A 57671-nucleotide genomic window follows, 5' to 3' on the forward strand; every position below is an offset into this window, starting at 1 on the left:
CGCCTTCCTCGGAGGCCCGCCGCCGCTGGGCCCGGGAGCGCCGCCCGTCGAGCGGCTGCACGCGTTCGGCCGGGCCGTCCTGCGACAGTCCTCCGAGCAGCTCGAACTCCAGCTCGCGGCCCAGCCGGAACCGGCCCGCCGCTTCTCCTCCCCGCCGCTTCGGGCGCTCTCGGGGCACGTCACCCTGCTGCTGCGGCAGGCGGTGCCGGACGCGGACTGCGTGCTGCTGGCCCAGACGCTGATCGGATACCTCGACCCGGCGCTCATCCACCACCTGACGAAGGAGTGCGGGATGCCGCTGGAGCGGCTGGAGGCCGGCTGGTCCGACCTCGTCGCCCGAGTCACCCGCACGGAGCCGCCGCGCTGAGCCCGACCCTCCGCTGTGCCCGGGCGCCCCGACCGACCCGCACCGGATCGCCGCCCCGCTGAGCCCGCGCGTGGGGCCCGACGCCAGGACCGCTCGTGGGCCCCACCCCGGCTCCGGCAGCCGTGCGCGCCCCGGTCCGGCGCCCCCGACCGCTCCGACCTGCGGTCGAGCCGTCACCGCCGGCCGCCGTCGCGGCGAAGGGGCCCGCGCCCGTGTGAGGGCCGGGGAAACCCCCGCCGCCCAAGGCCTTCCCCCGGCCCCGAGCCCTCGCGGGGCTTCTGCAAGGATGCCGTGTGTCATGGTGCAGATACCGAGAACGTCCGCTCCTCCGTCGCCCGCGCAGCACTCCGTGCCCACGAGTGCCGATGTGGCCCGCGTTGCGGGAGTCTCGCGAGCGACCGTCTCCTACGTCCTGAACAACACCAGCGCCGTACGGATCAGCGAACCCACACGCCGGCGCGTCCACGAGGCCGCGAAGGAACTCGGGTACGTCCCCCACGCGGCGGCCCGCAGCCTGCGCGCCGGACACAGCCGCATGGTCCTGATGCCCACGCCCGACGTGCAGGTCGGGCCCCTCTACAGCCGGTTCTTCAACGAGCTCCAGTGGGCGCTCAGCCGCCTCGACTACACCGTCGTGCAGTACGGCGGGGTCGGCCTCCAGAGCGACGAGGCGGTCCGCGCCTGGGCTGAGCTGCGCCCGGTCGCCGTGCTCGTGCCCGGCAGCGGACTCGGCACGCAGGGCGTCGCCGTCCTCAAGCGCTCCGGAGCCCGCGCCGTGGTCACCCTCGGACCCGAACGCGTCGAGGGCGCCCACGCGCTGCTCATGGACCACCACGGCGTCGGCCGCAGCGCGGGCCGGCACCTGCTGGAGCGGGGCCGCCGCCGGATCGGGGTCGTGGTGCCCGACGACCCCGGCCTCGGGATCTTCTCCAGACCCAGGCTCGAAGGCGTACGGCAGGCACTTGAGGGAACCGACGCCTCGGTGACCGAGCTGCCCCTCGCCCACGACGAGGAGTCCGCCGCCCGCCTCGCCGCGCGCTGGCGCTCGCTGGCCCTGGACGCCGTGTTCGCGTACAACGACGAGTACGCGATGCTGCTGATGCGCGCGCTTCAGGACGAGGGCATCGGCATCCCCGACGAGACGGCCGTCGTCGGAGCCGACGACCTGATGCTCGGCCGGCTGCTCCGCCCCCGGCTGAGCACCGTCCACATCGAACTGCCGTCGGCACGGGAACTCGCCGAACTGGTCGACCGCGCGGTGCGGGAACCCGCCGCCCCGCCGGAGGCCAGAGAGGTGCTCGGAGCGACGGTCGTGCACCGAGAATCGAGCTGAACACCTGGGAGGCACGCCATGCGGACCGCGGTCGGGATCATCGGCGGGGGCCCGGCGGGCCTCCTGCTCGCCCGGCTGCTGCACCGCGCCGGAATCGACTGCGTCGTCCTGGAGAGCAGGACCCGCGCGTACGTCGAACAGCGGCAGCGCGCCGGAATGCTGGAGCAGGGCACGGTCGACGCGCTGCGCGAATGCGGCGCCGCCGCGCGCCTGGACGCCGAGGGCCTGGTCCACCACGGCATCGAACTGCGCTTCGACCGGGAGCGCCACCACCTCGACTTCCCGGCGCTCACCGGCGGGCGGACCGTGACGATCTACGCCCAGACGGAGATCGTGAAGGACCTCGTCGCGCTCCAGCTGGCCGACGGGCCGCCGCTGCTCTTCGGCGCCGACGTGCGGGCCGTCGAGGGCGTGGAGAGCGGGACGCCGCTCGTGCGCTTCGCCCACGAGGGCCGGGAGCGCACACTCAGCTGCGACTGGGTGGTGGGCTGCGACGGATTCCACGGCGTCGCCCGCGACGCGGTCCCGGCCGCGGTCCGCCGCACCTACGAGCACGAGTACCCGTACTCCTGGCTGGGGATCCTGGCCGACGTGCCGCCGTCCTGCGACGAGCTGATCTACGCCCGCGGGCCCGGCGGCTTCGCGCTGCACAGCATGCGGTCCCCGACGGTGTCTCGGCTCTACCTCCAGGTGCCGAACGGCACCGGCGCGGACGACTGGCCGGACGAGCGGGTCTGGGACGAGCTGGACGCGCGCTTCGCGATCGACGCGGACTGGCGGCTGCGGCGCGGACCGATCACGTCCAAGACGGTCACCGCGATGCGCAGCCATGTGCGCGAACCGATGCGCCACGGGCGGCTTCTGCTGGCCGGGGACGCGGCCCACATCGTGCCGCCGACCGGCGCCAAGGGACTGAACCTCGCGGTGTCCGACGTACGGCTCCTGGCCCGCGGTTTCGCCGAACTCCACCACGGCGGTTCCACGGCACTCCTGGACCGCTACTCGCGGGACAGCCTGGAGCGGGTCTGGCACGCCACGCGGTTCTCGTACGACATGACGCGGATGCTGCACAGGCAGCCGGACGGCGATCCCTTCGACGAACGCCTCCAGCTCGCCCGGCTGCGCAGGATCACGGCTTCCCGGCCCGCCGCGGCCGAGCTGGCGGCCCACTACACGGGACTGCCGCTGCCCGCCGCCGCCGGGCCCGGGGACCCGGCGGCCCACCCCCTCCGGGGCGTCTGACCACGTGCCGTCCCCGCGGCGTCCGCACGCGGGACGCCCGGACTCCGGGGACTACTCGGCGGCGTTCTTGGCCTGCTGCTCCGCCACGGACTTGCGGACCTCGTCCATGTCGAGCTTCCGCGCCTGCTCGATGATGTCCACCAGGGCGGGCTCGGGAAGCGCGCCCGGCTGGGAGAAGATCGCCACCTGGTCGCGCACGATCATCAGGGTGGGGATCGACTGGATCTCGAAGGCCGCGGCGAGCTCCGGCTGCGCCTCCGTGTCCACCTTCGCGAACACCAGGTCGGGGTTGGCCTCCGCCGCCTTCTCGTAGACCGGGGCGAACTGCCGGCACGGGCCGCACCACGCCGCCCAGAAGTCGATCAGGACGAACTCGTTGTCCGTGACCGTCTGGTCGAAGTTCTCCTTGGTCAGCTCAATGGTGCTGCTCATGGCGTTGAATCCCTCTTCCTGGGGGGTCGGCTCCCGGACGTGTTGCACAACGGCACGGACGGACGCGGTATTCCGGGCGCGTACCCGTGTGGCCGCGCCCCACACCAGCCACCAGACTGACCCCATGACGGAATCGGAATCCATCGAGTACGACGTCGTGGTGGTCGGGGCCGGACCCGTGGGGGAGAACGTCGCGGACCGCGCCCGCGCCGCCGGCCTCTCCACCGCGGTGGTCGAGAGCGAGCTGGTCGGCGGAGAGTGCTCGTACTGGGCGTGCATGCCCAGCAAGTCCCTGCTGCGACCGGTCCTGGTGCGGGCGGACGCCCGCCGCGTGCCGGGTCTCAGGCAGTCGGTGCAGGGCCCTCTCGACGCCGCGGCCGTGCTCGCCAACCGGGACTACATCACCGGCAACTGGAAGGACGACGGGCAGGTCGACTGGCTCCGGAGCACCGGGGCGGACTTCTACCGGGGACAGGGCAGGCTCGCCGGGACGCGCCGGGTCACGGTCCACGGCCCCGAGGGGGAGCGGCACGTCCTGACGGCCCGGCACGCCGTGGCCGTGTGCACGGGCAGCCGCGCCGTGCTGCCCGACCTGCCCGGCCTCGCCGACGTGAAGCCGTGGACCAGCCGGGAGGCGACCAGCGCGCAGGCCGTGCCCGGACGGCTCGTCGTCGTCGGCGGCGGTGTCGTCGCCGTCGAGATGGCCACCGCCTGGCAGGCGCTCGGGTCCCGGGTGACGGTCCTCGTGCGCGGCGGGGGCCTGCTGCCGCGCATGGAGCCGTTCGCCGGGGAGATGGTCGCCGAGGCGCTGGAGGAGGCCGGCGCCGAGGTGCGTACGGGCACGTCGGTGGAGGCCGTGACACGGGACGGGACGACCGTCGTCGTCACCACCTCCGCGGGTGACCGGATCGAGGCGGACGAGATCCTCTTCGCCACCGGTCGGGCGCCGCGCACCGACGACCTGGGCCTCGAGACGGTCGGGCTCAGGCCCGGCTCCTGGCTCTCGGTCGACGACAGCCTGCGGGTCACCGGCAGCGAGTGGCTGTACGCCGTCGGGGACGTCAACCACCGCGCGCTCCTCACCCACCAGGGCAAGTACCAGGCGCGCATCGCCGGTGCGGCCATCGCGGCCCGCGCCGCGGGGGTGCCGCTGCTGGAGACCGACCCCTGGGGCGCCCACGCGGCGACCGCCGACACGGCGGCCGTGACGCAGGTCGTCTTCACCGACCCGGAGGCCGCCTCGGTCGGCCTCTCCCTCGCCGAGGCGGAGCGGGCCGGCCACCGGGTCAGGGCCGTCGACGTCGAGTTCTCGTCGGTCGCCGGCGCGGGCCTGTACGGCGACGGCTACCGGGGCCGCGCCCGCATGATCGTCGACCTCGACACGGACACCCTGCGCGGTGTCACCCTCGTGGGCCCCGGCGTCGGCGAGCTGATCCACTCCGCGGCCGTCGCGGTCGCGGGCGAGGTCCCCGTGAACCGGCTGTGGCACGCGGTGCCGTCCTACCCCACCCTCAGCGAGGTGTGGCTGCGTCTGCTGGAGGCCAACCGGGACGCGTGACGGCCCGATCCCCAGGGCCCGCCGGAAGGCACACCCGGTCCGGCCGACGCGTCCCGTCGGCCGGACCGCTGTCTTCCGGCTGCGCCCGCCGCACCCGGTGCCCCCGCCGGACCTGGCTCCTCAGTCCTCCCCGGCCAGGGGGAAGCCGAGTTCGGCCGCGGCCAGGTCGGGCGTGGCCTGGGCCCAGCGCTCCGCCACCGCCTGGTTGGAGGACAGCGAGCGGAGCTCGGCCCGGTCGAGGTAGAGCGTGCCGTCCAGGTGGTCCGTCTCGTGCTGGACGATCCGCGCGGGCCACCCGGAGAACACCTCGTCCACCGGCCGGCCGGACTCGTCCCGCGCCAGCAGGCGCACCCGGGCGTGCCGGGCCACCACCGCCTGCCAGCCCGGCACGCTCAGACAGCCCTCGAAGAACACGGCACGCCCGGTGCCCACGGGCTCGTACACCGGGTTCACCAGTACGCGGAAGGGCAGCGGCACCCGGCCGCGTGCCTCCCGGACGGCGTCCGGCACGGGCGCCGGGTCCTCGACGACCGCGAGCCGCAGCGGCACACCCACCTGCGGCGCCGCGAGGCCGACACCGGGCGCCGCGCGCATCGTCTCGCGCAGCGCCGCCACGAAGCGGGACAGGAGCGCCGCGTCCAGTTGGCCGTCGAAGGGCTCGGCCGCGCGCCGCAGCACCGGATCACCGGCGGCGACGATGGGCAACGGGCCCGTACGGGTGAGGAGTTCCTCCACCTGGTCGCTGAGGGACGTGGACCTACCGGGGGATGCCATCGGGCCAGCATGCCAACCGGGCCCGCCGGGAGCGAGGCGGCGCTCTGCGCGTGTCCCGGGCGGGCCGCACGTGTCCCGGCGGGCCGCACGCATCCGCTCCGGGCCCCTGTGACCCAGGCGACGCCGTGCCCCGGGAACTCGGCCGCCTCCTCCACCGACTACTGGAGCGCACCGGCCGAGCACGGCCCGTCGTCCCCTGCCCCACTGGAGAAGCCAGCCGATGTCCACCGCTCCCACGACCGAGACGGACGAGAAACCGCCCCCCGTCGTCACCGCCCCGCGGCCCGGCCTCTGGTCGCCGCTGCGCCCCCTCGTCCTGCGGCTGCACTTCTACGCGGGACTGCTGGTCGCCCCGTTCCTGCTCGTGGCCGCCACCACGGGACTGCTGTACGCGGCGTCGTTCCAGGTCGAGAACCTCGTGTACGCGCACGAGATGACCGTCGACCCCGGTGACGAGAAGCTGCCCGTCTCCGAACAGGTCGCCGCCGCCCGCGAGGCCCACCCGGAGGGCACGGTCTCCGCCGTCCGCCCCTCGCCCGAGGCCGACGCCACCACCAGGGTGATGCTCTCCGGCGTGCCCGGCGTCGACGAGAACCATGTCCTGGCCGTGTTCGTCGACCCGTACACGGCCGAGGTGCGCGGGGCGCTCGAACAGTACGGCTCCACGGGAGCACTGCCGGTGCGCACCTGGATCGACGAGTTCCACGCCAACCTCAGGCTCGGCGATCCTGGCCGGCTCTACAGCGAACTCGCCGCCAGCTGGCTGTGGGTGATCGCCGCCGGCGGTCTGGCGCTGTGGTTCGGACGGCGCCGCGCCCAGCGCCGGATACGCGGCACCAGCGGCCGCCGGCGCACCCTCGGGCTGCACGGCACCGTGGGCGTCTGGGCGGCCGTCGGCTTCTTCTTCCTGTCCCTGACGGGGCTGACCTGGTCGACGTACGCCGGGGCCAACATCGACGAGCTGCGCACCTCGCTGCGCCAGGCCACCCCGTCGGTGTCCGCGGCCGTGGGCGGTGAGCACTCGGGCCACGGCTCCGGCTCGGCCGAGGGGGGCGTCGAGCACGGGGTCGGCATCGACGTGGTGCTGGACGCGGCGCGGGCCGAGGGCCTCGACGGCCCGGTGGAGGTCGTCGCGCCCGCCGACGCGTCCTCCGCGTACGTCGTCAAGCAGGTGCAGCGCGCCTGGCCCACCAAGCAGGACACCGTCGCCGTCGACCCGGCGTCCGGCGAGGTCACCGACACCGTGCGCTTCGCCGACTACCCGGTGCTCGCGAAGCTGACCCGCTGGGGCATCGACGCGCACACCGGCGTGCTGTTCGGCTTCGCCAACCAGCTCGTCCTGATGGCCCTCGCCGGAAGCCTGATCCTGCTGATCCTCTGGGGCTACCGCATGTGGTGGCAGCGCGGCCGGGCCTCCGCCTTCGGCCGTCCGATCCCGCGCGGCGCGTGGCAGCAGGTCCCGCCGCACGTCCTCGTCCCGCTGATGGCGGCCGTCGCGGTCCTCGGCTACCTCGTACCGCTGCTGGGCATCCCGCTGGCCGCCTTCATCGCCGTGGACGTGGTCCTGGGAGAGATCGCCCACCGGCGGAACCGGCGGGGCGGGTCCGGCGCCGCGCCCGAGCGGGCGGACGGCTCGCCGGAGGAGCCGGGCGGTTCGTCGACGGAGGCGCGCGGTCCCTCGAACGACTCGAACGAGGCGGGCGGTCCTACGAGGAAGGCGGGTGCTGCGGAGGACGGTTCCGAGGCCGCGGAGGAGGCTCCCCGTGAGCCGGACGACGCCGCGGAGCAGGCTGTGAAGTAGCGCTCGGGAACGGGTCCGGGACCGCGTCCGGGAACGGGTTCGGGTCCGGCGGTGGCACGGGAACCGCCCCGCGGCGAGAATCGTTCCTCCGGGACAGCACGACCCTGAGGAGCGCCCACTTGTCCGCCAGACCGACGGACCCCCCGGGACACAGTCCCGGACCGCCCCGCCCCCTTTCGCCCGGCAGCGGCACACGGCGGGGTGGTGTTCGATGAGTGCCGCCCTCGGCCTGCTGGCCGTCCTCCTGCTCACGGCCGGCACCGGCTACTTCGTCGCGCAGGAGTTCGCGTACGTCGCCGCCGACCGCCTCGCCCTCGCACGCGAGGCGGCGGCCGGCGACCGCAGGGCCGCCCGTGCCCTGACCGTCCTCGAACGGCTGTCCTTCATGCTGTCGGGCGCCCAACTGGGCATCACGGTGACGGGTCTGGTGGTCGGCTTCCTCGCCGAACCGTCGGTCTCCGCACTGCTCGAACCGGCCCTCACCGGCACCGGCGTCCCGGCCGGCGCCGTCACGGGCATCTCCGTGGTCCTCGCCTTCGCCCTCGCCACCGTCCTGCAGATGGTGCTGGGCGAACTGGCCCCGAAGAACCTGGCCCTCGCTGTCCCGGAACGCCTGGCGAAGTCCCTGGCCGGCTCCACGCTCGCGTACCTGAAGGTCGTCGGCCCCGTCGTCCGGCTCTTCGACGGGGCCGCCAACGGGCTGCTGCGGCGCCTCGGCATCGAGCCGGTGGAGGAGCTCCACCACGGCGCGACCCTGGAGGAACTCGGCCATCTCATCGGCGAGTCCCACGAGCACGGCAGACTGCCCCGCGAGACCGCCGACCTGCTCGACCACGCGCTGGAGTTCTCCGACCGGACCCTCGACGAGGTGATGGTGCCGCGCGCCGACACCGTGTTCGTCCGCAAGGACGCCACGGCCGCCGAGGCCGTCGACCTGATCGCCCGGCACGGGCACTCCGCCTACCCCGTGATGGGCGACCACCCCGACGACATGGCGGGTGTCCTCGGCGTGCGCGAACTGATGCGCGCCGGGGCCGACTCCAAGGCCTGGGAGCTGGCCAGGGTCCCGCTGCTGCTCCCCGACACGCTGCCCCTGCCCGACGCCGTGGCCCGGATGCGGGAGCACGGCGACGAGTTCGCGGTCGTGCTCGACGAGCACGGCGGCGTGGCGGGCATCGTCACGTACGAGGACATCGCGGAGGAACTCGTGGGCGACATCGCCGACGAGTCCGACACCGTGACCGAGGTGGCCGTCACCGACGGGGAAGGCTGGCTCGTGGATGCCGGGCGGCGGCTCGACGAGGTCGCCGACGCCACCGGCGTCGAGCTGCCGGGCGACGAGGACTACGACACCGTCGCCGGACTGGTCGTCGACCGGCTCGGCCGCTTCCCGGCCATCGGCGACCGCGTCGCCGTCGCGCTGCCCGAAGGCGGTCGCGCGGTACTGGAGGTGCGCACCCTGGACCGGCACGTCGCGGACCGGGTGCGCCTGTCGCGCGAGGAGGCCCGCGCATGAGCCTCCCCACAGCTCTCTTCGTCACCGTGCTGCTGCTCGCGGGCAGCGGGTTCTTCGTCGCCGCCGAGTTCGCGCTCGTCGCGGCCAAGCGGCACCGGCTGGAGCAGGCCGCCGCCGAGGGCCGGCGCGGCGCCCGGGCCGCGCTGGCCGGAATCCGCGAGTTGTCGCTGATGCTCGCGGGCGCCCAACTCGGCATCACCATCTGCACGCTGGGCCTCGGCTCGGTGTCCAAACCGGCCGTGTCGCACGCGCTCGACCCGCTGCTCAGGAGTACCGGACTGCCGAACGGACTGAGCTACGGCGTGTCCTTCGCGGTGGCGATGATCGTCGTGGTGTTCCTGCACATGGTGGTCGGCGAGATGGCCCCCAAGTCCTGGGCCATCGCGCACCCGGAGCGCTCGGCGATGCTCCTGACCCCGCCCTTCCGTGCGGTGATCCGCCTGGTGCGCCCGCTGATTGCGGTGCTCAACCGGGTGAGCACCGCGCTCGTACGGCTCTGCCGGGTCACGCCGCGCGACGAGCTGGCCTCCGTGCACAACCGGGAGCAACTCGCGCACCTCGTCGAGGAGTCGGAACGGCTCGGCCTGATCAGCGCGTCCGACTCCCGGCTGCTCACCAGCTCGCTCACGGCGCCCCAGCAGCCGGTGGCCGACCTCCAGGTGCCGGCGGAGAGGATCGCCTCCGTGCCCGCGGACGCCGACCTCGACACGGTGCTGCGAACGGCCCGGACGGTCGACCGCACCCGGCTGCTGGTGCGCGACGGGGACGTGGTCCTCGGCTCGGTGCACGCGCGTGACGCGCTCGTCGCCAGGGCACGGGGACGCACCGCGAGCGCCCGCGAACTGGCTCGCCCCGTACCGGAACTCGCGGCCCACGACACGCTCGCGCACGCCGTCGAGCAGCTCAGGCAGCGCAGGGCCACCCTCGCGGTGGTCCGGGACGACACGGGCGCGCTGAGCGGCCTGGTCGTCCTGGACGACCTGCTGGCACGCCTGATGGAACCCTCGGCCGCGCCCTAGCCGCGGCTGCGACGGCGCCTGTACCGACGGTGCTCCTCCTGCCTCCCGCCAGACCCGCGGGGCGGTGCACGGGGTGGGACCGGCACCTCGGACGGGCCGGCCGGCGCCGGTGCGAAGGCGCAAGCCGTGGCCGCCGTTGCGGGACGGCGTACCTTTCGTGTGCACTGGCTCGAACACGCGGGAGGGGACCTCTGGTGGCAAGCCCTCTGATCGAGACCAAGCTGTACCGCCCCCGGCTTCGGCACGGCGTGGTGGCGCGTCCACGGCTCGGTGAACTCCTGAGCCGCGGGTCGAAGGCGAGGATGACACTCGTGTCGGCCCCGGCCGGCTTCGGCAAGACGACCGTGGTGGCCGAGTGGATCGAGGCCGCGGCCGACGGACGACGGAGTGCGGCGTGGCTGTCCCTCGACGCGCGTGACAGCAGCCCCGCGTCCTTCTGGACCTATGTGGTCACCGCCCTGCAGCGGGCCGTACCCGGCGTGGGCGCCGATGCCCTGCCGCTCCTGCAATCGTCCCGGACACCGACGGAGGCCGTCCTGGCCGCCGTGGTCAACGAACTGGCAGCCCTGACCGACCCGCTGGACCTGATCCTCGACGACTACCACCTCGCCGACTCCCCGGAGATCCGGGCGGGCATGACGTTCCTGCTCGACCACCTCCCGCCGCAGGTGCACCTGGTGCTCTGCACCCGCGCCGACCCGGCGCTGCCGCTCGCCCGGCTCCGGGCCCGAGGCGAGCTGGTCGAACTGCGCGCCGCCGACCTCCGCTTCACCGCAGGCGAGGTCGCGGCCTACCTCGGCGACTCCGCCGGCCTGGACCTGGCCGCGGTGGACGTCGAAGCGCTGGAGCAGCGCACCGAGGGCTGGATCGCGGCGCTCCAGCTGGCGGCGCTCTCCCTCCGGGGACGCGAGGACGTCTCGGGCTTCGTCGCCGACTTCGCCGGCGACGACCGGTACGTCGTCGACTACCTGGTCGAAGAGGTCCTGGAGCGCCAGAGCGGCGACGTGCGCGACTTCCTGCTCCGCACCTCCGTCCTCAACCGCCTCCACGGCCCGCTGTGCGACGCCGTCACCGGCCGCCGGGACGGCAGAGCCATGCTCGAAGTCCTCGACCGGGCCAATCTGTTCGTCGTCCGGCTCGACGACAGACGCCACTGGTACCGCTACCACCAGCTCTTCGCGGACGTCCTTCGCACCCATCTGGCCGACGAGCGCCCCGACGAGGTCGCGGCCCTGCACCGCCGGGCCGGCCAGTGGTACGCCGACGCCGGCGAGCAGGTGCCGGCGATCGGGCACGCTCTGGAGGCGGGAGACGTCGACCGGGCGGCCGACCTCGTGGAGCGCGCGATCCCGGCCCTGCAGCGGGACCGGCAGGAAGCCACCATCTGCGGCTGGATCAAGGACCTTCCCGACGAGGTCGTGCGCGTGCGGCCCGTGCTGGCCGTGGGACTGGTCGGCGCGCTCATGACCCGCGGCGAGACCGAGGGAGTGGAGGACCGCCTGAACGAGGCCGAGCAGCTCCTCACCGGCGGCGAGGAGGGCGGACCGGCCGCCTGGTCGGTCGTCGCGGACGCAGCCGCGCTCGCCCGGCTGCCCGGCGCCATCGAGATGTACCGCTCCGCCCTCGCGCTGATGCGGGGCGACCCGTCCGCCACCGTGACCCATGCGGGCCGGGCCGTCGAGCGGGCGGCCGCCGACGACCACCTGGTCCGGGCGGCGGCATCGGCACTGTCGGGCCTCGCCGACTGGGGCAGGGGCGAACTGGACGCCGCCCACGCGGCCTACTCCTTCGCGGTCGAGGGCCTGCTGCGGGCAGGCTATGTCGCGGACGTGCTGGGCTGTTCGATCACGCTGGCCGACATCCGCATCACCCAGGGCCGGCTCGCCGACGCGCAACGCACCTACGAGCGGGCGTTGCGGCTGGCCGCCGAGGGGCCGGGCATCCTGCGGGGCACGGCGGACGTGCATGCCGGGCTGTGCGAGGTCGCGTGGGAACGCGGGGACGCCGAGGCCGCCGCCGGGCATCTCCGACGGGCACGGGAACTCGGTGAACCGGCCGGGCTGCCGCAGCACCCCTACCGGTGGCGGGTCGCGATGGCGGGAATCCTGGACGCCGAGGGCGACGCGGGCGGTGCCCTGGACCTGCTGGCGGAGGCGGAGCGCGTCCACACCGGCGACCTCTCCCCGAACGTACGCCCCGTCCCGGCCACCCGGGTACGACTGCTGCTCCGGCGGGGCGACGTCGAAGAGGCCCTGGACTGGGCCCGCGCACAGGGCCTCACCCCCGACGACGACCTGTCCTACGTACGCGAGTACGAGCACATCACCCTGGCCCGGGTCATGCTCGCCACCGCCGAGGCCGGTGCCTGCGCCTACGGCGACGCCGCCCTGTTCCTCCAGCGGCTCCTGACGGCCGCCGAGGCCGGCGGACGCACGGCCCGCACCATCGAGATCCTCGTGCTGCAGGCCCTCGCCCACGACGCCCGCGGCGACTCCCCGGCCGCGGCGGACGCCCTGGAGCGGGCCCTGACCCTGGCCGAACCGCACGGCCACGTCCGCGTGTTCACCGAGGACGGCCCGCGGATCGCCGCACCTCTCACCACCCTCGCCGGACAGCGGCCCGACTGGGCGTACCCGCGCCGACTCCTCGACGCCGTACGGCATTTCGGCGGGCCTGTCGGCGGGGGCACGGGTGAGCCGTCCGCCGCCGCGCCGTACGGGCTCGTCGACCCGTTGAGCGCCCGCGAGTCGGAGGTGCTGCGACTGCTCGCCGGGGACCTCGGGGGCCCGGACATCGCGCGCCGGCTCCATGTGTCCCTGAACACCCTGCGGACGCACACCAGGCACATCTACGCCAAGCTCGGCGTCACCAACCGGCGGGACGCGGTGCGCCTGGCCGGGCGCCTCAACCTCATCTCCCGCGCACCCGGCCGATGAGAGGTGGTTCCCGGGCCCCGTGAGAGGCCGGCCGCACAGTCACCATCCGGGTCACCACATGTGGTGACGACCGCTCACCACACCTCCTGCGACCTTGCAGCCAACGCGCGAAATCGACGCACGGCACAAGGAGCACGCCATGAACCCCCCGACGGCCCGATCCCAGGACGGTCGTCCCAGCTGGTACGAGATCCGCCTCCAGGGCCGGCTCGACCCGCGGTGGGCGACCTGGTTCGACGGCATGACGCTCACCGCCGGCAGCGACGGGACGACCCTGCTGCGGGGCCCCGTCGTGGACCAGACGGCACTTCACGGGCTGCTCCAGAGACTGCGTGACGTCGGCCTTCCCCTGGTCGCGGTCACCCGGGTGCAGCCCGGCCCGCGGGAGAACGGCCCGACGCCGCCCCGGTCCCGCGCACCCGAGAACCCGGACTCAGGAGACTGACATGACCACCACCGAGGGACCCGCCACGGCCACGCGGCCACGGACCGACCGGACGAGGAACCACGTCCGTGCCGCAGGAGCGCTCTACCTGGTCACCTTCGCGGCATCGATCCCCGCGCTGCTGCTGATCGCCCCCGTCCTGGACCACACCGACTACATCACCGGCGACGGCGCCGACACCCGCGTGCTGTGGGGCTGCCTCCTCGACATGGTGAGCGCCCTCGCCTGCGTCGGCACCGCCGTCACGGTCTTCCCCGCCGTGAAACGGCACGGCGAGGCGCTGGCACTGGGCTTCGTCACCTCGCGCCTGGTCGAGGCCGGGATCATCCTGGTCGGCGTGGTGAGCCTGCTGTCAGTCGTCACCCTGCGCCAAGACCTCTCCGGGGCGACCGGCGCGGACACCGCGGCACTGGCGACCACCGGGCAGGCGCTCGTGGCCGTGCGCGACTGGACGTTCCTGCTCGGCCCCGGCTTCATGTCGGGCGTCAACGCGCTGCTGTTCGGCACACTGCTGTACAGGTCCGGGCTGGTGCCCCGCTTCATCCCCGCGATGGGCCTGGTCGGGGCCCCTCTGCTCCTGGCCTCCGGCATCGCGACCTTCTTCGGCCACCACGACCAGCTCTCCGCGTGGTCGTTCCTCGCGACCCTGCCCGTCGCCGCCTGGGAACTCGCCGTCGGTACCTGGATGCTCGTCAAGGGCTTCAGGCCGCCGGCCGTGACCACCGAACAGGCTTGAACAGTCCCCGGAACGCCCCTCGTCCACCGGGGTCCGCGACGCCCGGGGGCGGACCATCGCCCCGGAGGGGCCGGGCCCGTCCGGACCCGGCCCCCGGTGTCACCGCGGCAGGTTGGCGCGGACCCGTCGGGCGGCGGCCGTCAACCGTTCGAGAGCGGGGCCGGCCTCGGCCCAACTCCGCGTCTTCAGACCGCAGTCGGGATTGATCCATAGCCGGTCCGCCGGTACGGACAGCAGGGCCCGGTCGATCAGATCCGTCAGTTCCCGCTCCTCGGGCACACGCGGCGCGTGGATGTCGTACACCCCGGGCCCGACGGCCCGCGGGTACCCCGCCGCGGCCAGTTCGTCCGCGATCCCCATCCGGGAGCGGGCCGCCTCCAGGCTGATGACGTCGGCGTCCAGCGCGTCGACCGCGTCGATGATGTCGCCGAACTCCGCGTAGCACATGTGGGTGTGGACCTGGGTGTCCGCCCGGACTCCCGAAGTGGCCAGACGGAACGCCTCGGTGGCCCATTGCAGGTAGGCGGGCCGGGCCGTCGCCCGCAGCGGGAGGGTCTCGCGCAGTGCGGGTTCGTCGACCTGGACGACGGCGGTGCCCGCGGCCTCCAGGTCCGCCACCTCGTCGCGCAGGGCCAGCGCCACCTGCCGCGCGGTCTCGGCGAGGGGCTGGTCGTCGCGTACGAAGGACCAGGCCAGAAGCGTGACGGGCCCCGTGAGCATGCCCTTGACGGGCCGAACGGTCAACGACTGGGCGTAGGACGTCCAGTCGACCGTCATGGGTGCGGGGCGCGAGACGTCGCCTGCCAGGATCGGCGGGCGGACGTAGCGGGTGCCGTAGGACTGGACCCAGCCGTGCCGTGTCGCGAGGAACCCGGTGAGCTGCTCCGCGAAGTACTGCACCATGTCATTGCGTTCGGGTTCGCCGTGCACGAGGACGTCGAGCCCCGCCTTCTCCTGGAACGCCACGGTGTCCCGGATCTCCGCGCGGATCCGCTCCTCGTAGGCCGGGCCGTCGATCCGGCCCGCCCTGAGGTCGGCGCGGGCCACGCGCAGCTCCCGGGTCTGCGGGAACGAGCCGATGGAGGTGGTGGGCAGCGGGGGCAGCCGGAGCCTCGCCTGCTGGGCGACCGACCGGAGGGCGAACGGCTCGGGGCGCCGCGCGTCCTCGGGTGCCACCACCGCGCACCGGGCCCGTACCGCCGGGTCGTGGGTCAGGGCGGAGCGCGAACGGGACGCCAGCGCGGCCCGGTTGGCGGAGAGCCGCGGCGTGATGTCGCCGCCGGTCAGCCCCTGGGCCAGGGTCACCGTCTCGGCCACCTTCTGGCGGGCGAAGGCCAGCCAGCGGGCCACCTGCGGGTCGATGTCGCGCTCGGCCGCGGTGTCGAGCGGTACGTGCAGCAGCGAGCACGACGGAGCCACGTCCAGGCGCCCGGTGAGCCCGAGCAGGGTGGCGAGGGTGGCCAGCGACCGCTCCAGATCGTTGATCCACACGTTGCGGCCGTCGACCACACCTGCGACGAGCCGCTTGCCGGGCAGTCCGCCGACGGCGGCGAGGGCCTCCAGGTTCGCTGCGGCCGGTCCGGTGAAGTCCATGGCGAGACCGTCGACCGCGGACCGCGCGAGCACCGGCAGTGCCTCACCGAGCCGGTCGAAGTACGAGGCGACGAGCAGGCGCGGCCGGTGGGTGAGCCCGCTCAGTTTTCCGTACGCGCGCGCTGTCGCGTCCAGCACGGCCGGGGACTGGTCCTGGACCAGGGCGGGTTCGTCCAGCTGGACCCAGTCGGCACCCGCCGCCCGGAGTTCGGCGAGCACCTGCGCGTACACCGGCAGCAGCCGGTCCAGAAGTGCCAGCGGCCGGAAGTCCGCGGGGGTGCCGGGGACCGGCTTGGACAGCAGCAGGAAGGTGACCGGTCCGACGAGTACGGGCCGTGCGCTGTGGCCGAGCGAGACGGCCTCGCGAAGCTGCCCCACCGGCCCCCGGGCGTCGGCGGCGAAGACGGTGTCGGGCCCCAACTCGGGTACGAGGTAGTGGTAGTTGGTGTCGAACCACTTGGTCATCTCCAGGGGTGCGGCCGTGTCGGTGCCGCGTGCCATGGCGAAGTATCCGTCGAGCGGGTCGGCGTCGAAGGCCTCCCGGTGACGGGCGGGCACGGCTCCGGTCATCACGACCGTGTCGAGCACGTGGTCGTACAACGAGAAGTCCCCGGTGGGTACTTCGGCCACTCCGGCGCCTGTGAGCCACTGCCAGGCGGTGCGGCGCAGGCCGGCCGCGGCCGTGCGCAGTTCGTCGCCGGTCAGTCGGCCTGCCCAGTAGCCCTCGACGGCCTTCTTCAGTTCGCGGGACGGGCCCTGCCGGGGCCAGCCGTGCACGGTGGCACGGGCCTGCGGGGTGGGGGAGCGGTCGGTCACGTAACTCTGCCCTTCGCGAGTCGCGGTGAGGTCCCGGGACACCCGACACGAAGGAACGGCAGACCGGCGACGCCGCGTCCGCGCGGCCCGCCGTTCAGCCGGCCCTCCCACGAGGCCGCCGAGACCGCCGTGCGCACAGGTGTCGCACGGGCAGATGGCAGGTCTTCGGACTCGCGGGCACGCCATTTCCTCCTGTCGGAGGAGACGGCACCTACTGGCCGTCGCTTCCCGGATCCGCCGGGCGGATCCAGTGCGTATGACGGCGGTCGTTCCCGCTCACCGCTGCGGGGCAGTCCCGGATTCCCACCGGGTTCCCTCTTGCGACGCCTCCCGCCTGGCGGACGGGGCGAACCAGCTGCGGGGCCATCGTAAGCACACAACGGGCCCGCACCGCACGTCCCTTGTCGTTCCGGCGCGGCTCCGTGCCGCCCCCGGGAGGCGGTTCGGAGGCCGATACCGCGAACGGCCCCCAACGCGCTCTCGCCGCCCCGCCCGTGCGTGTCACGGGCGGGGCGGCGTGCGGTGCGGCGGAGCCTTCCGCCTCACAGGGTCGTGAAGTCCCCCGCGAGCGCCGAGGCCAGACGCATGTGGGGTTCGGCCTCGTCGGGGCGTCCCTGGCGCTGGAGCGTGCGGCCCAGCATCAGACGCGCGTAGTGCTCCACCGGGTCGCGCTCGACAAGCAGGCGCAACTGGGCTTCGGCACGCTTCAGTTGGGCCGAGTGGTAGTAGGCGCGGGCCAGCAGCAGGCGCGGTCCCACCTGCTCCGGCACCTCCTCGACCAGACCGTCGAGGACGCGGGCCGCCGCCGCGTACTCCTTGGCGTCGAAGAACATCCGGGCGCGCTCCCAGCGCTCCGCGGCCGTTCCGTGGTCGTAGTACGTCGTGTCCACTTCTGACCTCCTTCGAGTACGGGAACCGACAGGAGATGTTGAATATTCCACTACCTCTGGGGAGGTGATCCCGCTCTCCCCGACGGTGCGCCCTGCGGGGCCCGAGGGGTGCTGTCGGGCGAGGTGTCCGTGAGCCCTTCCAGAGGTGCCGCCAGCAGGAGCCGGAGGTCCCGGGTGAGCGCCTTGGTGCGGTCGTCGCCGAGTCCGCCGAGGGGTTCGAGCAACTGCTCCAGCAGCCCCTGTACGACCACGACGGCCCGGCGCGCGACCTCCCGCCCCTCGGCCGTGAGGGACAGCTGCATCGCCCGCGGGTCGGCGGGGTCCCTGGCGCGCTCGACCAGCCCGGCACTCTCCAGGGCCCGGGCGAGCTTCGACACGTACAGGGGTTCGAGGCCCGTGTGGTCGGCAAGTTGCCGCTGACTCGGGCGGGTGCCGGTCCGGTGCATGCCGTACAGCGACGCCACCAGCGAGTACTGCGCGTGGGTGAGGCCCAGGGGGGCCATCGCGCGGTCCACCGCGACCCGCCACTTCATGGACAGGCGCCACACCAGGAAGCCGGGCGTCGCGCCCTCGGGGTCCGTGCTCACGGATGCACTGTACATGGACATTGTGTACATGGCTGCTATGGCGAGGGAGCTACGCCGGTTCTGAGCCGTCCGGACTCCCACGGGCGGGTGACGGACTGACGCGACGCGCGTCACGGGGCTAGGTTGTGGGCCATGAGCAATCTTGATCGCGAGGCAGTTCCCGCACTGTGCGGCGGCCGGGGTTTCGTGGTGGCGGAGCCGGTGCGCGAACTCCTCAGCCCCCGACGGGTCAAGCTCGGAGAGTCCAGCGAGGTCCGCCGCCTGCTGCCCAACCTGGGCCGCCGCATGGTGGGCGCCTGGTGCTTCGTCGATCACTACGGCCCGGACGACATCGCCGACGAACCCGGTATGCAGGTCCCGCCGCACCCGCACACCGGCCTCCAGACCGTGAGCTGGCTGCACGAGGGCGAGGTGCTGCACCGCGACTCCACCGGCAGCCTCCAGACGATCCGCCCGCGCGAGCTGGGACTGATGACCTCGGGCCGGGCCATCAGCCACTCGGAGGAGAGCCCCGCCTCGCACGCGCGCTTCCTGCACGGGGCGCAGCTCTGGGTCGCCCTGCCCGACAGCCACCGGCACACCGAACCCCGCTTCGAGCACCACGCCGAACTGCCCGTCGTCACCGCACCCGGCCTGACGGCCACCGTCGTCCTGGGCGGGATCGACGGGGCCGCCTCGCCCGGCACGACGTACACGCCGATCGTCGGCGCCGATCTCGCCCTGGCCCGCGGGGCCGACCTGCGCCTCCCGCTGGAGCCGGACTTCGAGTACGCCGTCCTGTCCATGTCCGGCGAGGCGCACGTCGACGGTGTGCCGCTGCTGCCCGGTTCCATGCTCTACCTGGGCTGCGGCCGCTCGGAACTGCCGCTGCGCGCCGAGTCGGACGCGGGCCTGATGCTCCTGGGCGGCGAGCCGTTCGAGGAGGAGCTGATCATGTGGTGGAACTTCATCGGGCGTACCCAGGACGACATCGAGCAGGCCAGGGCCGACTGGACGACGGGATCGCGCTTCGGTGAGGTGAAGGGCTACGACGGGGCGCCGCTGCCCGCCCCGGCGCTGCCGCCGGTGCCGCTGAAGCCGCGGGGGCGGGTGCGCTGACCCGGGCGGCGGCGTACTTCAGGGCACGGGCGCTGCCGATAGCGTGATCACCTGACGCGTGGAACGCCCACGCGTCCCGCCGGCCCGTGCGACGGGTGCGGCGGCGAGCCACAGGGACTGCGATGAGTGAACCGACGAAGCCCACGGTCGAGGTCCCGCCGGGCGAGGCGCCGACCGAGCTGACGATCCGGGACCTGGTGGTCGGCGACGGACCCGAGGCCAGGCCCGGACGGGTCGTCCAACTGCACTACGTAGGGGTCGTCTTCGCGTCCGGGAAGGAGTTCGACTCCTCCTGGGAACAGGACAGGCCGTTCAAGTTCGCCGTGGGCGGCGGCAGGGCCATCAAGGGCTGGGACCGGGGAGTGCGGGGAATGAGGGTCGGCGGCCGCCGCGAGATCGTCGTTCCCCCGCGTCTCGGCTACGGCGGCCAGTCACCCTCCGCGTCGATCCCCGCCGGCTCGACGCTCGTCTTCGTCGTCGACCTGCTCTCGGTGGTGGGCGGGCCGCCAGGAGCCAAACCGGCCTGATCGACCGGCTCCCTGGGCGGCGCCGGTTGTGCCGGATAGCCTTTCGGCAGTACGCCATCGGGGGCGCGGCGCTGCGGTGTGCCCGGTCGGCGAGAACACGTGGACGGACGAGGGGGCGCTTTCCGATGTCGCAAGAGGTGCAGGAGCCTGGCGGTCCGCGCGGTCGGGCATCGCACGAGGAGCGTCGCCGTCCGCGTCGTACCCTCGGCACCTGGCGGGTCGGGCGGCGCTTCCGGCACTGGACCCGGCCGACGGCGCGATCCTGGCCGGACGTGCACGAGGACGTCGCCTACCTCACCCGGAAGCTGGGCCGGTGGCACCCCGGCACCGTCGCCGCCCGCACAAGGGTGGGCAGTTGGCTCACCCTCGAAGGCCGGCATGCCGAGGTGCTGCAACTGACCGAGGCGGAACTGGCCGAAAGGATCGCGGAGTTCGGGGCCGACGACCCCGACATCCTGATGTGGCGCACTTCGGTCGCCTGGCGCCGCCGCAGGGTCGGCGACCTGGACGGTGCCGTCGCCCTCGCGCGGACCGTGGTGGAGGACAGCGTCCGGGAACTGGGTTCCGACCACCCCCACACCCATCAACGCCGGGCGGGCCTGGCCCGGTTCCTCGCCGAGAACGGGGAACCGGCAGAAGGAGTACGCCTGTTGCGCGCCCTGTACGCGGAGTCCCAGGCCTTCGGCCATGACCGGCACAGCGGGACGCGCTCCATCCGCATGACCCTGGTCACGGCACTGGAGCTCAACGGGGACGTCCGGGAGGCCCTCGATCTCCTGGACGAGGAGATCGAGGTCGAGCGGGGGACGCTCTACGGCATCGACGAGAACCTCGGCGACCACGAGATGAAGCGTCTGGAGGAGCGCCGCACGATCCTGGTCGCCAAGGTGCGCTCCGTCTAGGCACCGCCCTTCCCGTGCGCGGTCGGGGGCCGCCGGACGCCCGGGTCCTCAGTGGTTCGAGGAGGCTCCCCGCCGGGCCGGCCGGCGGGCCAGCAGGCGCAGGCACGCCACCGGACGGTCCCGTACCGGACGGCGGGCCACCGAGGCGCCCCGTGCCGACACCGACGCCAGTCGCTGGTGGTGCAGGTCCAGGACGAAGCGTGTCAGCCGCAGGTGCTCCTCGGGGCAGTGGTCGAGGATCACGGCCGCCTCGTCGAGCGTCGCACGCGCGGTCCCGGCGGTGGCGGACACCAGCGAGCGGACCGCCGGCACGTCGCGTCCCGACTCCAGGTCGGCGCGTGTGACGCCGTGCCGCTCCAGGTCTCCGGCGGGCAGGTAGAGGCGCCCGCCCCGCAGGTCCTCCGACAGGTCGGTGAGGATGTCGGTGCGCTGGGCGGCGTCGGCGAACACCCGGCAGGCGGCGGCGAACTCCGGGCTGCCGCCGCCCTGGTGGGCCAGACCTGTGGTGATCATCAGGAACGGCCAGGTGAGCTTCTCCACGTACCGCTGGTAGTCCGCCTCGGTGTCGAACCCGGTGAAGTCGAGGTCGATCCGGGCGCCGTCCAGGTACGAGTCGACCCACCGGCGCGGCAGTTCACGGACCGAGGCGGTGTGCAGGAAGGCGCGCAGGAGTGCCCGGCCCTCGTCCTCCGGCCCCGGCGCGTGCCCCGCGCCCAGGGCCGTGCGCACCTGGTCGGCCCAGGCGTCGAAGCGCCGGGTGCGTTCGGCTACCGTGCCCCGGTCGCAGACGTCGTCGGTGTACGAGGCGAAGGCGTACCCGGACAGGACGAACGGCTGGTGGGCGGCCGGCACGAGCATCCGCACCGCGAGGTAGCCGGCCGGCTCCCGGCGGCGCATGTAGCGGGCCGCCGAGTCGAAGTCGTCCCGCAGAGCGCCCCGCGTCACCCCGGCCGCTTCCAGACAACTCCGCCAGGTGCGCACGTACATCCCCCATGAGACGGTCACTTTTCATAACCAAAGGACATGCAGGCTATCAGTGGGGTTCACCGGCGATCACACCGGAGGCACCGGGCGCCCCCGCTTCCGCCCGCGGCCGAGGCGCCCGTGCTCGCCGTCAGCGCCTCCGCCGCAGGGTGAACGCGGCGCCCGCCGTGAGCACCAGTCCGAGGGCCCCGCCCACGACCAGCGGCAGCGCCGGAGTCCGGCTCCCGGTGCCCGAGGCGGCCGAGACGGGCTCGGCGAGCGCGCTGGTCGCCGCGTCCGACGGCTCCGCCGCCGCGCCGGTGGCCTCCGACGGTGACGCGGACGGCGTGGGGGAGGCGGGGGCCTTCGACGAAGGCGCCGCCTTGGTCGGCGAGGCCGAGGGCTTCTTGCCGCCCGTGCCCTTGGTGCCCGACGCGCCGCTCCCGCTGCTCCCGCTGCTCCCCTTCGACCCGGCCAGCACCACGTCCGAGCACGAGTAGTACGTGTCCGGTGTGCTCGTGTTCTGCCAGATCGTGTAGATGACGTGCCGCCCCGTCCGGTCCGACGGCAGCTTGGTCGCGATGCGGTAGGCGCCGTTGACGAGCGCCGGGTCGGTGGCCGTGGCGAACGGCTGCGACGGCAGGTCGGACCAGGTCAGGGGCTTGGCGGGGTTGTAGCCGGGTTTCGTCAGGAACAGCTTGAACGTGCCCTTGTGCGGAATCGTCGACCGGTACGTGAGCGTCATCCCGGCTCCCGCCGTCAACCGGGTCGAGGGCCAGTCGGAACGCGCGAGGTCCAGGCCCCGGTAGGCGGGGAGGCCGCCGCTGCACAGCTTGCCGTCCGGGACGACCTGCCGGTCCCGGCCGCCGACGCCCGCACGCCGCAGGTTGTCGAAGGCCGCGACACCGGAGGCGGCGGCCGCCCGGCAGGCGGCCGTGCCCGCCTGTGAACCGCCGGGGGCGCAGGCCGCCGCCCGGCTGACGGGATCCGTCGGCGCCCCGTGCGCGGCGGCGGGACCCGCCGACCACACGGTGAGCAGAAGCGGAGCCGTCGCGATAAGGGCGGCGGTGCGGTGTGCGGTCATGAGCCGGGTTCCTCCTTGCGCGGCGGGCGGGAGGGACCCGCTGTCCCTGGAGTACGCGGCGTGCGCGGGCCCCGTTCAAATCCCCGTACGGGTCATCAGGACGCGACGCGGGCCGCCCCGCCCGCTGGAATGGAGCGGTGACCGCGCCCCCGGACGACTGCCTCGCCCGCAACGAGTGGATCTGCGGCGACTACCTCTCCTCCCGCCGCGAGATCCTCCTCGACGCGGTCGCCCAGCACCTCCGGATCACCCTGCTCGCCGTCCTGGTCGCGGTGCTCCTCGCCGTGCCGCTCGCCGTGCTCGCGCGCCGCTGGGGCTGGGCGGCGGGCCCGGTCCTCGCGGTGACGACGGTGCTCTACACGATCCCCTCGCTCGCCATGTTCTCGCTGCTCCTGCCGGTGTACGGGCTCTCGTCCGCCCTGGTCGTCGCGGGCCTCGTGCTGTACTCGCTGACCCTGCTCGTACGGAACGTCCTCGCGGGCCTGCGGGCCGTGCCCGAGGAGACCAGGCAGGCCGCCCGCGGCATGGGGTACGGGCCCGTGCGCCTGCTGCTCACCGTGGAACTGCCGCTGGCGCTGCCCTCCTCCATGGCCGGGCTCAGGATCGCCACCGTCTCGGCGGTCTCCCTGGCCACGGTCGGCGCGATCGTCGGCTTCGGAGGGCTCGGCAACCTCATCTACGCGGGAATGAACACCTACTTCAAGGCGCAGGTCCTCACCGCGTCCGTGCTGTGCGTGGTCATCGCCGTGGCGGCCGACCTGCTGCTGCTCGGCGTGCAGTGGCTGATCACGCCGTGGACCAGGGCGGCCCGGCGGTGAACACGGTGACCGGGGCCTGGGACTGGCTCACCGACCCGGCGAACTGGGCGGGCGCCGACGGCATCCGGCACCGCCTCGTCCAGCACCTCGTACTGACCGCGGTCTGCCTCGTCGCGAGCTGCCTCGTCGCTCTGCCGGTCGCCCTCGTCCTCGGCCACCTCGGAAGGGGCGGAGCACTCGCCGTCAACATCTCCAACGTCGGCCGCGCGGTCCCCACCTTCGCCGTCCTCGTCCTGCTGCTCCTCACCCCGGTCGGCGACTGGGGCGAGGGCCCGACGATCGTCGCCCTCGTGCTGTTCGCCGTACCCCCGCTGCTCACCAACGCGTACGTCGGAATGCGCGAGGTCGACCGCGACGTCGTGCGGGCGGCGCGCGGGATGGGCATGACCGGACCCCAACTGCTGCGCAGGGTCGAGGTGCCGCTGGCCATGCCGATGATCCTCAACGGAGTGCGGATCGCGGCCGTCCAGCTCGTCGCCACCGCCACCATCGCGGCGCTCGCGGGCGGCGGCGGCCTCGGACGGATCATCACCGCCGGTTTCAACCTGGCCAGTACGCCGCAGGTCGTCGCCGGAGCCGTCCTCGTGGCCGTGTTCGCGCTGCTGGTCGAAGCGGTGTTCGAGACCGTCGAGCGGCTGGCGCCCGTACGGGGCTCCCGATGAGGCGCCGGGCCGCCTTCGCGGGACTGCTCCTGCTGACCGGCTGCGCGTCCGGTCCCTCGCTGGAGAACCGCGGCGACGTCACGGCGCCGCCCGGCGACAGCAGGCATCTGACGGTCGGCTCGGCGGGCTTCACCGAGAGCGACCTGCTGGCCACGATGTACGCGCTGCTGCTGGAGCGGGCCGGGTACCGCACGTCGATGCTCACCGTCGCCAACCGCGAACTGTACGAACCCGCGCTGGAGTCCGGGCAGATCGACGTCGTGCCCGAGTACGCGGCCACCTTCGCGGACTGGCTCAACGCCAAGGCCGACGGGCCGGACGCGCCCCCGGTCGGCTCGCCCGACCTGGACATCACGATGCGGGCGCTGCGTGAACTGGCCGCGCCGCGGGGCCTCGTGGTCCTCGACCCCGGCAGGGCGGTGGACCAGAACGCCTTCGCGGTGACCGCCGCGTACGCCCGGAAGCACCGCCTGCGGACGCTCAGCGACCTGGGGCGCTCCGGGCTGCCCGTACGGCTGGCCGCGGGGGACGAGTGCGTGCGGCGGCCCTACTGCGAGCCGGGGCTGCGCAGGACGTACGGCATCGACATCACCGCCGTCGACCCGAAGGGGGTCGGCACCACGCAGGCGAAACTGGCCGTGCAGAGCGGCCGGGACCAGATGCTGCTGACGACCACGACCGACGCCACCCTCGACGAGTTCGGCCTCGTCCTGCTGGCCGACGACCGCCACCTCCAGAACGCCGACCACATCGTGCCGGTGGTCAACCGCTCCCGCGCCGGGAGCGAGCGCGTCGCCACCGCCCTGGACGCACTCAACAAGGTCCTCACCACGGCGGACCTGGCGTCCATGAACCGGCAGGTGGACAGCTGGCGGCGGCTGCCGGAGGACGTCGCCCGCACCTATCTGAAGGACGAGGGACTGCTGGAGCGGCCGTCCGGCGCACGGCGGTGAGGAGTCCCACCGGCCACCGGCTCAGGCGTCCGCCACCGAGTCGAACGCCACCTGGTCGCGCGGCACGCCGCGCGCGTCCGCGTCCACCGAGCGCCGCAGCGCCTCGTGGAGCTTCGCCGGCGTCAGCACGCCCAGGAACCGCGCCCCGTCCGGTACGGCCACCCAGCCCGCGTCGTGCTGGAGCATCACGCCGAACGCCTGCTTGAGCGGGGCGCCGACCGGCACCCAGGAGCTCATCCGGTGGGCGAGTTCGCCGACCGTTCCGCCCGCGCCGAGCTCGCCGACGCCGACCCAGCCGTGCAGGTCGCCCCCGGCGTCCAGGACGACCGCCCAGCGCGCGCCGTCCGCGCGCAGCCGGTCGGCCGCCCGCCCGGCCGGTTCGTCGACGCGTGCGACCGGCGGCTGCTCCAGGTCGGCGGGCTCGATCTGCGTCACCGACAGCCGCTTGAGGCCCCGGTCGGCGCCGACGAACTCGGCGACGTACGGGGTCGCGGGGCTGCCCAGCACCGCTCCCGGGGTGTCGAACTGCTCGATGCGCCCCTGCCCGTACACCGCGATGCGGTCGCCGAGGCGTACGGCCTCCTCGATGTCGTGCGTGACGAGCAGCACCGTCTTGCGCACCGCGGCCTGCATCCGCAGGAACTCGTCCTGCAACTGCTCCCGCACCACCGGGTCGACGGCCCCGAACGGCTCGTCCATCAGCAGGACGGGCGGATCGGCGGCGAGGGCCCGGGCCACGCCGACGCGCTGGCGCTGGCCGCCCGACAACTGGTCCGGGTAGCGCGAGCCGAACGTCTTCGGGTCCAGTCCCACCAGGTCGAGGAGTTCGGCGGCACGCGCCCGGGCCTTCGCCCGCTTCCAGCCCACGAGGGTCGGCACGGTCGCCGTGTTGTCGAGGACCGTCCGGTGCGGGAACAGGCCCACCTGCTGGATGACGTACCCGATCCGCCGGCGCAGCCGTACGGGGTCGACCGCGGCGATGTCCTCGCCGCCGACGAGGATCCGTCCCGACGTCGGCTCGATGAGCCGGTTGACCATCATCATGGTCGTCGTCTTGCCGCAGCCGGACGGGCCGACGAGCGTCACGAGTTCGCCCTCGGACACCTCGAACGAGAGGTCGTCCACGGCGGTCGTACCGTCCGGGTAGCGCTTGGTGACCTGCTCGAACCGGATCATGTCCTCACGCTAACCGCGGGGGTCAGTGGCCGCTCACCAGGACCACCTCCAGGGTGCGCGGACCGTGCACCCCCTCGACCCGGTCCAGTTCGATGTCGCTGGTGGCCGAGGGGCCCGAGATCCAGGTCAGCGGGCGGGCCGGATCGAGGCGCTCCAGGGCCTGCGGGACGGAGGCGACCACCTGCTCGGGTACGCGTACGACGACGACGTGGTGGTCCGGGACCAGGGTCACGCGGCGGCGGCCCTGGTCCGGGCCGCCGTCGAGGACGACGGTCCCGGTCTCCGCGACGGCCACCGCGCACGCGGTGACCACGCTGTCGACGCGGTCCAGCTCGGCCGCTGTGCTGGTGGCGAGGTCCGGCACGCGGGTGGCGTCGACGGCCGACAGCCAGTCCGCGGGCAGGCCGGGCGGGACCACGACCGACCGCGAGCCCCGCTCCGCGAGCAGCCGGGCGAGCAGGTCCGGCAGCTCCTCCCGGGTGCAGCGGTGCACGAGGGCCCGGTAGTCGGCCAGGTTCTCGGCCAGCAGGTCCGCGCTCTCCTCGGCCGTGCGCCGTCCGTGCTCGCGCAGGTATCCGCGCTCCACGGCCCGCTCGTACGGTGTGTCGTCGGCCGGAGCGTCGGCGAGCGCGCGCCGTACCCGGGCCAGGATCAGTTCCCTGCTGCTCACTTGGTCTCCTTGGCCGGGCCGTCCGCGGTGCCCGGTCGCGGGCCGTTCTCGTCGCCCCCGGTGCGCCGCCACCAGTCCCGGAAGCTTTCCGCGGGTACCTGCGGCAGGTCGCGGGTGCCGCTCCAGGCGCGTCCGGGGCCGGGCAGGGTCCGCGGATGGAAGCGGCGGGTCCGGGACGCGAGGCGCTGTCCGGTGCGCAGGGCGCCCGGGTGGCCGAAGGTCCAGCGGGCGGCCCGCATGGCGGCCCGCTCGGCCGCGTGGCCCTTGGCAGGCTTGAGGACGACCTTCGTGCCCTCGTGGGTCACCGGGCCGCCCTGGACGATCCGTTCCCGCAGGTGCACGAGCACCTCGGGGATGTCGATGGCCACCGGGCAGACGTCGTAGCAGGCGCCGCACAGCGAGGAGGCGTACGGCAGTGAGGCGTCGATCTCGCTCTGGGTGCCGCGCAGTTGGGGGCTCAGGATGGCGCCGATCGGTCCCGGGTAGACCGAGCCGTACGCGTGTCCGCCGGCCCGTTCGTAGACCGGGCAGACGTTGAGGCAGGCGGAGCAGCGGATGCAGCGCAGGGCCTGCCTGCCGACGTCGTCGGCGAGAGTGTCGGTGCGGCCGTTGTCGAGGAGCACGAGGTGGAAGTCCCGCGGGCCGTCCCCGTCCGTCGTACCGGTCCAGGTGGAGGTGTACGGGTTCATGCGCTCGGCCGTGGACGAGCGGGGCAGGGTCTGGAGGAACACCTCCAGGTCCCGCCAGGTCGGCACGATCTTCTCGATGCCGACGACGGAGATCAGCGTCTCGGGGAGGGTCAGGCACATGCGGCCGTTGCCCTCCGACTCGACGACGACGAGCGTGCCGGTCTCGGCGACGATGAAGTTGGCGCCGGAGACGCCGACCTTGGCGCGCAGGAACTTCTCGCGCAGGTGCAGCCGTGCGGCCTCGGCGAGTTCGGCGGGTGTGTCGGTGAGGCCGTCGGGGGCCGGGCGGCCCCATGCGCCCATCTCGCGGGCGAAGATGTCGCGGATCTCGCCGCGGTTGCGGTGGATGGCGGGCACCAGGATGTGGGAGGGGCGGTCCTTGCCCAACTGCACGATGAGTTCGGCGAGGTCCGTCTCGTAGGCGTGGATGCCCTCGGCCTCCAGGGCCTCGTTGAGCCCGATCTCCTGGGTGGCCATCGACTTGACCTTGACGACCTCGCTCTCCCCGGTCGCGCGTACGAGGTCCGTGACGATCCGGTTGGCCTCGTCCGCGTCGGCGGCCCAGTGCACGGTGCCGCCGGCCGCCGTGACCGACTCCTCCACCTGTACGAGGTAGCGGTCCAGGTGGCGGAGCGTGTGGTCCTTGATCTGCTTGCCCGCCTCGCGCAGCAAGGCCCAGTCGGACACCTCCGCGACCGCGGCGGCGCGCTTGGCGCGGATGGTGTGCGTGGCGTGGCGCAGATTGCCGCGCAGCGTCAGGTCCTGGACGGCCTCGTGCGCGGCCTTCGGGAAGGCCGGCATGCCGACGAACGTCCCGCTCATGGGGTCGGCTCCGCTCCGGTGGTGGTCCCGCTCATGCCAGGGGCTCCTCTTTCGTGCTCGCCAGGATCTCCGCGATGTGCACGGGGCGCATGCCCGTGCTGAGCCGCGTCATGGTGCCGCCGATGTGCATGAGGCAGGAGTTGTCGGCGGCGCACAGCACCTCGGCGCCCGTCGACTCGGCGTTGCGCACCTTGTCGGTCCCCATCGCCGCCGACACGTCGGAGTTCTTCAGGGCGAAGGTGCCGCCGAAGCCGCAGCACTCGTCGGCGCCGGGCAGTTCCCTGAGTTCGAGTCCCTCGACCGCGCGCAGGAGCCGGGTGGGTCGCTCGCCCAGCCCGAGGCTGCGCAGGCCGTGGCAGGTGGGGTGGTAGGTGACGGTGTGCGGGTAGTAGGCGCCCACGTCCGTCACGCCGAGCACGTCCACGAGGAACTCGGTGAGTTCGTACGTCTTGGGCACGACCGGCGCGAGGGTGGCCGCGAGGGTGTCGCCGCGGCCCTCGGCGCGGGCCCGCTCGCCCATCCGCGGATACAGCTCGCGCACCATGGCCCCGCAGGAGCCGGACGGTGTCACGATGGCCTCGTAGCCGCCGAAGACATCGGAGAAGTGACGGGCCATCGGCTCCGCCTCGTGGCGGTACCCCGTGTTGTAGTGCGCCTGCCCGCAGCAGGTCTGCGCCATCGGGAAGTCGACGTCGACACCCAGCCTGGTCAGCAGTTTCACGACGGCACGGCCGGTGTCCGGATAGAGCGTGTCATTGACGCAGGTCAGGAACAGAGCGACTCGCATCGCAGCTCCTCGGGGTCGATCATCGGATGAGTGCAGGGTACGCGGCGGGCACGCGCCGGGGGAGACGTCGCGCGCCCGCCGGGCGGGGTGCGGTGTCTCACCGGCCGGCGAGTCTCGCCTCGGCGGCCTGCCACGCGGCGCTGTCGCCGCGCGGCTCGTACCGCCGCAGGGGCTGGGTCGCGGCCAGCAGGCGCCGCATCGCCGCGCGGTCGCCGACCGCGCCCTGCGCCCGTGCCTGCACGAGGACGTTGCCCAGGGCCGCGGCCTCCGCGGGGCCGGCCACGACGGGCAGGCCGCAGGCGTCGGCGGTGAGTTGGCAGAGCAGTTCGTTGCGGGTGCCGCCGCCGACGATGTGCACCACGTCCACCGGATGGTCGGCCAGTTCCTGGGCCTCGCGGACCGCGCGGCGGTGGGCCAGCGCGAGCGAGTCGAGGATGCAGCGGGTGGTTTCGGCGCGTGATCCGGGTACGGGTTGGCCGGACGCGCGGCAGGCCTCGGCGATCCGGGCCGGCATCCGGCCCGGGGCGAGGAACGCGGCGTCGCCCGCGTCGACCACGGACCTGAGCGGCGCGACCCCGGCGGCCTCGCGCAGCAGCGCGGGCAGGTCGGGGCCGCCCCATTCCCGCAGGCACTCCTGGAGCAGCCACAGGCCCATGATGTTCCGCAGGTAGCGGACGGTGTTGTCGAGGCCGAGTTCGTTGGTGAAGTTGGCCGCGCGGCTCGCCTCGCCGAGGACGGGGGCGTCCAGTTCGAGGCCGGCCAGGGACCAGGTGCCGGTGCAGATGTAGGCGAAGCGCTCGCCGGTGGCGGGCACGGCCGCGACGGCCGACGCCGTGTCGTGCGAGCCGACCGTCGTCACCGGCACCGGTCCGGTCAGTCCCGTCTCCTCCAGCACCGGCCCCCGGAGCAGGCCGGCCGGATCGCCGGGCCGCCGCAGCGGTGGGAAGAGGTCCAGGTCGACGCCGAGGCGCGCGGCGATGTCGTACGACCAGTCGCGGGTGCGCGGGTCGACGAGCTGGGTGGTGGAGGCGTTGGTGAGTTCCGTGCCCCGCTCGCCCGTGAGCCAGTAGGTCAGCAGGTCGGGGATGAGCAGCAGGCACTCGGCGTCGGCCAGTTGGGACGTGGCGCGGGCCGCCACCAGTTGGTACAGGGTGTTGAAGGGGGCGTACTGGAGTCCGGTCGCCGCGTACAGGTCGGCGGCGGGCACGGTGGCCCACACCTTCTCCGCGACGCCCTCGGTGCGGGTGTCCCGGTAGTGGACCGGGTTGCCGAGGAGCGCCCCGTCGGCGTCGAGGAGGCCGTAGTCCACGGCCCAGCTGTCGATGCCGACGGAGTCGACCTGCCCGGCGGCGCGCAGCCCGTCGAGGACTCCTCCGTACAGGGCGAGGATGTCCCAGCGCAGTCCCTCGGGCACCCGCACCGGCCGGTTGGGGAATCGGTGCGCCTCGGTCAGCTCCAGCGTGCCGGGGCCCACGCGGCCGACCATGACGCGCCCGCTGGACGCGCCGAGGTCGACCGCGGCGTACGACTTCGCTGCGGTCATCCTCGTCACCGCAGGAACGCGGCGGCGACGCCGGCGTCGACCGGGACGTGCAGTCCGGTGGTGTGCGTCAGGTCGCCGCCCGTCAGGGCGAAGACGGCGTTCGCCACGTGCTCGGGCAGCACCTCGCGCTTGAGGATGGTCCGCTGGGCGTAGAACTCGCCGAGCTTCTCCTCCTCGATGCCGTACGTGGCCGCCCGCTGGGCGCCCCAGCCGCCGGCGAAGATGCCCGAGCCGCGCACGACCCCGTCGGGGTTGACGCCGTTGACCCGGATGCCGTGCTCGCCCAGCTCGGCCGCGAGCAGCCGCACCTGGTGGGCCTGGTCGGCCTTGGTCGCCGAGTACGCGATGTTGTTGGGGCCGGCGAACACGGCGTTCTTGGACGCGATGTAGACGACGTCGCCGCCCAGGCCCTGCGCGATCATCACGCGGGCCGCCTCGCGCGAGACGAGGAAGGAGCCGCGCGCCATGATGTCGTGCTGGAGGTCCCAGTCCGCGGCGGTGGTCTCCAGGAGGGGCTTGGAGATGGAGATGCCGGCGTTGTTCACGACGAGGTCGACGCCGCCGAAGGCGAGCACCGCGTCCTTGAACGCCTCGGTGATCTGCTCCTCGGAGGTCACGTCGGCGGTGACGGCGACCGCCCTGTCGGGCCCGCCCAGCGCGGCGGCGACCTCGGCCGCGTTGTGCGCGTTCAGGTCGGCGACCACGACGCAGGCGCCCTCGGCGACCAGCCGTTCGGCGATGGCCCGGCCGATGCCGCTGCCGGCGCCCGTCACCAGTGCCACCCGGGTGGCCAGCGGCTTGGGCGCGGGCATCCGGCGCAGCTTGGCCTCCTCGAGGGCCCAGTACTCGATGCGGAACTTCTCGGACTCCTCGATGGGCGCGTAGGTGGAGACCGCCTCGGCCCCGCGCATCACGTTGATCGCGTTGACGTAGAACTCGCCGGCCACGCGGGCGGTCTGCTTGTCCTTGCCGAAGCTGAACATGCCGACCCCGGGGACGAGCACGACGGCGGGGTCCGCGCCGCGCATCGCGGGGGAGTCGGCGTCGGCGTGCCGCCCGTAGTAGGCCGCGTACTCGGCGCGGTACTCCGTGTGCAGCTCCTTCAGGCGGGCCACCGCCTCGTCGAGGGGCGCGGCCGGCGGCAGGTCCAGGACCAGCGGCCGGACCTTGGTGCGCAGGAAGTGGTCGGGGCAGGAGGTGCCGAGGGCGGCGAGGCGCGGGTGCTCGGCGCTCGCGAGGAAGTCGAGGACGACGTCGGAGTCGGTGTAGTGGCCGACCTGCGGGCGGTCCTGGGAGGCCAGCGACCTGATCACGGGCGCGAGCGCCGCGGCCCGGTCCCGGCGCTCGGCGGGGGCGAGCGCCCCGTACCCCTCGACGGCGGGGCCGAAGGGCTCGGGCCTGCCGCGTTCGGCGAGGAAGGCCTCGGCGGTGCGGATGATGTGCAGCGAGTTGCGCTCGCACTCCTCGGAGGTGTCGCCCCACGCGGTGATGCCGTGCCCGCCGAGGACGCAGCCGATCGCCCGCGGGTTGGCGGCCTTGACGGCGGCGATGTCGAGGCCGAGTTGGAAGCCGGGGCGGCGCCAGGGCACCCAGACGACGGTGTCGCCGAAGCACTCGGCGGTCAGTTTCTCGCCGTCGGCCGCGCAGGCCAGCGCGATGCCGGAGTCGGGGTGCAGATGGTCGACGTGCGCCGCGTCGACGAGTCCGTGCATGGCGGTGTCGATCGAGGGGGCGGCCCCGCCCTTGCCGTGCAGGCAGTAGTCGAACGCGGCGACCATCTCGTCCTCGCGCTCGACGCCCGGGTACACGTCCTTGAGCGCCCGGAGGCGGTCCAGCCGCAGTACGGCCAGTCCCGGCCCGGTCAGCGTGCCGAGGTCGCCGCCCGATCCCTTGACCCACATCAGGTCGAGGTCGCCGCCGGTCACGGGGTCGGTGCCGGTGCCCTTGGCGGAGGTGTTGCCGCCCGCGTAGTTGGTGTTGCGCGGGTCGGCGCCGAGCCGGTGGGAACGGGCGAGGAGGTCGGCGGCTTCGGGGTGGGGTGCCATGTCCTGGGTCCTTTGAAGAGAGTGTCTGCGTCTGCGTCGGCTTGAGCGGGGCGCGGGACCGCGGTGCCCGGGAGCGGGCGGCCGGGCGGCGGGGGCGGCCGTCCGGACTCACGCCGCGGTGCGGTGGCCCGTTCGCTGGGCGGGAGGTTCGGGGCGCCTGATCAGGCGCCCCAGCCGGCCTGCTGTCCGCCGACGCGCTCCTCGGCGATGCGCGCTGCCCAGCCGGAGGCGTGGTAGGCGGCGATGGGGTCGGGGTCCAGGCCCAGTTCCTGGCGGACCTCGGCCACCAGCGGCCGCACGTCCGTGTTGTACGCGTCCATGACCACGGCGTTCGCGGCGAGGACGTCACCCGAGCGCTGTGCGGCCGTCAGGGCCTCGCGGTCCACGAGGAGTGCCTTCGCGGTGGCCTCCTGCACGTTCATCACCGAGCGGATGATCGCGGGGATCTTCGCCTCGATGTTGTGGCACTGGTCGAGCATGAACGCCACGTCCGGGGTGAAGCCGCCGCCGCGGATGACCTCGTACATGATCCGGAAGAGCTGGAAGGGGTCGGCCGCGCCCACCATCAGGTCGTCGTCGGCGTAGAACCGCGAGTTGAAGTCGAACGCGCCGAGCTTCCCCTCGCGCAGCAGCGTCGCGACGATGAACTCGATGTTGGTGCCGGGCGCGTGGTGGCCGGTGTCGACGACGACCTGCGCCTTGGGCCCGAGCTTGAGGCAGTGCGCGTACGCGGTGCCCCAGTCCGGCACGTCGGTCGCGTAGAAGGCCGGCTCGAAGAACTTGTACTCCAGGAGCATCCGCTGGTCGTCCCCGAGGCGCTCGTACACCCGGGCCAGGCCTTCGGCGAGCCGGTCCTGGCGCTCGCGGATGTCGTCCTGGCCGGGATAGTTCGTGCCGTCCGCGAACCACAGCTTCAGGTCCTTGGACCCGGTGGCGTCCATGATGTCGACGCAGTCGAGCAGATGGTCCACGGCCTTGCGGCGCACGGCCGCGTCCGGGTGGCAGACGCTGCCGAGCCGGTAGTCGTCGTCCTGGAAGGTGTTGGAGTTGATCGCCCCCAGCTTCACGCCGCGCTCCTCGGCGTGCTTGGCGAGAGCCGTGTAGTCCTCGACCCGGTCCCAGGGGATGTGCAGCGCCACGGTCGGGGCGGCCCCGGTGAACTCGTGCACCTTCGCGGCGTCGTCGAGCTTCTCGAAGGGGTCGCGCGGCACTCCGGGCTGCGCGAACACCTTGAAGCGGGTTCCCGAGTTCCCGTACGCCCATGACGGCGTCTCTACTGCCTGGGTCTTGAGAGCGGCCTTCACCGCGGCGAGCTCGGTCACTTCGGGGCTCCTGTGACATCGGTTCTGGCAATCGGAAGGAACAACGCCTGAACAGCTTCGGTCTGAAACGATTCAGAAGGCTGAAGCTATGAGCACCCCGAAGGGCTGTCAACCCCCCGGGCGCGGACGGCTCTTCGTGACTCGGTTGTGACCTTGTCCTATCGAAAATTTCGGACAGTACCCATTGACGTGACCTGGGCTACATGCCTAACGTCCCGGCAACCTAGTTGAAACCTTTCACGACGTCGTGAGGCCGCACTGCCCGCGTCGTTGAGGAGCCCTCATGACCCTCCGGTCCGACGCGGGTCCGGCCCCCGTGCTGGCGCTCAAGGACATCTCGAAGTCCTTCGGCGCCGTACGCGCCCTGCGGGACGTGTCCCTCGAACTGTTCCCCGGCGAAGTGCACGCACTCGCCGGCGAGAACGGCGCGGGCAAGTCGACCCTGATCAAGACGCTCGCCGGCGTGCACCGACCCGATGCCGGCCAGGTGCTCCTGGACGGCGAACCCACCGTCTTCCACGGTCCCGCCGACGCCCGCGACGCGGGCATCGCGGTGATCTACCAGGAGCCCACGCTCTTCCCCGACCTCTCGATCGCCGAGAACATCTTCATGGGCCGCCAGCCGCGCCGCGCCCTCGGCCGCATCGACCACAAGGCCACCCACGCCGAGACACTCGCCCTGATGCGGCGGCTCGGCGTCGAACTCGACCCCGACCGCCCGGCACGCGGCCTGTCCATCGCCGACCAGCAGATCGTCGAGATCGCCAAGGCGCTCTCCTTCGACGCCCGCGTCCTGATCATGGACGAGCCGACCGCCGCCCTCACCGGCAGCGAGGTGGCACGCCTCTTCGGCGTCGTCCGCGCCCTGCGCGAGCAGGGCTCGGCCGTGCTGTTCATCTCGCACCGGCTGGAGGAGATCTTCCAGATCTGCCGCCGGGTCACCACCCTGCGCGACGGCGCCCTCATCTCCAGCGAGCCGATCGACGGCATGACCGAGGACGACCTCGTACGCCGCATGGTCGGCCGCGACCTGGACGAGCTCTACCCGAAGCAGGACGTCGAGGCGGGCGAAGTCGCCCTCAGCGTGCGGCGCCTGACCCGCGAGGGCGTCTTCACCGACGTCTCCTTCGACGTCCGGCGCGGCGAGATCGTCGGCCTCGCCGGACTCGTCGGCGCCGGACGCACCGAGGTCGCCCGCGCCGTCTTCGGCGTCGACCGCTGGGACGCCGGGGAGGTCGAGATCGACGGACGGAGCCTGACGAACGGCGCGCCCTCCACGGCCATGGCCGCGGGCCTCGCCCTCGTACCCGAGGACCGCCGGGCCCAGGGCCTCGTGATGGACATGTCCATCGAGCGCAACATCGGCCTCACCGGCCTGCGGTCGACCGTCAGGGCGGGGCTCATGGACCGCGGCGCCGAACGCAGCCGCTCACTGGACTGGGCGGTCAAGCTCCAGGTCAAGTACGCCCGGATCGCCGACACCGTGTCCACCCTCTCCGGAGGCAACCAGCAGAAGGTCGTCCTCGCCAAGTGGCTCGCCACCGGCCCCAAGGTGCTCATCGTCGACGAACCGACCCGCGGCATCGACGTCGGCACGAAGGCCGAGGTGCACCGGCTGCTCAGCCAACTCGCCGCCGACGGTGTCGCCGTCCTGATGATCTCCTCCGACCTGCCCGAGATCCTCGGCATGGCCGACCGGGTCCTCGTGATGCACGAGGGCCGGCTCACCGCCGAGATCCCGAGGTCCGAGGCCACCGAGGAGTCCGTGATGGCCGCTGCCACCGGGAGGGCCGCGTGAACCGCGCACACGCGGCCACCGGGCCGCGGACGGACACGACGCCCGCACCACCGCAGCGTACGGGCGCACCGGCGCACGAGAGGAGGACGGCATGACGGTGACCGCACCCAACCCGGCACCCGCGGCCGAGGTGCCCAAGTCGAGCGGCACCCGCCTGGTCGACCGCGTCTTCAAGATGCGCGAACTCGCCATCCTGGCCGTCTTCCTGGTGATGATCGTCATCACCCAGATGGGCAACAGCGAGTTCCTGTCCGAGCAGGGCATCAAGGACCTGCTGCTCAACGCGACCATCCTCGTGCTGGTCGCCACCGGCCAGTCGCTGGTCGTCATCACCCGCAACGTCGACCTGTCGGTCGGCTCGACGCTCGGCATCAGCGCCTTCGCCGCCGGCACCTACCTCCAGGGCGGCGGGAACCCCGTCGTCGCCGTGGCGCTCGCCGTCCTGCTCGGCATCGGCTGGGGACTGGTCAACGGACTCCTCGTCAGCCTCGGCCAGGTGCCCGCGCTCGTCGTCACCCTCGGCACGCTCTACATCATCCGCGGCATCGACTCCATCTGGGTCGGCTCACGGCAGATCACCGCGGCCAACCTGCCCGACGGATTCGTCGACTTCGGCTCCGGCGGCATCTCCGCGGTGCCCTGGCTCGCCCTGATCGCCCTCGCCGTGCTGATCGCGACCGCCTACTACCTCAAGCACTTCGGCAGCGGCCGCGAACTGTACGCGCTCGGCTCCAACCCGGAGGCCGCCCGCCTCGCCGGCATCCCCGTGCGCAAGCGCATCCTCGCCGCGTACACCTTCTGCGGAGCCCTCGCCGGGCTCGCCGGCGCCCTGTACCTCGCCCGGTTCGGCAACGTCGACTCCGGCACCGGCAACGGCTACGAACTCACCGTCGTCAGCGCGGTCGTGGTCGGCGGCGTCGTCTTCACCGGCGGCTCCGGCAGCGTCTACGGCGCCGCTCTGGGCGCGCTGCTCCTCACCTCCATCAACAGCGTGCTGCCCGCCCTCGGCGTCAGTTCCGTCTGGGTGCTCGCCATCAACGGCATCCTGCTCATCCTCGCCATCGCGGTCGACCGGATCGTCGCCCTGCGCGTGGCGACCGCCCTGAAGAAGAGGAACGCCCGCCATGGCTGACTCCGCCCTCACGCGCGCCGTCCGCCGCTCCGCCCTGGTGCGGTGGGACGGGGCCGTCGGCGCCCTCCTGATCGTCGTCCTGCTGCTGTCCTTCACCACCGTGGACGGCTTCGGCAACGCCCTCAACCTGTCGTTCCTGATCGGCAACACCCTGCCCATCGCGCTGATCGCGCTGCCGATGACGCTGCTCGTGGTGTCCGGGGAGATCGACCTCTCGGTGGCCTCGACCGCGGGTCTGTCCGGCGCGGTGATGGGCGCCCTGTGGAACCAGGGCATGACCATCGAGACGATCATCCCGATCTGCCTGCTGCTCGGCGTGGTGTGCGGACTGGTCAACGGCCTGCTGGTCACCCGGCTCGGCCTGCCCTCCCTGGCCGTCACCATCGGAACGCTCGCCGCCTACCGGGGCATCGCGCAGATCGTGCTCGGCTCGGACGCGGTCACCGACTTCCCCACCCAGTACCTGGACTTCGCCTCCGGACGCATCGGCGACACGTTCGTCCCGTACGCGCTCCTCCCCTTCCTCGTGCTGCTCGCGATCGCCGTGGTCGCCCTGCACGCCACCCCGTTCGGGCGCTCGCTCTTCGCGGTCGGGGCCAGCGAGGAGGCCGCCCGGTTCGCCGGCATCCGCGTCAAGCGGCAGAAGCTGGTCCTGTTCACGGTGACGGGGCTGATGGCCTCGCTCACCGGCATCTTCTGGGCGCTGCACTACGCCAGCGCCCGCTTCGACAACGCCACGGGGCTCGAACTCTCCGTCGTGGCGGCAGTACTGCTCGGCGGCATCGACTTCGACGGCGGCAAGGGCACGCTCGGCGGCGCGATCGCGGGAGTCTTCCTGCTCGGCGCGCTGCAGAACGTGATGAGCCTCCAGGACGTCTCCGCCCAGTCGCAGATCGTCGTCACCGGCGTCCTGCTCGTCCTCTCCGTGCTCGCCCCCCGGGTCGCACGGCAGATCTCCGTCGCGAGGGCGGGCCGCAGAGCCGCCTCCGCACCCACCTCTGCACCCACCTCCCCGTAACCTCCGTCGAAAGGCTCCACCACCATGTCCTCCACCAAGCTCCGCCGGGCCTGTGCGGCCCTGGCCGCCGTCACCTCGCTCGCCCTGGCCGCGACGGCCTGCGGCGGCACCTCCAAGGACGACGTCAAGGACGAGGGCGGCTCGAACGCCACGGCCGGCAAGGCCGACCCGAACGCCGCGACCAAGAAGGGCCTGACCGTCGGCTTCCTGCCCAAGCAGGTCAACAACCCGTACTTCACCACCGCTGACAAGGGCGGCGAGAAGGCCCTCACCGAGCTGGGCTCCAAGTACAAGGAGGTCGGTCCCAGCAGCGCCACGGACACCTCCGGCCAGGTGAGCTACGTCAACACGCTCACCCAGCAGCAGGTCGACGCGATGGCCGTCTCCGCGCAGGACCCGGGCGCCCTGTGCACCGCGCTCAAGCAGGCCATGAAGAACGGCATCAAGGTCGTCACGTACGACTCCGACACCAAGGCCGACTGCCGCAACGCCTTCGTCTCGCAGGCCAGCGCCGAGGCCCTCGGCCGCACCGAGGTGCAGCTCCTCGCCGAACAGCTCGACTACAAGGGCGAGATAGCGATCCTGTCCGCCGCGCAGACCGCCACGAACCAGAACACCTGGATCGAGTTCATGAAGGACGAACTCAAGGATCCGAAGTACAAGGACATGAAGCTCGTCAAGGTCGCCTACGGCAACGACGACGCCCAGCAGTCCTTCCAGCAGACCCAGGGCCTGCTCCAGGAGCACCCGAAGCTGAAGGGGATCATCTCCCCGACCACGGTCGGCATCAAGGCCGCCGCCCAGTACCTGTCGGGCTCCAAGTACAAGGGCAAGGTCAAGCTGACCGGCCTCGGCACCCCGAACGACATGCGCAAGTACGTGAAGAACGGCACCGTCGAGGCCTTCGAGCTGTGGGACCCGGCGCAGCTCGGCGCGCTCGCCGCGCACACCGCCGTCGCGCTGTCGTCCGGCCAGATCACCGGCAAGGAGGGCGAGACCTTCAAGGCCGGCGACATGGGCACCTTCACCATCGGCAAGGACGGCGTGATCGACCTCGGCAAGCCGACCGTCTTCGACAAGAAGAACATCGACCAGTTCAACTTCTGATCCGACCGACTGCCCGGAGCGGCCTTCATGCAGCGCGTCTGCTTCCTTCTCAAGGTCCGCGAGGACCGGCTCGACGAGTACCGCGAGCGGCACGCCGCCGTGTGGCCCGAGATGCTCGAAGCACTCTCGGCCACCGGCTGGCGCAACTACTCGCTCTTCCTGCGCGAGGACGGCCTGCTGGTCGGGTACCTGGAGACGGAGGACTTCGCCGCCGCGCAGGCGGGCATGGAGGCCGCCGGGGTCAACGCCCGGTGGCAGGCCGAGATGGCGCCGTTCTTCGAATCGCTGGACGGCGCCCGTCCCGACGAGGCCATGAGGCCGCTCACCGAGGTGTTCCACCTCGCCTGACCGCGACCACCCCGCGACGGAACGGGCCCCGCCACCCACTACAGCCTCACCCCGGCCCCCCGGCCCCCGGCCCCCGGCATCACGCGGCGCCCACCCGGCACTTCCGCACCCCGCTCTTCGCACCTGTTCGCCCTCCTCCCACCCGCCAGGAGCCCCGATCATGAAGAGACGCACCCTGCTCGCCGCCACCGCGCTGCTGGGCAGCGCGGCGGTGCCCTCAGTCGCCGGCACCGCCCGGGCCGCCGCGCCCGGACCCTCGGTCACCCCGGCCGGCACCACCACGCTCGACGGACAGGCCCTCTTCTTCGTCTCCTACGACGGCCTCGTCAACAACAACTCGTTCCAGAAGAACGGCCTGCTGACCCACAGGGGCCACCAGTACGCCGCCTGGTACACCGCGGACCGCAACGCGGTCGTCGGCCGCCGGGTGCTCGGCGGGAGCACGTGGTCGACCGTCAAGGTCGGCCACACCCTCCGGTACGACGACTCGCACAACGTCATCTCCATGGGCGTCTCCCGGACCGACGGCCGGCTGCACCTCAACATGGACTCCCACAGCGACGGCTTCACCTACGTGAAGTCGGTGGCCGGACTCCTCGACAACCCCACCGGCCTGAGCTGGACCGCGAGCCGGTTCGGGACGCCGCAGTCCACGCTCGACGGGCTCGCCCTCACCTCGCAGTTCACGTACCCGCAGTTCGTCGCCACACCCGAGGGAAGGCTCCAGCTCAGCTACCGCGCCGGAGTCTCCGGCAACGGCCGCAACGCCCTCGCCGAGTACGACGGCACGTCCTGGACCGCGCTGGGGGAGTGGTCCTCGGCCACCGGCACCTACACCGGCGCCCACGGCTCCAGCACCCTGCGCAACATGTACCTGCACGGCATCGACTACGACAGGAGCGGACGCCTGCACGCCTTCTTCACCTGGCGCGAGCAGAACGCCGCCGTGATGTGCAACGCCGGCGGCCTCACCAACCACGACACCGGCTACGTCTACTCGGACGACCGCGGCCGCACCTGGCGCAACGGCGCCGGAACCCCGGTCGGCACCACCGGCGGCTCCGACCGGGTCGCCGTGACCGACGGCGGACTCGTCGTCGACCCGCTCGACCCGGACCACTCCCTCATGAACCAGGAGAGCCAGGCCACCGACTCCGCGGGCCGCCCGCACGCCATCATCAGCTACGTGCCGGGCCGCTTCGGCCAGTGCACCACCGGCTACGTCCGGGACCGGACCGCGAACGGCCGGGCCTTCCACGTCCGCAGGACGGCCGCCGGCACCTGGCGCAAGACCGAGATCCCGGTCGCCCTCAACTCCAGCCAGCGCACCAGGCTGGTCCTCGACAAGTACGACAACGCCTACGCCGTGCTGCCCTTCGGACGGATCGCCGCCGCCTCGGCCGCCTCCGGGCACACGGACTGGACGACGCTGTTCGACGGCGGCGGCCTCAACGCCTTCGGAGAGGTCGTCGTCGACGAGACACGGATCGCCCAGGACGGCGTACTGTCCGTCCTCCACCAGGTGAAGTCCACCGGTACGACCCCCTCGGCGCTCCGCGTCGCCGATTTCGCACTGCCCGTATGACGGAATCCGTCCCCGGTGGGCGCGCGGGTAACCTGAGCGCGTGCCCACCACTCCCCGCTCTTCCGGAGGTAACCGCCTGATGGCCCAGTCGGTGGGTATCAAGGACGTCGCCCGAGTCGCCGGAGTCTCCGTCGGCACGGTGTCGAACGTCATCAACCGCCCGGACACGGTCGCCTCCGAGACCCGTGCCCGTGTGCTCTCCGCCATCGACCGGCTCGGCTACGTCCGCAGCGAGTCCGCACGGCAACTGCGCGCCGGGCGCAGCAGGATCATGGGCCTGCTCGTCCTCGACATGGGCAACCCGTTCTTCGTGGACGTGGCCCGCGGCGCCGAGCGGGCGGCCCGCGAGACCGGACTCGGCGTGATGGTCTGCAACAGCGCCCAGAGCGCCGGCGAGGAGGCCGACTACCTGTCGCTCTTCGCCGAGCAGCGGGTCCGCGGGGTGCTGCTGACCCCCGCCGACGCGACCGGGCGCAACATCGCCGCGTTCCGCCGCCACGGCATCCCCTTCGTCCTCGTCGACCGGGTCGCCGAGGGCACCACCGAGTGCTCGGTGTCCGTCGACGACGTGGCGGGCGGCGCGCTGGCCGTGCGGCACCTGGTCGACGCCGGCCACCGCTCCATCGCGTACGTGAGCGGACCGCCCGGACTGAACCAGGTCAGGGACCGCCGCACCGGCGCCCTCAACGCGCTCGCCGAGGCCGGGCTCGGCCCCGAGTGCCTGCGGGAGCTGCCCACCGAGCGGCTCGACGTGGCCGCCGGACGCGACGCGGGGGCCCGGCTCCTGGGCCTCGCCGTGCGCCCCACCGCCGTCTTCTGCGCCAACGACCTGCTCGCCCTCGGCGTCCTCCAGGCCGTGTTCGCGGCCGGCGTGGGCGTCCCCGACGACCTCGCGATCGTCGGCTACGACGACATCGAGTTCGCCGCGGCCGCCGCCGTACCGCTCACCTCGGTGCGTCAGCCCGCCGTGACCATGGGCGCGCTCGCGGCGGAACTGCTGCTGGAGGAGACGGAGGCGGAGACCGCGTCCACCCCGCACGAGCACCGGCGCGTGGTGCTCCAGCCGGAGCTGGTGGTACGGCGTTCCAGCCTGCCGCGACGCTGAGCGGTCGGTCAGTATGTTTCCGGCAACGGCCTGATCCGCCGGTCAGTACGGAATTCTTGATCCCCGGGGTCGGATCGCCGAACAACTTGTGTTGAACTGGGTCGCAGCCAGCAATCCGTCCGTCTCGGGAGCCCTTCTTGAGTGCCAGCTACCGTCAGCCCGGAGTCGTCCTCACCGACCGCCGCTTCACCGTGCCCCTCGATCACGACGCCCCCTCCGGGGAGACGATCGAGCTGTTCGCCCGGGAAGTGGTCGCGAGCGGGAGAGCGGACAAGGACCTGCCCTGGCTGGTCTACCTCCAGGGCGGCCCGGGGTTCGGCGCCAACCGCTTCGTCGGCAAGCAGGCCTGGCTCGGCCGCGCCCTGGAGGACCACCGCGTCCTGCTGCTCGACCAGCGCGGCACCGGCAGCTCCACGCCCGCCAACCGGCAGACCCTCCCGCTGCGCGGAGGCCCCCGCGAGCAGGCCGACTACCTCGCCCTGTTCCGCGCCGACTCCATCGTCCGCGACTGCGAGACGATCCGCCCCGCCGTCACCGGCGGCGCCCCCTGGACCGTCCTCGGCCAGAGCTTCGGCGGCTTCTGCGCCACCCACTACCTCTCCACCGCGCCCGAGGGCCTGAGCGCGGCCCTGATCACGGGCGGCCTGCCCACCCTCGACGGGCACGCCGACGACGTCTACCGGGCCGCGTACCCGCGCATCGAGCGCAAGGTCGCCGCCCACTACGCGCGCTACCCGCAGGACGTCGAGCGGGCCCGACGGATCGCCGAGTACCTGCTGAGCCACGAACCCGTCCTGAACGGCGGCTACCGGCTCACCGTCGAGGCCTTCCAGTCCCTCGGCATCCTCCTCGGCGGCGGCGAGGGCAGCCACCGGCTGCACTACCTCCTGGAGAACGCCTTCGTCCGCACCGCCCAGGGACCGGCCCTCTCCGACGCCTTCCAGGAGGACGTACAGGCCGCCCTGTCCTTCGCGGGCCACCCGCTCTACGCGCTGGTGCACGAGGCCTGCTACGCGCAGGGCGACCGGCCCACCGCCTGGTCCGCCGAACGGGTCCGCGCCGAGTTCCCCCAGTTCGACGCCGGCAAGACCCTCGCGGGCGACGGCCCGCTGCTGTTCACCGGCGAGTCCGTGCACCCGTGGACCTTCGACTGCGACCCGGCACTGCGCCCGCTGCGCGAGACCGCCGACCTGCTCGCCGAGCGCACCGACTGGGCCCCGCTCTACGACGCCGGCCGCCTCGCCGCCAACGAGGTCCCCGTCGCCGCGGCCGTCTACCACGACGACATGTACGTCGACACCGCGCACTCGCTGCGCACGGCGGGCACGATCCGCGGACTGCGGACGTACGTCACCGACGAGTTCGAGCACGACGGCGTACGCGCCGGCGGACCCCGCGTGCTGGACCGGCTGCTGGCGCTGGCGCGCGACGACGTCTGAGCGCAGCGTCGCGGCGTTCGCGGCCCGGCCCGGTTAGTGTGCCGGGCATGACCGAGCCGACGAACGATCAGCTGCGGCCCATGCCCGACGACTGGCAGCGCGCCCTCGCCGTGGTGGCCCACCCGGACGACCTCGAATACGGCTGTGCCGCCGCCGTCGCGGCCTGGACGGACGGCGGCCGCGAGGTCGCCTACGTGCTGGCCACCCGGGGCGAGGCCGGCATCGACACGCTGGATCCGGACCGCTGCGGCCCGCTGCGGGAGCGGGAGCAGCGGGCCAGCGCCGCGGTGGTCGGGGTGTCCGAGGTGGAGTTCCTCGACCACCGGGACGGTGTCGTCGAGTACGGCACCGCGCTGCGACGGGACATCGCCCTCGCGATCCGCAGGCACCGGCCCGAACTGGTGATCACCCTCAACCACCGGGACACCTGGGGCGGCGTCGCCTGGAACACGCCCGACCACGTCGCCGTCGGACGCGCCACGCTCGACGCCGCCGGGGACGCCGGCAACCGCTGGATCTTCCCGGAGCCCGGCCTGGACCCCTGGAGCGGCGTCCGCTGGGTCGCCGTCGCGGGCTCGGGCAACCCCACCCACGCCGTCGACGCCACGCCGGGACTGGAGCGCGCGGTGCTCTCCCTGCTCGAACACCGCAGCTACATCGAGGCGTTGACCGACGAGGAACCCGAGGAGTACGCGCGGTCCCTCCTGACCGGATTCGCCGCGGGCGCGGGCGAACGCTTCGGCGGCCGGCCGGCCGTGGCCTTCGAGCTCTTCAGCCGGTGAGCGCCGCACCGGCCGAACGCTTCGAGGAGCACCGGAGCATGCTCCGTGCCGTGGCGTACCGGATGCTCGGCTCGTTCAGCGAGGCCGACGACGCGGTCCAGGAGACCTGGCTCAGGCTCAGCCGCACGGAGATCTCCGAGGTGGAGAACCTGGGCGGGTGGCTGACCACCGTGACCGGACGCATCTGCCTGGACATGCTGCGCGCGCGGACCGCGCGGCGCGAGGAGCCGCTGGACAGCCATGTGCCGGACCTCGTCGTGCGCCCGCTCGACCCCGAGGAGGAAGCGGTACGCGCGGACTCCGTGGGGGCGGCGCTGCTCATCGTCCTGGAGGCGCTCGACCCCGCCGAGCGGCTGGCGTTCGTCCTGCACGACATGTTCGCGGTGCCGTTCGACGACATCGCGCCCGTCGTGGGGCGCAGCACGGCGGCCACCCGGCAGCTCGCGTCCCGCGCGCGGCGGCGGGTGCGCGACGCGGCCCCGGTGCCCGATCCCGACCTCGCCCGGCAGCGCGAGGTGGTCGAGGCGTTCCTCGCCGCCGCGCGCGCCGGCGACTTCGAGGCGCTCGTCGCCGTGCTCCACCCGGACGTCGTCCTGCGCGCCGACGCCGGCCTGCTCGTCACCGGCCCGGCGGTGTCCAAGCTGGTCAGGGGGGCGCGGGCGGTGGCCGGGCAGGCTGCGATGTTCGCACGGTTCGCCGCGCACACGAGGACCGTACTCGTCAACGGCTCGGTCGGGACGGTCACGGCGCCCGAGGGCAGACCGCTGTCCGTCGCCGCGCTGACCGTCGTGGACGGCAGGATCGTCGCCATGGACATCCTGGCCGACCCGGACCGGCTGGCCCGGCTCGACCTCGGACTCCTCGTGGAGTGAGGCACGTGAGGCAAGGGAGGCCAGTGATGTCAGTGATGTCAGTGAGGCCTCTACGAGGTCCGCCTCCTGGTCGCGCCGCCGGATCCGCCCGCCCGCGGGACCGGCGGCGGGCCCCCGTACGGGAGTTGGGCCCCGAACCGGCCAACGGCCGCCCGCACCGCGAGTGATCGTCCCCATGCGTCCTGCGTAGGGTGGGAGGCATGTACGAGCATCACGGCACGGCGGCGCCCGCCCGCACCGAACTCCAGGCGGACTGCACACGGTGCTTCGGCCTGTGCTGCGTGGCCCTGCCCTTCGCCGCCTCGGCGGACTTCGCCATCGACAAGGACGCCGGGAGCCCCTGCCCGAACCTCCGCGCGGACTCCCGCTGCGGCATCCACACGGAACTGCGGGAACGCGGATTCGGCGGCTGCACGGTCTACGACTGCTTCGGCGCGGGCCAGAAGGTCTCGCAGGTCACCTTCGGCGGCGCGGACTGGCGCTCGGCCCCGCCGGAACGGGCCCGCCTGATGTTCGAGGTGTTCCCGGTGGTGCGCCAGCTCCACGAACTCCTCCGACACCTCACCGAGGCGCTGGCCCTGCCGGCGGCCCGCCCGGTCCACACCGAGCTGCGCCGCGCGCTGGACCGCACGGAGGCGCTGACCCGCCTCGCCCCGGAGGAGATCGCCGAGGTGGACGTCCCCGCGGTCCGGGGCGAGGCCAACGCGCTGCTGCTGCGCGCCAGCGAGCTGGCCCGCGCGGCCCAGGGCGGCCGGCGCAAGGAGCACCGGGGCGCCGATCTGATGGGCGCGCGGATGCGGGGCGCCGACCTGCGGGCAGCCGGCCTGCGGGGCGCCCGCCTCGTCGCCGCGGACCTGACGGGCGCGGATCTGCGCGGCGCGGACCTGACGGGCGCCGACCTGCGGGACACGGACCTCACGGACGCCGACCTGACAGGGGCCCTGTTCCTCACGCAGGCGCAGGTCGACGCGGCGAAGGGCGGCCCGGGCACGCGCCTCCCGAAGCCGCTCACGAGGCCGGGCCACTGGCCGAGCTGAGACGCAGGCCCCGGCCACCGACTGCCCGCTGCGTCCACCGGGCCACCGTGCCACCTGGCCCGGACGTCGCGCGGAGGCCTGCCGGTCGTCGCGGCGGGGGACCAGTAGACGAGACGCAGCGTCAGTCCCGCGGCATCAACGCGAGCCGCAGCCGGCACCCAGGGTCCGCGCTCAGCTCGCACTGGCGCAGCAGCAGCCCTTGTACGAGCGTCGCCCGGGTAGTGCGAACTGTCGCCCGCTGCTTGCCCGAGCGTACGTGCCGAGCGACTCGCGGAGCTGGCTCGTAGGACTCGGTCAGCGAGGAGTCGCTCCTCACCGAGACGGAGGAGCAGGGCCTCAACGTGCGCGACGTACCAGCGGGGTGGCCTTCACGGCGCGGACTCACCCATGAGCCGGTCCAAGGTGCGCCGGCCCCGCGCGGTGACCTCCGGGTGGTCGTTGTCCGGGCCCCAGGCCAGGCAGTCGACCGCGTCCAGTGCGGTCAGGCAGCGCAGCGCATGCCGTTCGGCGCCGGTCAACTCCCGTCCGTACGACCGGAGGAACGCCCTCCCGCGATCGGGGTGGTCTAGCCACTCGGTGACGGTGAGGATGACGAGGTCCTGCACGCGGGCGGCGGGCCGGGTGCGTTCGAAGTCGACGAGGGCGAGCCCGGTGGGGGACCACAGCCAGTTCCTAGGCTGATTGTCGCCGTGGATGTAGCCGACGGGTACCGGTCCGACGCGGCGGAGTTGGGCGGCGTGGTCGCGGATCACCCGCCGCTCGTCCTCGGTGAGCCGGTCTCCGGCGCGGGCCAGGTACTCCTGCGCCCCGTCGGCTGCGGCCTCCAGGGACGCTTCGGCCTCGGCCCGGTCGGCGCGGTCGAGTTCGCCGGCCTCGTGGAGGCGGGCACACAGGGAGCCGGCCTGCCGGTGCACGTTCCGCCACTGGGCGTCGGTGGGCGCGAGCCCCGGTGCCGGGACGCCGGGCACCGAGGTGAGCAGCACAGCGAGTTCCTCCGCACAGGAGTCGACAAGGTGGGGTGCGCGGCCGTGGCCGAGCGCCGGGACGATGTGGCGGTAGGCACGGGTTTCGCGGGTGAAGAACTTCAGGGAGGGCGAGACCTTCACGTACCACCGCGTCCCGCCCCGGCCCGCCAGCTCCCACACTCGGGAGCGGTACCAGTCGTGCGAGGCGTCGCGGACATCCGTGACGGGTCCGATGTGCCTCTCCGCCCAGCGCCGAACCGTCGGGGGCAGGGGTTTCGTCTGCCCTGAGCCCTGTACCTCGTGTTCGGACGCATGGGCGGGCTGCGGGTCGGGGCGGTCGTCGGCGGGGATCCGGGAAGGGGGCACAGGCGTCTCCTCGGCGATGCCGTCGTCCCGCCGCAGGGTGGCGGCGGAACGACGGACGCGGCGCAAGTGGTCAGCGGTCCTGGGAGAGTTGAAGGAGTTCGGCGAAGGTTCCGCCGGCGTGGACGAGGTCGTCGTACCTGCCCTGTTCGGTGATCCGGCCCTGCTCCATCACGATGATGTGGTCGGCGATCCTGGTGTTCTCCAGGCGGTGGGTGACCACGATGGTGATGCGGCCGGCGGCGATGGCCTTGATCCGTTCGAAGATCTGGTGCTCACCGCGCGGGTCCATCTGGGAAGTCGGCTCGTCCAGGATCAGCAGCCCCGGCAGGCGGTACAGGGCCCGGGAACACGCGATGCGCTGCCACTGCCCGCCGGACAGTTCCGAACCGCCGAAGACCTCACGGGACAGCAGGGTGTCCAAGCCCGCGGGAAGGTCGTCGACGGCTTCGCGCAGGCCGACTGCGTCGATCGCCTCCCATACGGGGCCGTCGTCGTGGGTACGCGGCTGGCCGAGGGTGACGTTCTCCCGGAGCGGCATCGGCCACTGGGCGAAGATCTGCGGCACCAGCCCGGTCTGCGCCCACACGCCGGCGGGGTCCACCGAGGCCAGATCGGCGCCGTTCCAGGTGACCTTGCCCTTGTCCGCCAGGTAGATGCCGGTGAGCAGGCGGGTGAGCGTGGACTTGCCCGAGCCGTTCGCGCCGACGATCGCGAGGATCCGACCGCGCTCCAAGGTGAGGGTGACGCTGTCGACGGCGGGCTTGGCCTTGCCCGGGTACTGGTAGGAGACCTCGTCCAGCCGGATCTGCTCGACTCGGCCGTCGGCCCTGCCCGGGCCGCGCTTGGGAGTGCGGGCGGCCGCGTCGTCGAGGAATGCCTGCATGTCGCTCAGGTAGAGGCTGGTGTGGAAGACCGCTGCGCCGTTGATGACGACCTGGGAGAGCGCGGAGAGTGTGGTCTGCACGGCGATGACGGCTGTGGCCGCGACCGCCAGCTCGATCCTGCCCGAGACCGCCAGCCATGCCAGCACTCCCCAGGTCGCGATGAGGAACAGGCCGCCGGCCACGGCGGAGGTCAGAGCGATCCGCAGGGTCCGCGGCGCGGCGGCCAGGGTGCGGCGGTCGCAGCGGTCGGACAGGGCCCGGTACCAGTGGACGAGGTAGTCGGTCATCGAGTTGGCTCGGACCTCGTCCCCGTACTTCGACGTGGTCGCCCACCAGCGCATCATCCCGCGTACGTTGCGGTCGGCGATGTTGGCGTAGTGGATCTCGTAGTCGACCCGGGCGGTCAGCACTGCCCCCACACCGGCCGGAAGCACCGCGAGCAGGAGCAGTGGAAGCATCAGCGGGTTCAGCACCGACAGGACCCCGCAGGCGGTGACCATCCGGATCAGCGCGGACAGGAACCGCTGGGCGTCGGCGACCATCACCTGGCTGCGGATCACTCCCATCTCCGCCGCCTCGTGCCGGTCGGAGAACCCCTCCTCCGCGTACGCGGCTGCCTCCACCCGGCACACCGCCTCGACCAGGGCGCTGTCCGTCTCCGTCGTCAGCCGCGGGGTGATCCGCCGCTCCGCGTACGTGGCCACCGCCGCCGCGCCGCGGCCCAGCGCGGCGGCGAAGGCGACCACCAGCAGTGCCGGGACGGCTTCGTGCAGCCGGTCGCCGGCCGATCCGTCGCCGAGGATCGGGCTCATGGCGTGGGCGGTGGCGGTCAGCAGCACCGCGGCCGAGATACCGGTGACCGCTTGGCAGCCGAGAAGCAGCTGCACGGCACGCCGGTCGGTCCGCCACGACAACTGGGCGATGCGGCGCAGAACGGACGGGATCTGCCCGCACATGCGGCGGAAGGACGCCTCGGCGAGCGGATTGACGGAGTACTGCCCGCTGTAGGTGATCTCCGCCGGTGGTGGTTGAGGAGGTGTTGCGGCCTGCTCTTCGTTCGTATCGGCCGAGGTCAATGCGGGTACCCCATGACGGTCGTCCAGCGTGGTCGTGAGGCTCAACGACCCGGCCGGGATATCGAACGCATGTGTTTCGGCCGGTCCTGGAATCCCGGGATGGAGCGGGCGGCGGCGCGTGGGGTATGCATGGACCCGGACCGCGCAACAGGTGGGCGAGTGTGGGCGGTTGGCCGAATCGCCGAGGGTGCTGTCTGCGGGCCGGTGCTGGTCTGGATCAGGTTGCCGCTGATCGGCAACTGGTCTCAGGACTCACCGATGGAGCCGTCTCGCGCGGCATGGGAAGGCCACCATGGTTCGGTGACCGGCACGACATGGGTGGGCGCCCACGTCGTGCGACTCGCGGGTCTGTCCGCGTGCACCAGCCGGGCGAAGTTGCGGGTTCGGCCGGACCGGGTTGGTTCGGGAGGCGGCGAGCCTGGGCCGTGACCTCGGCATCGACCTGGGCCATCGTTCCTTCCCTTTAGGGGTGCCTCGACCACGTGACGGAGCGGGTCTCGGCGCGGATGCCCGACGCCGTGGAGGCCGAGCTGTTGGATCTCCCCGGGGAAGTCCGCGTCCTGAGTGCTCTGGTCGTCGCATGCGGTACTTCGGGGCTGGCTGTGCGGGTGCCCGATGTGTTGTTGCCTGTCGACCGTCAGGGACGGGAAGATGCCTACCGCCTGGATTGATCCGGCAGAGCGAGGGCTGGGCCGTGCTTTCGGTCTGCGCATTCGTGCGTCCCGCGTGAGGCTGCCTGCATGTGAACGGGCGGATCGCGGATACGGGTCCCAGGACGAAGTCGGTGGCTCCACGATGAGAAGCCGTAGATGTGGCAGGACGTCCCCGGATCCCTGCCGAAAGGACTCTGGTGCATGACTGACGAATCCGTGGACCGCGACTCGCTGCGGGTCCTTTTGGACGCTACCGACTGGACCACGGAGCAGGCGCGCCAGGTTGACTGGACCGCTGTTGAGGGAAGCCTCGGGCGTTCGTTGCCGAACGACTACAAGCGGCTCGTGGAACGGTTCGGGGAGGGCACCTTCGACGACGGATACATCGACCTGCACGCACCCGAGGACCTACCTTCCTGAGCTCACTCCCAGGAGCAGACCAACGTTCTCCCGTGGGCCAGCAACGAGCGGGAGCTCCTGCTCTGCTGGATCACCGACGGCGCCGATCCGGATCGCTGGCCGGTCTGCGTGATGGAGCCCGGCGAAGACGGAGATCGGTTCGACTGCACCGCCACGGAGCTCATCTCGGGGATGCTCACCGACCCTCGGCACCCCTACACAATCCCCGCCGACTACACCACACACTGGTTTGTCCCCGAGGGCAGCCCGTACCGACAGGCCCCGCCCGGCTTCTGACGCAGGGCTGCGCCGAGGAGAGCCCGCTGCTCGCCGCAGAGGCATGGTGGGACGCCGGGACGCATCGTGGTCGCCCATGGGCCGCTCGGGCGCCCCGCCCAGTGGCCGGTACCTCCGCCGCGCGGCGACCTGCCGGCTCCAGGCCACGGCCTCGACCTGCATGTGCTCGATCGACGTGAACTCCCGGTCTCGCCGAAATGAGTCGCGGACATGGCGCGTCGGCCTTTCGACCCATAGCTCTCCGTTCGGCCTCGCCGCCCGGGCCGATGCCGAGTGGCGGGTTCGGCTGATCCTCGGGTCGTGGAGATTGGGCTTGTCGACCTCGGTCCTGAGGCTGTCCGGGAGGATTCGGGGTGGGGCGCCGCCGAAGCAGGGAGAGGCCGTTGGGTCGCAGTCAGGGTCGGCGCCATTGGTCGGGATGCTGGCCAAGTCGTGGCCGGGGGTCAGCCCTCGTCCAGCCAGATCACAATCCCCGTGAGGTCGCTGAGCACAGCCGCGGCACCCGCCCTGATGGCCGCCGCGCATCGGTCCGCAGTGAACGAGGCCGGGTCGTACGTCGAGGACATGCCGAGCCCCTCTCCGCGGAAGGACGCGCCGGACCAGTCGACCGCCGTCACGTTCTCGGTCGGCTCGGCCAGTTCCGCGCCGACCACGAGGAACGGCTGGTCCAGGTGGTTCGGGGTGACCGTCGCAAGCGGATCGATGAGGTCGTTGCCCGCGGTGACTATGAGGTCCGGAGCCATCTCCATGGCCTCGGCGACGCTTGACACGTACTGCGTCGGGGAGTCGGCGACCACCGTCCTGAGATCGACGTGCTCGTCGTCCGCCCAGTCGTCGACCGCCTTCACGAGCGCCTTGGTCGGACGGTCGTCGCCCGCGGTGAGCAGCACCACGCGGTAGTCCTCCGACGGGTGCACCTCGCTCCAGGAACCCGGCCGGGGCGTGATGGTCGCCTCGGGAGCCGGCGGTGCGGCGCGGTCGACGAAGTCCGGACCCAGTGTGCCGACGGCGGCGGGTTCGGGGTGCGGCCCTGACCATGCGTCGCCAGAACTGCAACCAGTGGCGAGAGCCGCGCTCGCGGCCAGCGCCAGGAAGAACGGAAGGTGGGCGCGCAAGGCGATCGTCCTCGGGGTGGTGGTGGATGGTGCGGCTCCATACTGCTATCCGATTCCTTGCCCGCTTCCTCCTCCGGTGCCGTTCTCGCACCTGTTCTTCCACGGTTCGCCGGACGGTCGGAATTCGTTCATTTGTGCCATGCAGCGTGCACGGGCAACCTGAAGGAGTCACATGGCACAGCGGATCCGCCGCACCCTCGTGGGTGTCGTCGCGGCACTGATCGCATTCCTGAGCGCCGCCCAGCCGGCGTCCGCACATGGATTCACCTCGGTCGTCCACGCCGACGTCACCGCGGGCGACGAGGGACACATACGTACGGCGCTCAAGCTCGAGTACGACCTCTTCGTCGTGTCGGCCGCAGACTCCGCGAACGACGATCCCCTGTTCAAGGCGGGGACCGCGGCGTTCGAGGCGGGTGACCCGGCGGCGCAGGCGGCAGCGCTCGATGCCCACGCGGAATCGGCGACGGCGTACGTCACCCGGCGCTTCTCCGTCACGGCGGACGGCACGGCGTGCACTCCGCGCCGGAGCGGTGGCTTCACGATGGGCAGCCAGGACGGTGTGCCTTACGCCGAGTTGCTGGTCGACTGGGCCTGCGCCGCCGGGGGTCGGGTGCACGAGGTGCGCAGCGGCCTCTTCCCCGACGCGGAGGACTTCGTCACCGGTACCAAGACGATCGTCACCTACGAGCTCGACGGCCGCACGGGCAGTGCCGCACTCGACTCCGGTCAGCCGTCGTTCTCGACCGCGCAGGCGTGGTACGAACGATTCTGGGAGTTCTTCCGCCTGGGCGCCGAGCACCTGTTGGGCGGGATCGACCACATCCTGTTCCTGCTGGCGCTCATCGCCGGGTCGCGGCGTCCACGCGAGATCGTGCTCGCCGCCACGAGCTTCACCCTGGCGCACTCGGTGACCTTCATGCTCGCCGCCCTCGGTCTCGTCAGCGCGCCCGCACAGGTCGTGGAACCCGTGATCGCCCTGTCGATCGCCGTGGTCGCCGGCTGGTACCTCTGGCGGATCTGGCGGCGGGGTGATCACGCCACGGACCTCGAACCGTCCGGAGACGGGCACTTCGGCCTGGACGGCGCGGGATGGAGTCGCCTCGGTGTCGTGTTCTGCTTCGGCCTCGTGCACGGTCTGGGCTTCGCGGGCGCACTGGGCATCGACGAGCCGTGGTCATGGACGCTGCTCTGGTCCCTGCTGGTGTTCAACATCGGCATCGAGGTGGTGCAGTTGGCCGTCATCGCCGCCGTCTTCCCCTTGCTGATGCTGCTGCGCAAGCGCTCACCGGCCGCGGGCCTCTGGGCCACGGGTGCGCTCTCCGCGGGCGTGGCCGCCATGGGGCTGCTGTGGTGTGTGCAGCGTGTCCTCGGTCTCTGACCTCGACCTTCGGCGCATGTCGGGTGATTCGAGACCAGTTCGGAAGTTCAATCAAAACCGACATCGAGTTTGCGATCGGTTCATCAGGGCCCAGCACCTTAACCAGGTCATTACATGCACATCCCCGTGCACAAAAGGAACGAAGACTCGATGAAATTGAGCACCTCCCCACAAGCCTCAGAGCTTGTGCGGCGTCGCGTGGCCACCGGGGTCACCGCGGCAGTTCTGGGCCTCTCCGTCGCACTGGGCAGCGGCCTGGCGGCTCCCGCCGCCGCCGTTGAGCCCGCGAATCTCACCGGCATCATTCTCGGTGTCGGCGCGAACGAGACCCAGCGCACCGTGACGTGGTACTCGTCGGCCGACACGGCTCAGACGTTGCAGGTCTCTCCGACCTCCGCGCTCGTGAACGGTGAACTCCCGCCCGGGTCCGCCACCTTCGACGCCACCGGTGCGGCGAACATCGCCGCCAGCGGCGGCTTCAACCGCCACGCCACGATCACCGACCTGAAGGAGAACACGGCGTACTCCTACCGTGTCGGCTCCGAGGGAAACTGGTCGCCGACCTACTCCTTCAAGACGCAGGACTTCGAAGGCGACTACGACTTCCTGTTCCTCGGCGACCCGCAGATCGGCTCCTCCGGCAACACGCTGAAGGACCAGGCGGGTTGGGAGGACACGCTCAAGGTGGCCACCGCGGCCAACCCGGACACCGAACTCCTGGTCTCCGGCGGCGACCACGTCGAGAGCGCCAACAACGAGAGCCAGTGGAACTCCTTCCTGGCGCCCGACCAGCTCCGCCAGTACCCGCTGGTCGCCACCATCGGCAACCACGACGTCGGCGGCAAGGCCTACGAGCAGCACCACTTCACGCCGAACACCGACCGCTCGGCCCCGTACTACGACAACGGGAACCCGGCGGGGACCAAGTCCGGCGGCGACTACTGGTTCATCCACAAGGATGTCCTGTTCATCGACCTCAACAGCAACAGCTACAACCCTTCGCAGGGCGGTGGCGGAGATGCCGCGCACGTCAAGTACGTGACCGACGTCATCAACAAGCACGGCTCCGAGGCGAAGTGGAAGGTGCTCGTCTACCACCACTCCATCTACTCACCCGCGACGCACTCGAAGGACAGCGACAACAAGGTCCGTCGGCAGGACTTCACGACCGCGTTCTCCGACCTGGGCGTGGACATGGTCCTCCAGGGACACGACCACAGCTACTCCCGCAGCTACCTCATCAAGAACGGTCGCAAGGCCGACCCCGCGGAGCAGCCAGGCGCGACCGACGTGTACCCGGGGCCCGGCGGCGTCCTGTACGTGACCGCCAACTCGGCCTCGGGTTCGAAGTACTACGACATCGAGAAGCCGAACGCCGCCGACAAGGACCCCAACGGCGTCGGCCCCGACCCGCTGGACCCGAACAAGCACTGGTTCAACTCCGTGGAGAACCAGGAGCACGTCCGCAGCTACGTCAAGGTCCAGGTCAGGGCCGACAAGCTGGTCCTCGAGAACCTTCGCAGCGGCACGTGCGCGGCGCCGAACGCGTCCGTCGAGGCGGGCAGTTGGTGCAACAACACCCCGGAGAACCAGCCGGTCGGCTCCATCGTCGACAAGGTCACGGTGCACCCGTACCACGGCGACAGCCAGTCCCTCCAGGTCAACGTGCCCAACCCGGCGCCCGGTGAGTTCGGCTGGACGATCGACGGCTACAACGGCCTGGTGGACCTCGGCACCGCCAAGGAACGCAACGGCAACCACTTCGAGGCCACGGGCAGGATCAACCCGCTCCTCGTCACGGACAGCCGCCGATCGCTCTCCCCGTGGTCGGTCTCGGCCAACGTGAGCGACTTCCAGGACGCCGGCAAGACCTTCTCCGGCGCGAACCTCGGCTGGACCCCGTACGTCCTCGACGGCGGAGCCGGTGCCAAGGCCAGTGACCCCGTGGCATCCGGCTACGACGACAAGGGCAAGGGCCTGTCCGTCTCGCGGGGCCTCGGCTCCGCCGATCAGGGCCACGCCCGCGGCACGGCCCGACTGGGCGCCGACCTGGATCTGAAGATCCCGGACAGCGTCGAGAAGGGTGCCTACCGCGCCACCCTCACGATCACCGCACTCAGCAGCTGATCGAACCGGTTCCACCTGGCGGGGCAGGCACCTTCCGGGGCCTGCCCCGCCTCTCGTTCCAGGAGAAGCCCCTCATGCACGCGCCCGTCACCCACCGCCCCACCCACACCATGAGCCACGTCCGCAGCGTCGCCCTGGCCCTGCTCGCCGCCCTCGCGTTCACCGGCCTGTTCACCGGGCCCGCCCGCGCGGCCGACGGCGACGCCACCTGGACGGTGCGGACGGCGGCGAACAGCTACGGCGACGACCGCTCCAGCTTCAGCTACGCCGTCAATCCCGGCGGACAGGTGAAGGACGCGATGGTCGTCGCCAACCACGGCAGGACCCCGCTCCGGCTCGCGGTCTACGCCGCCGACGGCTACACCACCGAAGCGGGCGGGCTCGACCTCCTCACCAAGGACAAGAAGTCCGTCGGCGTCGGCGCATGGGTCCACGCCGAAGAGGCCGACATCGTCATCAAGCCCGGCAAGGCCGCGAAGGTCCCGTTCACGGCCGCCGTGCCGGCCGACGCCACACCCGGGGACTACGTGGGTGGCATTCTGACCTCGCTGAAGCAGGCCGACGACGCCCAGGGCATCAACGTGGACCGCCGTCTCGGCATCCGGGTCAAGCTCCGGGTCGGCGGCACGCTCAAGCCTCGCCTCGCGATCGAGAACGCCCACGTGGAGTATGAGGGCTCGCTCAATCCGTTCGCCAAGGGCGACGCCACCCTCACCTACACCGTCCACAACACCGGCAACACCATCCTGTCCGGACGGCAGGCGGCGTCGGTGTCCGGTCCGTTCGGCTTGCTTCGGTCCGGCGCCGACCCCATCGCCGCGACGCCCGAACTGCTCCCGGGCGAGAGCCGCGACGTGACGGTGCCCGTCCATGGTGTCACTCCCGCCTTCAGACTCGCCGCGACCGCAACCCTGACACCGGCGCTCACCGACGCGTCCGGCTCCGTCACCCCGCTCGAGCCCGTCGAGGCCACGACGCACGCCTGGGCGATCCCGTGGACGCTGTCCCTGCTCGTCCTCGTACTGGGCGCGGGGATCGCCGCAGCGGTGCTCCTCGTCCGCCGACGGCGTGCACAGCGCAAGGTGCGCGAGGACGCCCTCGTGCAGAACGCCGTCGAGCAGGCGCTCCGCGACCGGGAGACGCAGCAGAACTGACTCCGGGGAGCCGGGGAGGGCCGCGGCGAACGAGCCGCACGGACGTCGCCGCCTCCCGAGGACCGAGTGACCGGCCGGCGACAGCGACGCCGTTACTGGTCCCGTTCGAACTCGCGCTGCTGGTAGTCGCGCGGAGACAGTCCGTGGAAGCGGGAGAAGGCGGCGCTGAACGTGGGCAGGTGGGCGTATCCGGTCCGGCGCGCGACGGCGCTGGGCGGGGCGCCCCCGGCGAGCAGGTCGCGAGCGATGCGCATGCGGGCGGCATAGCGCCAGCGGCCCAGTGTCATACCGGTCTCGTCGCGGAAGGCGCGGTGGACCTCGGCGCCGGCATCGACATCGTGTGTCCCGCCGGGCTCGCCGATGCGACGCAGGCACTCCATGGCGACGGCACGCGCGCGCGGATCGGTGGGCATCGGCACCGACAACGCCCGCTGCGCGGCGACCTGTTCCGCGAACAGGTCGAGGACGTGGCGGGGGTCGTGGTCGTCGGGACGCAGTCCGGAGCGGGCGCTGATCGAGCAGGACATCAAGCAGTCGTCCCAGGCGGGCGAGAACCGCACCTGCAGCGGTTCCGTCAGTTGGAGGTCGGCGGTACTCGCGTTGCCCAGCGGCAGGGAGACGGAGTTCTCGCGGAGGCCGGTGACGTGCTCCACTTCCGCGGGGATCCAGGTCGCCACCCCTCGCTCCCGTTCGTAGCGCCGGTCGCCGATGTCCAGGTACCCGCTGCCCCGGTACACCCAGCTGAGGACGTGGATGTCGTTGGTGTGCGACGGCGTGCTGGCCGCGGGCAGCATGTCGGGCGGGGCGGGTGTGTCGGTCCTGCGCACCATCCGGATCAGGTCGTCGGTCTGCCGTGCCGCGGCCGCGCGTTGCGTGAGCCCCCTGGCGCCGGGTCGGGCGGAGAGCTTTCGTCCGAACTCGTGGG

The 57671-nt window shown here is 72.4% G+C and carries 49 protein-coding genes and 1 riboswitch (2 of these 50 only partly in view); of the genes, 31 read left to right on the forward strand and 18 right to left on the reverse strand.

Features of this window, described 5'->3' with window-relative positions; genetic code table 11:
- The 3 genes from IE265_RS28850 to IE265_RS28860 all read left to right on the forward strand — a co-directional run.
- On the forward strand, nucleotides 1-367 hold the 3' portion of the coding sequence (locus tag IE265_RS28850) for a TetR/AcrR family transcriptional regulator (protein WP_190038655.1). 296 nt of this gene lie to the left of the window's left edge; 367 of the gene's 663 nt are visible here — the last part of the coding sequence; its start codon lies off the left edge, out of view; its stop codon occupies nucleotides 365-367.
- Between the two features lie 286 nt (nucleotides 368-653).
- Nucleotides 654-1700 (forward strand): LacI family DNA-binding transcriptional regulator, encoded by a 1047-nt coding sequence (locus IE265_RS28855; protein ID WP_190038656.1) that lies wholly within the window; start codon nucleotides 654-656, stop codon nucleotides 1698-1700.
- Between the two features lie 18 nt (nucleotides 1701-1718).
- Nucleotides 1719-2942, forward strand: a complete 1224-nt coding sequence (locus IE265_RS28860) for a 4-hydroxybenzoate 3-monooxygenase (protein ID WP_190038657.1) — start codon at nucleotides 1719-1721, stop codon at nucleotides 2940-2942.
- Nucleotides 2943-2993: 51 nt separating this feature from the next.
- Here IE265_RS28860 and trxA read toward each other — a convergent pair whose 3' ends face one another.
- On the reverse strand, nucleotides 2994-3422 hold the full coding sequence (gene trxA, locus IE265_RS28865; RefSeq protein ID WP_268255857.1) for a thioredoxin: 429 nt from the start codon (nucleotides 3420-3422) through the stop codon (nucleotides 2994-2996).
- Between the two features lie 76 nt (nucleotides 3423-3498).
- Here trxA and IE265_RS28870 point away from each other — a divergent pair, with 76 nt between their 5' ends.
- Nucleotides 3499-4932, forward strand: a complete 1434-nt coding sequence (locus tag IE265_RS28870; RefSeq protein WP_190038659.1) for a dihydrolipoyl dehydrogenase family protein — start codon at nucleotides 3499-3501, stop codon at nucleotides 4930-4932.
- Nucleotides 4933-5052: 120 nt separating this feature from the next.
- Here the strand turns inward: IE265_RS28870 and IE265_RS28875 are convergent, their stop codons facing one another.
- Complete coding sequence (locus IE265_RS28875; RefSeq protein ID WP_190038660.1) at nucleotides 5053-5706, reverse strand: peptide deformylase; 654 nt, start codon at nucleotides 5704-5706, stop codon at nucleotides 5053-5055.
- Between the two features lie 220 nt (nucleotides 5707-5926).
- Between IE265_RS28875 and IE265_RS28880 the strand changes: the two genes are divergently transcribed.
- From IE265_RS28880 to IE265_RS28905, 6 genes are all read left to right on the forward strand, one after another.
- A complete protein-coding gene (locus IE265_RS28880; RefSeq protein ID WP_229916664.1) occupies nucleotides 5927-7507 on the forward strand; it encodes a PepSY-associated TM helix domain-containing protein in 1581 nt (526 codons plus the stop codon).
- A 211-nt stretch (nucleotides 7508-7718) separates the two neighbouring features.
- The gene (locus IE265_RS28885) at nucleotides 7719-9023 is read left to right on the forward strand and encodes a hemolysin family protein (RefSeq protein WP_190038661.1); all 1305 of its coding nucleotides are present in this window, start codon (nucleotides 7719-7721) and stop codon (nucleotides 9021-9023) included.
- Nucleotides 9020-10042, forward strand: a complete 1023-nt coding sequence (locus IE265_RS28890; RefSeq protein ID WP_190038662.1) for a hemolysin family protein — start codon at nucleotides 9020-9022, stop codon at nucleotides 10040-10042. Before IE265_RS28885 ends, IE265_RS28890 begins: the two co-directional genes overlap by 4 nt.
- A gap of 194 nt (nucleotides 10043-10236) precedes the next feature.
- The gene (locus IE265_RS28895; protein ID WP_190038663.1) at nucleotides 10237-12978 is read left to right on the forward strand and encodes a winged helix-turn-helix domain-containing protein; all 2742 of its coding nucleotides are present in this window, start codon (nucleotides 10237-10239) and stop codon (nucleotides 12976-12978) included.
- 139 nt (nucleotides 12979-13117) lie between these two features.
- Nucleotides 13118-13423, forward strand: coding sequence for a DUF8691 family protein (locus IE265_RS28900; RefSeq protein ID WP_190038664.1), 306 nt, complete (start codon nucleotides 13118-13120; stop codon nucleotides 13421-13423).
- A 1-nt stretch (nucleotide 13424) separates the two neighbouring features.
- Nucleotides 13425-14159, forward strand: a complete 735-nt coding sequence (locus tag IE265_RS28905) for a DUF4386 domain-containing protein (RefSeq protein WP_190038665.1) — start codon at nucleotides 13425-13427, stop codon at nucleotides 14157-14159.
- Between the two features lie 99 nt (nucleotides 14160-14258).
- On the opposite strand, the gene metE is transcribed toward IE265_RS28905, so the two are convergent.
- The 3 genes from metE to IE265_RS28920 all read right to left on the reverse strand — a co-directional run bounded on the left by metE (nucleotide 14259) and on the right by IE265_RS28920 (nucleotide 18045).
- Nucleotides 14259-16568, reverse strand: a complete 2310-nt coding sequence (gene metE, locus IE265_RS28910) for a 5-methyltetrahydropteroyltriglutamate--homocysteine S-methyltransferase (protein WP_190038666.1) — start codon at nucleotides 16566-16568, stop codon at nucleotides 14259-14261.
- A 139-nt stretch (nucleotides 16569-16707) separates the two neighbouring features.
- Nucleotides 16708-16939: riboswitch (cobalamin riboswitch) on the reverse strand.
- Nucleotides 16940-17110: 171 nt separating this feature from the next.
- Nucleotides 17111-17458 (reverse strand): tetratricopeptide repeat protein, encoded by a 348-nt coding sequence (locus IE265_RS28915; RefSeq protein ID WP_190038667.1) that lies wholly within the window; start codon nucleotides 17456-17458, stop codon nucleotides 17111-17113.
- A gap of 50 nt (nucleotides 17459-17508) precedes the next feature.
- Nucleotides 17509-18045 carry a MarR family winged helix-turn-helix transcriptional regulator gene (locus tag IE265_RS28920; protein ID WP_190038668.1) on the reverse strand — a complete coding sequence of 179 codons (537 nt, stop codon included), beginning with the start codon at nucleotides 18043-18045 and terminating at the stop codon, nucleotides 17509-17511.
- A gap of 132 nt (nucleotides 18046-18177) precedes the next feature.
- On the opposite strand from IE265_RS28920, the gene IE265_RS28925 reads away from it, so the two are divergent.
- The 3 genes from IE265_RS28925 (at nucleotide 18178) to IE265_RS28935 (ending at nucleotide 20572) form a co-directional block, all read left to right on the forward strand.
- Nucleotides 18178-19143, forward strand: a complete 966-nt coding sequence (locus IE265_RS28925; protein ID WP_190038669.1) for a pirin family protein — start codon at nucleotides 18178-18180, stop codon at nucleotides 19141-19143.
- A gap of 122 nt (nucleotides 19144-19265) precedes the next feature.
- Entirely contained in the window at nucleotides 19266-19670 is a 405-nt protein-coding gene (locus tag IE265_RS28930; protein ID WP_190038670.1) for an FKBP-type peptidyl-prolyl cis-trans isomerase, read from the forward strand.
- A 272-nt stretch (nucleotides 19671-19942) separates the two neighbouring features.
- On the forward strand, nucleotides 19943-20572 hold the full coding sequence (locus IE265_RS28935; RefSeq protein WP_190038671.1) for a tetratricopeptide repeat protein: 630 nt from the start codon (nucleotides 19943-19945) through the stop codon (nucleotides 20570-20572).
- A 48-nt stretch (nucleotides 20573-20620) separates the two neighbouring features.
- Here IE265_RS28935 and IE265_RS28940 read toward each other — a convergent pair whose 3' ends face one another.
- Both IE265_RS28940 and IE265_RS28945 read right to left on the reverse strand, forming a co-directional pair.
- On the reverse strand, nucleotides 20621-21577 hold the full coding sequence (locus tag IE265_RS28940) for a squalene/phytoene synthase family protein (protein ID WP_190038672.1): 957 nt from the start codon (nucleotides 21575-21577) through the stop codon (nucleotides 20621-20623).
- A 109-nt stretch (nucleotides 21578-21686) separates the two neighbouring features.
- On the reverse strand, nucleotides 21687-22619 hold the full coding sequence (locus IE265_RS28945) for a lytic polysaccharide monooxygenase (RefSeq protein WP_190038673.1): 933 nt from the start codon (nucleotides 22617-22619) through the stop codon (nucleotides 21687-21689).
- Nucleotides 22620-22756: 137 nt separating this feature from the next.
- On the opposite strand from IE265_RS28945, the gene IE265_RS28950 reads away from it, so the two are divergent.
- From IE265_RS28950 to IE265_RS28960, 3 genes are read left to right on the forward strand one after another with little or no spacing between them, the layout of a single operon-like run.
- Nucleotides 22757-23437, forward strand: coding sequence for an ABC transporter permease (locus IE265_RS28950; protein WP_190038674.1), 681 nt, complete (start codon nucleotides 22757-22759; stop codon nucleotides 23435-23437).
- A complete protein-coding gene (locus IE265_RS28955; RefSeq protein WP_190038727.1) occupies nucleotides 23434-24099 on the forward strand; it encodes an ABC transporter permease in 666 nt (221 codons plus the stop codon). The genes IE265_RS28950 and IE265_RS28955 overlap by 4 nt, the downstream gene beginning before the upstream one ends.
- The gene (locus IE265_RS28960) at nucleotides 24096-25052 is read left to right on the forward strand and encodes an ABC transporter substrate-binding protein (protein ID WP_190038675.1); all 957 of its coding nucleotides are present in this window, start codon (nucleotides 24096-24098) and stop codon (nucleotides 25050-25052) included. The genes IE265_RS28955 and IE265_RS28960 overlap by 4 nt, the downstream gene beginning before the upstream one ends.
- Nucleotides 25053-25073: 21 nt before the next feature.
- Here the strand turns inward: IE265_RS28960 and IE265_RS28965 are convergent, their stop codons facing one another.
- The 7 genes from IE265_RS28965 to rhaI all read right to left on the reverse strand — a co-directional run bounded on the left by IE265_RS28965 (nucleotide 25074) and on the right by rhaI (nucleotide 34106).
- Nucleotides 25074-26228, reverse strand: a complete 1155-nt coding sequence (locus IE265_RS28965; protein WP_190038676.1) for an ABC transporter ATP-binding protein — start codon at nucleotides 26226-26228, stop codon at nucleotides 25074-25076.
- 22 nt (nucleotides 26229-26250) lie between these two features.
- Complete coding sequence (locus IE265_RS28970; RefSeq protein WP_190038677.1) at nucleotides 26251-26898, reverse strand: LutC/YkgG family protein; 648 nt, start codon at nucleotides 26896-26898, stop codon at nucleotides 26251-26253.
- Nucleotides 26895-28409, reverse strand: coding sequence for a lactate utilization protein B (locus IE265_RS28975; protein WP_190038678.1), 1515 nt, complete (start codon nucleotides 28407-28409; stop codon nucleotides 26895-26897). Before IE265_RS28975 ends, IE265_RS28970 begins: the two co-directional genes overlap by 4 nt.
- Before the next feature lie 31 nt (nucleotides 28410-28440).
- The gene (locus IE265_RS28980; protein ID WP_190038679.1) at nucleotides 28441-29196 is read right to left on the reverse strand and encodes a (Fe-S)-binding protein; all 756 of its coding nucleotides are present in this window, start codon (nucleotides 29194-29196) and stop codon (nucleotides 28441-28443) included.
- 97 nt (nucleotides 29197-29293) lie between these two features.
- The gene (locus IE265_RS28985; protein WP_190038680.1) at nucleotides 29294-30739 is read right to left on the reverse strand and encodes a rhamnulokinase; all 1446 of its coding nucleotides are present in this window, start codon (nucleotides 30737-30739) and stop codon (nucleotides 29294-29296) included.
- Between the two features lie 5 nt (nucleotides 30740-30744).
- Nucleotides 30745-32784, reverse strand: a complete 2040-nt coding sequence (locus IE265_RS28990) for a bifunctional aldolase/short-chain dehydrogenase (RefSeq protein ID WP_190038681.1) — start codon at nucleotides 32782-32784, stop codon at nucleotides 30745-30747.
- 161 nt (nucleotides 32785-32945) lie between these two features.
- The gene (gene rhaI / locus IE265_RS28995; protein ID WP_190038682.1) at nucleotides 32946-34106 is read right to left on the reverse strand and encodes an L-rhamnose isomerase; all 1161 of its coding nucleotides are present in this window, start codon (nucleotides 34104-34106) and stop codon (nucleotides 32946-32948) included.
- A 283-nt stretch (nucleotides 34107-34389) separates the two neighbouring features.
- On the opposite strand from rhaI, the gene IE265_RS29000 reads away from it, so the two are divergent.
- The 11 genes from IE265_RS29000 to IE265_RS29050 all read left to right on the forward strand — a co-directional run bounded on the left by IE265_RS29000 (nucleotide 34390) and on the right by IE265_RS29050 (nucleotide 46329).
- Nucleotides 34390-35904, forward strand: coding sequence for a sugar ABC transporter ATP-binding protein (locus IE265_RS29000; protein WP_190038683.1), 1515 nt, complete (start codon nucleotides 34390-34392; stop codon nucleotides 35902-35904).
- Between the two features lie 91 nt (nucleotides 35905-35995).
- Complete coding sequence (locus IE265_RS29005) at nucleotides 35996-37036, forward strand: ABC transporter permease (RefSeq protein WP_190038684.1); 1041 nt, start codon at nucleotides 35996-35998, stop codon at nucleotides 37034-37036.
- A complete protein-coding gene (locus IE265_RS29010; RefSeq protein WP_190038685.1) occupies nucleotides 37029-38054 on the forward strand; it encodes an ABC transporter permease in 1026 nt (341 codons plus the stop codon). Before IE265_RS29005 ends, IE265_RS29010 begins: the two co-directional genes overlap by 8 nt.
- 24 nt (nucleotides 38055-38078) lie before the next feature.
- Nucleotides 38079-39161, forward strand: a complete 1083-nt coding sequence (gene rhaS / locus IE265_RS29015; RefSeq protein WP_190038686.1) for a rhamnose ABC transporter substrate-binding protein — start codon at nucleotides 38079-38081, stop codon at nucleotides 39159-39161.
- A 27-nt stretch (nucleotides 39162-39188) separates the two neighbouring features.
- On the forward strand, nucleotides 39189-39509 hold the full coding sequence (locus IE265_RS29020) for an L-rhamnose mutarotase (protein WP_190038687.1): 321 nt from the start codon (nucleotides 39189-39191) through the stop codon (nucleotides 39507-39509).
- A 160-nt stretch (nucleotides 39510-39669) separates the two neighbouring features.
- The gene (locus IE265_RS29025; protein ID WP_190038688.1) at nucleotides 39670-41094 is read left to right on the forward strand and encodes a BNR repeat-containing protein; all 1425 of its coding nucleotides are present in this window, start codon (nucleotides 39670-39672) and stop codon (nucleotides 41092-41094) included.
- Nucleotides 41095-41173: 79 nt separating this feature from the next.
- Nucleotides 41174-42199, forward strand: coding sequence for a LacI family DNA-binding transcriptional regulator (locus IE265_RS29030; protein ID WP_190038689.1), 1026 nt, complete (start codon nucleotides 41174-41176; stop codon nucleotides 42197-42199).
- 137 nt (nucleotides 42200-42336) lie between these two features.
- On the forward strand, nucleotides 42337-43638 hold the full coding sequence (locus tag IE265_RS29035; RefSeq protein ID WP_190038690.1) for an alpha/beta fold hydrolase: 1302 nt from the start codon (nucleotides 42337-42339) through the stop codon (nucleotides 43636-43638).
- Between the two features lie 47 nt (nucleotides 43639-43685).
- On the forward strand, nucleotides 43686-44420 hold the full coding sequence (locus IE265_RS29040) for a PIG-L deacetylase family protein (protein WP_190038691.1): 735 nt from the start codon (nucleotides 43686-43688) through the stop codon (nucleotides 44418-44420).
- The gene (locus tag IE265_RS29045; protein ID WP_268255859.1) at nucleotides 44417-45292 is read left to right on the forward strand and encodes a sigma-70 family RNA polymerase sigma factor; all 876 of its coding nucleotides are present in this window, start codon (nucleotides 44417-44419) and stop codon (nucleotides 45290-45292) included. Before IE265_RS29040 ends, IE265_RS29045 begins: the two co-directional genes overlap by 4 nt.
- A gap of 200 nt (nucleotides 45293-45492) precedes the next feature.
- Nucleotides 45493-46329: a pentapeptide repeat-containing protein gene (locus IE265_RS29050; protein ID WP_190038692.1), complete on the forward strand. Its 837-nt coding sequence runs from the start codon at nucleotides 45493-45495 to the stop codon at nucleotides 46327-46329.
- Between the two features lie 368 nt (nucleotides 46330-46697).
- On the opposite strand, the gene IE265_RS29055 is transcribed toward IE265_RS29050, so the two are convergent.
- Both IE265_RS29055 and IE265_RS29060 read right to left on the reverse strand, forming a co-directional pair.
- Entirely contained in the window at nucleotides 46698-47726 is a 1029-nt protein-coding gene (locus tag IE265_RS29055; protein WP_229916666.1) for a phosphotransferase enzyme family protein, read from the reverse strand.
- A 4-nt stretch (nucleotides 47727-47730) separates the two neighbouring features.
- On the reverse strand, nucleotides 47731-49620 hold the full coding sequence (locus IE265_RS29060) for an ATP-binding cassette domain-containing protein (RefSeq protein WP_190038693.1): 1890 nt from the start codon (nucleotides 49618-49620) through the stop codon (nucleotides 47731-47733).
- An 854-nt stretch (nucleotides 49621-50474) separates the two neighbouring features.
- On the opposite strand from IE265_RS29060, the gene IE265_RS29065 reads away from it, so the two are divergent.
- The gene (locus tag IE265_RS29065) at nucleotides 50475-50693 is read left to right on the forward strand and encodes a hypothetical protein (RefSeq protein WP_190038694.1); all 219 of its coding nucleotides are present in this window, start codon (nucleotides 50475-50477) and stop codon (nucleotides 50691-50693) included.
- Nucleotides 50694-51412: 719 nt separating this feature from the next.
- Here the strand turns inward: IE265_RS29065 and IE265_RS29070 are convergent.
- Nucleotides 51413-52084 carry a type 1 periplasmic-binding domain-containing protein gene (locus IE265_RS29070; RefSeq protein ID WP_190038695.1) on the reverse strand — a complete coding sequence of 224 codons (672 nt, stop codon included), beginning with the start codon at nucleotides 52082-52084 and terminating at the stop codon, nucleotides 51413-51415.
- A 172-nt stretch (nucleotides 52085-52256) separates the two neighbouring features.
- Between IE265_RS29070 and IE265_RS29075 the strand changes: the two genes are divergently transcribed.
- From IE265_RS29075 to IE265_RS29085, 3 genes are all read left to right on the forward strand, one after another.
- Nucleotides 52257-53465 carry a HupE/UreJ family protein gene (locus tag IE265_RS29075; protein ID WP_190038696.1) on the forward strand — a complete coding sequence of 403 codons (1209 nt, stop codon included), beginning with the start codon at nucleotides 52257-52259 and terminating at the stop codon, nucleotides 53463-53465.
- A gap of 150 nt (nucleotides 53466-53615) precedes the next feature.
- Nucleotides 53616-55592: a purple acid phosphatase family protein gene (locus IE265_RS29080; RefSeq protein WP_190038697.1), complete on the forward strand. Its 1977-nt coding sequence runs from the start codon at nucleotides 53616-53618 to the stop codon at nucleotides 55590-55592.
- A gap of 74 nt (nucleotides 55593-55666) precedes the next feature.
- Nucleotides 55667-56746 carry a WxL protein peptidoglycan domain-containing protein gene (locus tag IE265_RS29085; protein ID WP_190038698.1) on the forward strand — a complete coding sequence of 360 codons (1080 nt, stop codon included), beginning with the start codon at nucleotides 55667-55669 and terminating at the stop codon, nucleotides 56744-56746.
- Between the two features lie 92 nt (nucleotides 56747-56838).
- Here IE265_RS29085 and IE265_RS29090 read toward each other — a convergent pair whose 3' ends face one another.
- Nucleotides 56839-57671: the 3' portion of an AraC family transcriptional regulator gene (locus tag IE265_RS29090; RefSeq protein ID WP_190038699.1), read on the reverse strand. It continues 775 nt past the right edge of the window; the window shows 833 of its 1608 coding nt (coding positions 776-1608); the start codon falls outside the window, past its right edge; its stop codon occupies nucleotides 56839-56841.

It is taken from the genome of Streptomyces fructofermentans (genome assembly GCF_014651055.1).
Lineage (GTDB): Bacteria > Actinomycetota > Actinomycetes > Streptomycetales > Streptomycetaceae > Streptomyces > Streptomyces fructofermentans.

Bases quoted from the DNA above. Each gene is read 5' to 3' on its own strand.
- IE265_RS28855 (WP_190038656.1), top strand. From the start codon at position 654: ATGCCGTGTGTCATGGTGCAGATACCGAGAACGTCCGCTCCTCCGTCG.
- IE265_RS28860 (WP_190038657.1), top strand. From the start codon at position 1,719: ATGCGGACCGCGGTCGGGATCATCGGCGGGGGCCCGGCGGGCCTCCTG.
- IE265_RS28870 (WP_190038659.1), top strand. From the start codon at position 3,499: ATGACGGAATCGGAATCCATCGAGTACGACGTCGTGGTGGTCGGGGCC.
- IE265_RS28875 (WP_190038660.1), bottom strand. From the start codon at position 5,706: ATGGCATCCCCCGGTAGGTCCACGTCCCTCAGCGACCAGGTGGAGGAA.
- IE265_RS28880 (WP_229916664.1), top strand. From the start codon at position 5,927: ATGTCCACCGCTCCCACGACCGAGACGGACGAGAAACCGCCCCCCGTC.
- IE265_RS28885 (WP_190038661.1), top strand. From the start codon at position 7,719: ATGAGTGCCGCCCTCGGCCTGCTGGCCGTCCTCCTGCTCACGGCCGGC.
- IE265_RS28890 (WP_190038662.1), top strand. From the start codon at position 9,020: ATGAGCCTCCCCACAGCTCTCTTCGTCACCGTGCTGCTGCTCGCGGGC.
- IE265_RS28900 (WP_190038664.1), top strand. From the start codon at position 13,118: ATGAACCCCCCGACGGCCCGATCCCAGGACGGTCGTCCCAGCTGGTAC.
- IE265_RS28905 (WP_190038665.1), top strand. From the start codon at position 13,425: ATGACCACCACCGAGGGACCCGCCACGGCCACGCGGCCACGGACCGAC.
- IE265_RS28925 (WP_190038669.1), top strand. From the start codon at position 18,178: ATGAGCAATCTTGATCGCGAGGCAGTTCCCGCACTGTGCGGCGGCCGG.
- IE265_RS28930 (WP_190038670.1), top strand. From the start codon at position 19,266: ATGAGTGAACCGACGAAGCCCACGGTCGAGGTCCCGCCGGGCGAGGCG.
- IE265_RS28945 (WP_190038673.1), bottom strand. From the start codon at position 22,619: ATGACCGCACACCGCACCGCCGCCCTTATCGCGACGGCTCCGCTTCTG.
- IE265_RS28960 (WP_190038675.1), top strand. From the start codon at position 24,096: ATGAGGCGCCGGGCCGCCTTCGCGGGACTGCTCCTGCTGACCGGCTGC.
- IE265_RS28965 (WP_190038676.1), bottom strand. From the start codon at position 26,228: ATGATCCGGTTCGAGCAGGTCACCAAGCGCTACCCGGACGGTACGACC.
- IE265_RS28975 (WP_190038678.1), bottom strand. From the start codon at position 28,409: ATGAGCGGGACGTTCGTCGGCATGCCGGCCTTCCCGAAGGCCGCGCAC.
- IE265_RS28980 (WP_190038679.1), bottom strand. From the start codon at position 29,196: ATGCGAGTCGCTCTGTTCCTGACCTGCGTCAATGACACGCTCTATCCG.
- IE265_RS28985 (WP_190038680.1), bottom strand. From the start codon at position 30,739: ATGACCGCAGCGAAGTCGTACGCCGCGGTCGACCTCGGCGCGTCCAGC.
- IE265_RS28990 (WP_190038681.1), bottom strand. From the start codon at position 32,784: ATGGCACCCCACCCCGAAGCCGCCGACCTCCTCGCCCGTTCCCACCGG.
- IE265_RS29000 (WP_190038683.1), top strand. From the start codon at position 34,390: ATGACCCTCCGGTCCGACGCGGGTCCGGCCCCCGTGCTGGCGCTCAAG.
- IE265_RS29005 (WP_190038684.1), top strand. From the start codon at position 35,996: ATGACGGTGACCGCACCCAACCCGGCACCCGCGGCCGAGGTGCCCAAG.
- IE265_RS29010 (WP_190038685.1), top strand. From the start codon at position 37,029: ATGGCTGACTCCGCCCTCACGCGCGCCGTCCGCCGCTCCGCCCTGGTG.
- rhaS (WP_190038686.1), top strand. From the start codon at position 38,079: ATGTCCTCCACCAAGCTCCGCCGGGCCTGTGCGGCCCTGGCCGCCGTC.
- IE265_RS29020 (WP_190038687.1), top strand. From the start codon at position 39,189: ATGCAGCGCGTCTGCTTCCTTCTCAAGGTCCGCGAGGACCGGCTCGAC.
- IE265_RS29025 (WP_190038688.1), top strand. From the start codon at position 39,670: ATGAAGAGACGCACCCTGCTCGCCGCCACCGCGCTGCTGGGCAGCGCG.
- IE265_RS29030 (WP_190038689.1), top strand. From the start codon at position 41,174: ATGGCCCAGTCGGTGGGTATCAAGGACGTCGCCCGAGTCGCCGGAGTC.
- IE265_RS29040 (WP_190038691.1), top strand. From the start codon at position 43,686: ATGACCGAGCCGACGAACGATCAGCTGCGGCCCATGCCCGACGACTGG.
- IE265_RS29050 (WP_190038692.1), top strand. From the start codon at position 45,493: ATGTACGAGCATCACGGCACGGCGGCGCCCGCCCGCACCGAACTCCAG.
- IE265_RS29065 (WP_190038694.1), top strand. From the start codon at position 50,475: ATGACTGACGAATCCGTGGACCGCGACTCGCTGCGGGTCCTTTTGGAC.
- IE265_RS29075 (WP_190038696.1), top strand. From the start codon at position 52,257: ATGGCACAGCGGATCCGCCGCACCCTCGTGGGTGTCGTCGCGGCACTG.
- IE265_RS29080 (WP_190038697.1), top strand. From the start codon at position 53,616: ATGAAATTGAGCACCTCCCCACAAGCCTCAGAGCTTGTGCGGCGTCGC.
- IE265_RS29085 (WP_190038698.1), top strand. From the start codon at position 55,667: ATGCACGCGCCCGTCACCCACCGCCCCACCCACACCATGAGCCACGTC.